Source organism: Bacillus sp. FSL L8-0199 (genome assembly GCF_038005705.1).
In the GTDB taxonomy this organism is placed as follows: domain Bacteria; phylum Bacillota; class Bacilli; order Bacillales; family Bacillaceae_G; genus Bacillus_A; species Bacillus_A cereus.
On record NZ_JBBOTS010000001.1, the window covers coordinates 4,119,114 to 4,176,126 of the forward strand.

The following is a 57,013-nucleotide window of genomic DNA, read 5'->3' on the forward strand; positions in this document are numbered from 1 at the left end:
CGGAAGCTGCAACTCTGTTAATAGTGCTTGTTGAATCATCTTTGCTATTTCAAGAGGCGAACCAAGTGCGTAGCAATCTGTAATATCTAAATATCCTTCATCTATTGAGACTGGTTGTATCTTTTCTGTAAAACGAGAAAGGACTTGAAACATTTGAAATGAAGCTTCGCGATATAATGTGAAATTAGGACGCCTTACAACTAATTGCGGGCATAACCTTTTCGCTTCCCAAAGGGGCATCGTCGTACGTATGCCGTATTCTCTCGCCTCATAACTACATGTTATAATAATTCCTTTTCTCTCTTTTTCATTTCCAGCAACCGCTAATGGCTTTCCTTGTAATGATGGATCATGAGCAATTTCAACAGATGCGAAAAAGCAATTCATATCTACATGTAAAATAACACGACCATTTTTCGGATACATTTCTCGCATAGTACTCACTCCCTAATCAGAACGTTCGTTCTTTCATTATATCAAATTTTGCACAATAATTATAATAATTACTTGTTCTTTTTTATAATCGATATAAAGAGGATATATATGTGAAAGGGTCTGATTATGATGAGATCAACTAATAAAGTGAAACTTTAATCAACCCTCACCAATCGGGTTTTTGCGGGCAGCAGGGCCCCCACCTAACTTCTTTACTTTCGCTGAATTTTGAGGTAGGGAGCTTACTGTCCGGCAAATAGCGGGATAAACTCAACTATACATTCCTTGTAGTTATATTAATCATTGCAATTAATTATTTACTACTTCAGATTTTCAATATAAATACGTTAGGATTATTCCTTCATCTAGTACATGTAGCAACAACGTATATACTTCCATAGGTTTTCTTATATTGGCTTATACGTCTTGTCAAAGCAATCGAATCAAAATAAAAAGCGTGTAAATCACAATTGATTTACACGCTTTTTCTATTTCATTACTTCGCTACTTCTTCAATAATTGCAACAACTAATTCTGCTGTTTTTGCTAATTCTTCAACAGGAATCTTCTCGTTTGTTGTATGAATTTCTTCATAACCAACTGCTAAGTTAACTGTTGGGATACCATGTCCTGCAATTACGTTTGCATCACTTCCGCCACCACTTTGGTGAAGAGAAGGTGTACGACCAATTTTTTCAGCTGCACGTTTTGCAACTTCTACAACGTGATCGCCATCAGCAAATTTAAATCCTGGGTACATAACGTTTACTTCAACGTCTGCATGCCCGCCCATTTCTTTTGCAGTTGTTTCAAATGCTTCTTTCATTTTAGCAACTTGTGCTTCCATTTTCTCATTGATTAAAGAACGAGCTTCTGCAAAGATTTGTACATGATCGCAAACGATATTCGTTTGTGTACCACCTTCAAAACGTCCAATATTTGCAGTCGTTTCAGAGTCAATGCGACCAAGTGGCATCTTCGCAATTGCTTTCGCTGCGATAGTAATTGCAGATACACCTTTCTCCGGCGCTACACCAGCGTGAGCTGTTTTCCCGCGAATAATTGCGTTCACTTTCGCTTGTGTTGGAGCTGCAACAACGATTTCACCAACTTTTCCATCGCTATCTAATGCGTAGCCATATTTCGCTGTAATACGCTCACGGTCTAATGCTTTTGCACCAACAAGACCTGATTCTTCTCCGACTGTAATAATAAATTCAATTTTACCATGAGGGATATTTTTCTCTTTTAAAACACGGATTGCTTCGAACATTGATGCTAATCCAGCTTTATCATCCGCACCTAAAATTGTTGTACCATCTGATACGATATATCCATCTTTAATAGAAGGCTTAATTCCATTACCAGGAACTACTGTATCCATATGAGAAGTAAAGTAAATTGTATCAACACCATCTTTTGTTGCTGGTAAAGTACAAATTAAGTTACCTGCACCATGACCAGTTACAGCCATTGTGTCATCTTCAAATACTTCTACACCTAAATCTGTAAATTTCTTCGTTAATACTTTGCAGATTTCTGCTTCAAATTTCGTTTCAGAATCTACTTGTACTAATTCCATAAATTCATTTACTAAACGTTCTTGATTAATCATAAGACTGCGCCTCCTGCACTACCATTATGTATGTAACACTATTAATTATAACAGAATTTCGCAAAAGTTTCGAAATACAAGACAAAAAACAGATGGTTTACATGTCTAGATAACCATCTGCTTTCTATTACTCATTTAACAATACCCAGCGCATATGATCTTCCCACACACCATTTACCATTAACATCTTCCTAGACACGCCTTCATATTGAAAACCTATCTTCGTTACTACTTGTATAGATGCTAAATTACGAGGCATAATCGGAGCTTCTATACGATGTAACTGAAATTCCCCAAAAGCAACTTGAATTGCTTTTCTAAGCGCTTCTGTCGTATACCCTTTGTTTAACTCTGCTTTATCTAATTTATAACTAAGTACACAAGATTGATAAATGCCACGAACGATTAAATTAAATGAAATACACCCAATTATTTTCGTATCATCACCCTTTTTAAAAATCCATAGTCTGATGATTTTCCCTTCTTCGAACTCTTTTCTATCCTTTTGCAACTTTTTCTTTTGATAATCTAGCGTAAAAAAATCATCCGGTCTATACTCTTCCCAAGCTTTTAAAAATTCACGATTTCTGTCGTAATATTGAAGAACTGTTTCAGCATACGACTCATCAATTTCCCTTAAGTATAAACGATCTGTTTCGTATATTTTCATCATCGTATCTCCATTCTTCAGCTTGCCCAACTAAAAATTAACAATATACCCTTTTACTATATTCTCTACACACTCTCAAATTTCCTGTTATATTTTGCAATCCCCTCCCGAATTTTGTCCTCACTCTCCCCTTGTCCATAATTTCATTTCTCGTTACAATGAAATTGTACTGATTTGCAAGGAGGTATAACGATGCATAAAAAAGCTCAAAAAGTTATGGTTTATGTGATGCTAATTTCTATGCTTGTAACAACATTACTTGCTGGCGCGAGTATGTTTTGGTAAAAAGGGCGATGTGTTCGTCCTTTTTTTACTTTTTACACATAACAAAATAAACCATCTCGACATCGAGATGGTTTATTTTATATAAAACACAATCGCTACAATACTAAAGGAAAATGACATTACAAGCGCTATTACAAAACTTGTATATTGTTTCTGCTGAAATGCCCCAATAACAAAAGTGAGATTAAGTAATGCCATACATACAATCGCTACAAGATAAGAACATATATTAAAAGTTGCCAATATGAATGTAATAACAAATAGAAATCCCATAAAAAACTGCATATACGAAAGTTTTGGATTCAAGTACATATGAGCAACCCCTTTATCTAATTTTATCTTTCTATACTCTCATTAACGCACGGTTATGTACACATGTCAAGACAACTTATTATAATAGAAAAAGCCAACCTTTTTGTTGGCTTTTTCATATGCAACGGCTCCTTTTTCTTTTGCCAATTGCTGAAATGATTTTTTCGATTTCACAATCCATACTTTCGTTCCAATTGGAATGCGATCAAACAAATATTCCACATCGTTTTTCTTCATTCTTATACACCCTTGTGAAATATACTTTCCAATTGAACTCGGTTGGTTTGTTCCATGTATTCCATATTTACTTCCATCAGTTCCTCTTGCATTAAATCCAATCCACCTTGACCCAAGTGGATTTTTTGGCGATCCACCTGGAATATCCTTCGCAATGTAATACGGATCCTTTGCTTTCATTACAACATCAAAAGTTCCTTCTGGAGTTAATTCATTCGTTTTCCCTGTCGCTACTGGAAAAACCTTTTGAATCTTTCCATCGTCAATGTAAGCTAATTTATTCGTTGCTTTATTTACAATAATAAAAGGATCTCCGGCACGTGGATTATCCCCAAGAGGCCAAATCGGCGATAAAGAAAGACATAATATGATAGAGAGAAGATACGGCATAGATAATTCCTACCTTCTATATAAGTTCTTTTATATTATCCTTTCCCTTAAAGCGACTTTTAATGAGTAAATATTGTTCCATTTCATACACAAGTTGAACAAGTTTCGCACGTATCTCAAATTCTTCGCGTGTAGCTGGCAATGGCATGTCTCTAAATAATTCCCTCATTTCTTGAAGCTGCCTTAAGGAAATAACGCCAGTACTCTCAGGGCTAATAGCATTACCAATGTTTTCAACAACATCTGCAATCATGTCAGCTTGTTCATATGTCCACGATAAAGAAGCTGCTAGTGGTATCATTCGCTCTAAAATTTCGAATTGTTGCATACGCATATTAAAATAACGATAGTAATAATCATCTTCTCGCATAAATGCATTCTCAAGTTTTTTAAACGATAAATCTCTTGCTTCATTTAACATATTCTCGGTTTCAATGAGTTCTGCTCCACTCCAACTACTTTCTCGATTTCGTAAATACACAACCATTTCAAACAAAATCGTTTTAAAATTATTCTCTATTTTATCCTGATACTCTTTTAGCTTATTTTCACTACTCGGCATATACATATTTACTAATAACGCCACGCTAATCCCTATCGTTAATATAGCAATTTCATTTCCAACTATAAGCCATGTAATTTGCTTCAATGAATATAGATGCATAACAATAACTGAACTCGTGACAATACCTTCTTGAATTTTAAGCATTACTGCAGTCGGAATAAATGTAAGTAACAATATGCTAATTGCAAGTGGTGTATAGCCAATCGTTTCAAAAATACAAAACGCGAATGCCATTGATAATACACACGCTAGAAAACGATGTAACGACACTTGAAGTGATTTGCGCTTCGTATTTTGTACACATAAAATAACTAAAATGCCTGCTGAACTATAAAATTCTAACCCTAATAACTGAGCAATAAAAACTGCCGCACCTGTCCCTATTGCTGTTTTTACTGTACGATATCCAATTTTAAACATATCATTACTCCTATATGTATAAACGTATTTACAGCTAGTATAAAAAAAGGATGACACAATGTCATCCTTTTCTACTTATTATTCACATAACCTTTTCATATTACAATATTTTTTGTAAAAATTGTTGCGCACGTTCACTTTTCGGCGCTGCAAAAAATTCTTCTGGCGCACTATCTTCTACAAGCTTTCCTCCGTCCAAGAAAAGAACACGATCTGCCACTTCTTTTGCAAAGCCCATTTCATGTGTAACGATAGCCATCGTCATTCCTGTCGTAACTAACGATTTCATAACTTCTAACACTTCTTTCACCATCTCTGGATCTAGCGCCGATGTCGGTTCATCAAATAACATAACTTCCGGTTCCATCGCTAACGCTCTTGCAATTGCTACACGTTGCTTTTGTCCTCCCGAAAGACGATTTGGATACGTATCTTTTTTATCTACTAATCCAACCTTTTCTAAAAGTTTCTCAGCTTTCTTTTCAGCTTCTTGCTTCGTTACCCCTTTTACATTGATAGGAGCATACGTAATATTTTCTAATACAGTCATATGAGGAAATAAGTGAAAATGTTGAAATACCATACCAACATTTTCACGAACATGCATAACATTCGTTTTCGGATTCGTTACTTCTTCCGTCCCAATCCAAATGTGACCATCCGTTGGTGCTTCTAACATATTCATACAACGTAAAAATGTTGATTTTCCTGATCCAGAAGGCCCTATAATTGCGACTACTTCCCCTTTTTCAATTGTTGTTGTAATTCCTTTTAATACTTCGTTTTTACCAAATGATTTATGAAGGTTTTCAATTTTAATCACTTTTCTTCATTCTCCCTTCAATTGCCTTCCCGACTAATGTAAGAATAATGACTAACATATAATAAATCAGTCCAACAAAAAGTAATGGTTCAAGATATTTAAATGTCTCACCGCCTACAATGTAAGCACGACGCATTAAATCAGTCGCGCCTATTACTGTTACTACAGCCGATTCTTTCGTAAGTGTCGCAAATTCGTTCACAAGCGCTGGTAATATATTTTTTAATGCTTGAGGGAAAATAATATTTCTCATCATTTTTCCGTACGGTATCCCTAAAGCCATTGCTGCTTCTGTTTGTCCTTTATCAACCGCTTGAATACCAGCACGAATTACTTCTGACATGTATGCACCTGAATTCAAGCTAAATGCAAGTACAGCAGCTAAGAATGCTGGTATTTCATAACCAATTATTTGTGGGACGCCGAAATAAATAATCATTAATTGCAATACAAGGGGTGTACCACGAAAAATTGATGTATAAAAATCTGCTGCTATATTTAATGCTCGTATTCTAGCAATTTTACAAAGTGCTAATAGCGTTCCTAAAATAAATCCTGCTAAAGCTGATACTGCTACAATTTTCAAAGTAACTTCTAAACCTTTTAGTATATATGGTATCGAAGGCGTAATCGCCGAAAAATCTAAGTTCATTCTTTTCATTCCCCTCACAGAAAAGTGAAAGGCAGCTTATTTTCCGCTGCCAAACCATTTCTTCACTAATTTATCCATTTCTCCATTTTCTTGCATTTTTTTAATTACTTTATTAAATTCAGCTGTTTTATCACTGTTTTTTGGAAGGGCAATTGCTGCTCCAACTTCTTCTGGTGCTTCTTTAATTTCAATTCCTTGTAAATCTTTCATTTTCTCTAAATAATTTTTAGCAACTGTATCTTCTATAATTGCAGCGTCAAAACGACCAGCTTTAATTTCTTGTACGATTTCTGGTATACGGTCACGTCCCTCAACTTGGAAATCTACTTGTTTTTTAAATTCTGAAGCTTTCTCTTCTTGAATAGACCCTGTTTGTACCCCTACTTTTTTCCCTTTTAAATCCTCTACAGATTTAATGTTAGAATCCTTTTTAGAAACGACCATATTTTTCGCAACAAAATAAATATCTGTAAAATCAACATTATTTTTACGCTCTGCAGTTGGCGTCATACCTGCCATTACGAAATCAACTTTTCCTGAACTAAGAGATGCTAATAAACCACCAAAATCCATATCTTTCACTTTCACTTCATACCCAAGTTCTTTTCCGATATATTTAGCAACATCAACATCAAAGCCAATAATTTCATCGCTCTTTGACGCATCTACATATTCATAAGGTTTATAATCTGCTGAAGTTCCCATTACGAGTACTTTTTTATTTCCTTTTGTTTCTTTCGATTCCCCATTACTACAAGCGCTGAATATACTTACAATTAAAATAAGTGCAAACGATATTGATACTAACTTCTTCATCTTTCTTCCCCCTAATAATGTATATTTAAAAGTTTAATAGAATATTTATTCGATGTTTGTATTGTATCAGCACTTTTATTTTTATGCAATATATAAAATAAAAATAAATAACGAAACAATATAAATGCTGTTTGTTATGTATAAAATGATGCATAAAATAACATAACTATGCATATCTCAGAAATTTTAATAATAAATAAAAAAGGCGGCACATCCACTTGATTGTGGACGTGCCGCCTTTTCTCTTATTTTTTATAGTTCTTCACAATTCTCTTCGAAATATGATTGTAGTTTCGCAATAACTTGCATCGGTTCATGACCTTCAATTTCATGACGCTCTACCATCGTTACAATTTTTCCATCTTTTAATAAAGCAAATGATGGAGAAGAAGGTGGGTACCCTTCGAAATATTCACGCGCTCTTGCTGTCGCTTCTTTATCTTGACCTGCAAACACCGTTACAAGGTGGTTAGGACGTTTATCATAATGTACGGAATGCGCAGCAGCAGGACGAGCAATACCACCTGCACAACCACATACAGAGTTTACCATTACAAGTGTTGTTCCATTTCTTTTAAACGCTTCTTCTACCGCTTCCGGCGTCGTCAATTCTGTATATCCAGCAGAGACAATCTCTTCACGCGCTTGGCGGACAACATCATTCATAAAAAAGTTAAAATTAATCACTCTTTTCCCTCCTCTAAAACTACCTATTTGTATCTTACCAGTTAATGTTTATGAAATACAAGTAAGTTTACTTGTATTTAAGTATAGAAAAGGTGTTAGAGCTCTTGCTCTAACACCTTTTCTTTAATGACCACGATGTTTTTGCTTTGCTTTTTGTACTTTCATTAAACGTCTTCTTTCTTTTTCAGCTTCTCGCTTCTCTTTAGACTGCAGTTTCTTTTCTTGTTTATGCAATTCATAAGATAAACTAATCGCCTCTTGCGCCTTAGTAAAACGTTTAATAGTTGTTTCTTTTGCTGCTTGTCGCATGATACGCTTTATGTTTTTAGGACGCTGTTTTTCTTTAACTTCTACACCACATTTTGCAAAGTGCTGAAAATGCTCTAAAAGTGAACCATTCACAAACATAAGCACTTCTTCATCTGACGGTTCCGCCCCAAAAATATACCTCGCCCCATACAATTTCCCTTTTTCTTTACATGTAATGATTCCAACAAAAAATTGGCCATCGTGATATACTGTCAAATCCATTGACAGCCCCTCCTTTAAAAGATTAGAAATACGGGACATCCCGGAGGGGAAGGTTACTGACATGAAATCATGCGTCTGGACTACCAACCAGAGCTGTGTTTTTGTATTTCTTTCACTATTATTATATCTTTTTTTCCATAATCTTCATATATTCAGCAATCATTTTTTTATGCGATCCTACAATATAGTCAGGTAGTTCTGTTACTGAAAAGAATTTAAGCTGAACTGCTTCTTCTTTATTCATAACAAAATCCCCTTCGTATTCATCCGTATAATAGGCGGTTGTTACAGATTGAAATTCATCACCGTTTTCTAATTTTGTAAAGTAGTTCGCTCCAGAAAATACATTGATTAGTCGCAAGTTCTTCACTTTTATTCCTGTCTCTTCATATACTTCACGATAAGCTGTTTCTTCTGGTGATTCACTAAGCTCCATTAGCCCGCCAGGTAGCCCCCATTTTCCGTACGGCTCTGTCCGCTGCTGCAATAAAACATATCCATTTTCATTTATAACGAGTACAACAGCACCAACTAAAATTAAAGGGCGATGACCAACTATTTTTCGTAATTCTTCTACATATCCCACCGTATCGCCTCCTTTTTCGTTGTCCACACTATTGTATCATATGTACGAAACGACAAAATGCGTATATTTTTCATTTTTTTAACAAAATATTTATTTTATGTGATTCATCTACTGTAGCTAACATAATAGATTCGACTTCTGTACTCTCCTCTAGAAATTCTCTCGCCCACGCTTCTGTTTTTCCTAATAATGCAAGAACATCTTTCTGTATCCTCCCATCCTTTACTAATACAAAAGAAACTGGGGATTTTTTTCCCGCCACTTTAAGATCCAGCCGCGAAACTGCTTCATATTCTGGATACCGAAATATAGAAACGACACCGTTTGCTTCCCATAATGCTAATTTAATCGTTTGAATATCGCTCACATTTCGCATACGAAGTTCCGAAAACAAATATTCCAAGGTAATTCTCGCCTTTTTCAAATTGCTAAAATTAATGGAACCATTGTGTATAAGAATAATAGGTGCAGGCTCTAAAAAACGTCTCCATCTATCCCATTTCAGCATTAAAACTGAGCTTATAATATGAAGTACAACAAGTATGAACGTTGTAATCATCGATCCCAGTAACCCTACTTTTTCATCAGACAATGCGTTAGAAATATTCCCACCAAGCAATAACACTAATACAACATCTAAAAAACGAAGTTGTGCGATAGACCTTTGCCCCATCGCTTTCGCAACTAATATTAAAAATATGTATGCTATAATAGCCCGAATAACCCATTCACTATTAGAAAGATGCCGTGCTCCTTCAAAAATATGCATATGCATCACTTTGCACTCCTTACCCGTCTCAAACTGCTATCCTGTTTTAGTTTGCAACGTTTATGAGCATATATGTAAAAAAGCTGGTTCGTTTAAAAACGAACCAGCTTTTTTTACTTAACTGAAAACATATATTTTTTATACGTTTTCCGTACCGATAATATGAGCCCCATCATAATCATATTTGAGAATAAGGAACTTCCCCCATACGATAAGAAAGGTAATGCAATACCTTTTACAGGCATTAATCCAACGATCATACCGATGTTTTGGAATATTTGAACTGTTAATATACCGATTGATCCAGCGCATAATAATGTACCAAATAAATTATCAGCGGAATAACCAATAATAATTGTTCGATATAGTAGTAATAGGAACAAGAAGACAACTAAGGCTGCTACGATAAATCCACCTTCTTCGGCAATTGTAGCGAAAATAAAGTCAGTATGCTTCTCTGGGATATAGACGCTTCCTCCCCCAAACCCTTTACCTTCCATTCCTCCACTACCTACAGCTAAAATCGATTGCTGTGTTTGATAACCTTGATCTGCATTTTCAAATGGATTTAACCAACCTACAATACGCGACTGTTGGTGAGGTTTTAGTAAAGTAACTAAATTATTATAGAAAAAGTCTTGATACTTAAAGAAAATAAATATTAAAGCAGATAATATGGTCAACGGAATAACTGTACATAATGCTATCAATTTCTTTTGAATACCTGACATAAATAAAATACATGCAATAGCAGCAGCGTATAAGAACACCATACCTGTATCAGGTTGACTATATACAACCGCCATAGGTGGAAGTGACACTAGCATAATTTTACCTACTAGCTTTAAATCTGTTTGGAATGTCCTTGCCATATACTGTGCATTATGTTTCACTGCTATACTCGCTACTACAAGTAGCAATGCAATTTTGAAAAACTCAGACGGCTGAATTTGCCCAAACACTGGGAAAACAAACCATCTTTTTGCACCTAATTTTTCAGGTGTAAAACCTGATGGTGGTAATACTTTCAAAAGAATAAGTGAAGCAAATCCAGCAATATAAAGCGGCCAAGATAATTTTTGCAATTGATCTAAGTCGATGCTTGCAACAAGAAGTAACAATACAACCCCAATTATGTAGTTAACACCTTGTTTCATAGCAAAGTTTGCAGCTCCATACTGTCCCGTTTGCTGACTGCTATATATAGCAGCTATACTCGTCACACATAGTGCACACAAAATTAAAATTAATTTTACATCTAAACTTTTTAGAAACTCGGTACTTCTTTTCATGACATCCTCCTGAAACATTGTTACGGCAAAAATAAAAAACCAGGAGTCAACATTCTTCATGTTTTGACGACTGATTACACATTATCTATAAAACACTTATATAGAATAACTCTCTTTTTCATACAATACAATATATTATACTACAGTTTCATCAGTAAGATTTGCCAAAAAAATTATTCTTTTCTTATTTTATATCCATATACCATATATCAGCAATGTATTTTCGTAAATTCCTAATACATAATCGTTTATTGTAAGATTACTGGGAAAGATATTTATACATATAGTAGGATGTAGATGAAGAAATAAGATAATAAAAAGCTCGCATAAGCGAGCTTTTTATTAATATACAGATGTATTATTTTCTGACATGTTTTCTAAAATTTCTTTAACACGTCCTAAGAACTTACCACAAATTAAACCATCAAGTACTCGGTGATCAAGTGATAAACATAAGTTAACCATATCACGAGCACCGAACATACCGTTATCCATAATTACTGGGCGTTTTACAATTGATTCAACTTGTAAAATAGCCGCTTGTGGGTAATTAATAATACCCATAGATTGAACAGAACCGAATGATCCTGTGTTATTAATTGTAAATGTTCCACCTTGCATTTCGTCTGCTTTTAACGATTTCGTACGTACTTTTCCTGCAAGTTCTGTAATTTCACGAGCGATACCTTTAATTGTTTTCTCGTCCGCTTGCTTAATTACTGGTACAAATAGTTCTTCCTCTGTTGCAACAGCGATAGAAAGGTTAATATCTTTCTTCTGAACAATTTTATCGCCAGCCCACATTGAATTAATTTGAGGATACTCTTTTAACGCTTGTGCTACTGCTTTTACGAAGAAAGCAAAGAACGTTAAGTTAAAGCCTTCACGCTTCTTAAAGTCACCTTTAATTGAGTTACGGTATGACACAAGGTTTGTCACATCTACTTCAATCATCATCCAAGCATGTGGTGCTTCGTGTTTACTACGTAACATGTTTGCTGCGATTGCTTTACGCACACCTGTTACTGGAATTTCGATATCTCCAGGCATTGTAGGTACAGAAACTGGTTTCGCAGCTTCTACTTTTTGCGCTACTGGTGCTGCTTTTGGTGCTTCTGGGCGAGCTTCTACTACTGCCGCTACAGCTTCCTCTTTCTTCGCCGCACCTGCTTGTGGGATATTTCCAGATTCCACTAGCTTTAAAATATCTTTACGAGTGATACGGCCGTTTGCTCCCGTACCTTCTACTAGATCTAAATCAACGTTATGCTCACCCGCAAGCTTTAACACAGCTGGTGAAAAACGTGGTTTTCCATCAGTTGGTTGTTTTACTTTCGGTGCTTTTTCAGACGTAGCTACTTCTGCCTTTGATTCTTCTTTAGTTTTTTCCTCAACAGCTGTTGCTGCTACTTCATCTGCGCCTTCTACTTGAATAACACAAACTACTTCACCTACAGCTAACGTATCACCTTCACCAGCGATTAACTCTTTCACAACACCCGTGAAAGAAGATGGTACTTCAGCATTTACTTTATCAGTCATTACTTCTGCAAGCGGATCATACTTATTTACGTGATCGCCAACATTAACGAGCCATTTACTAATTGTGCCCTCTGTAACGCTCTCCCCGAGCTGAGGCATTGTAATATTTTCTACAGCCATGTATAGTCCCCCCGATTAAAATTCCGCAAGTTCACGCATTGCTTTTTCAACTTTATCTGGATTTACCATAAAGAATTTTTCCATTGTTGGTGCATATGGCATTGCTGGAACGTCTGGACCTGCAAGACGTGCGATTGGCGCATCTAAATCAAATAGACAGTTTTCAGCGATAATTGCTGCCACTTCACTCATAATGCTTCCTTCTTTATTGTCTTCTGTTACAAGAAGAACTTTACCTGTTTTAGAAGCTGCTTCAATGATTGCTTCTTTATCTAATGGATATACAGTACGTAAATCAAGAATGTGTGCAGAGATGCCATCTTGTGCTAACTTTTCAGCCGCTTGAAGAGCAAAATGAACACATAATCCGTACGTGATAACTGTAATATCATCACCTTCACGTTTTACATCTGCTTTTCCGATTGGTAATACGTAGTCATCCTCTGGTACTTCACCTTTAATTAAACGATATGCACGTTTATGTTCGAAGAATAATACTGGATCTTCATCACGAATGGCTGCTTTTAATAAGCCTTTTGCATCATATGGTGTAGAAGGGATAACGATTTTTAAACCTGGTTGGTTTGCAAACATCGCTTCTACAGATTGTGAATGATACAATGCACCGTGAACACCCCCGCCAAATGGTGCACGAATTGTAACTGGACAAGTCCAATCATTATTAGAACGATAACGAATTTTTGCTGCCTCAGAAACAATTTGGTTTACTGCTGGCATGATGAAATCAGCAAACTGCATTTCAGCGATTGGACGCATACCATACATTGCTGCACCAATTGCTACCCCAGCAATTGCAGATTCTGCAAGCGGTGCATCAAGCGCACGATCTTCACCAAATTGATCATACAAACCGTGTGTCGCTTTAAACACGCCACCTTTTTTACCAACATCTTCTCCTAAAACGAATACTTTCTCATCGCGTTCCATTTCTTCGCGCATTGCTAATGTAATAGCATCAATATAAGACATTACAGCCATGAAACGTTCCCCCCTATTCTGCGTATACGTGCTTCAATGCATCTTCAGGTGCTGCATACGGAGCATTTTCTGCATATTCTGTTGCTTCATTTACGATATGCATAATTTCGTCTAACATTTGTTTTTCGGATTCCTCAGTTAACACACCAGCTTCTTTTAAATAAGCTGCGAATGTTATAATTGAATCTTTTTTCTTTGCTTCTTCTACTTCTTCTTTATCACGATAAACACGATCATCATCGTCACTAGAATGTGCTGTTAAACGATATGATACTGTTTCAATTAAAGTTGGTCCTTCACCACGACGACCGCGATCTGCTGCTTCTTTTACAGCTTTATATACTGCAAGTGGATCGTTTCCGTCTATTGTATATCCAGGCATACCGTAACCAATCGCACGATCTGATACGTTTTTACATGCTAATTGTTTTTCAACTGGAATAGAGATTGCATATTTGTTATTTTCACACATAAAAATAACAGGTAGTTTGTGTACACCAGCAAAGTTTGCCCCTTCATGGAAGTCACCTTGGTTTGAAGAACCTTCTCCAAATGTAACGAACGTTACTAAATCTTTCTTCTCCATTTTTCCAGCTAGTGCAATACCAACTGCATGTGGTACTTGTGTTGTTACTGGAGATGAACCTGTAACAATACGATTTTTCTTTTGACCGAAGTGACCAGGCATTTGACGACCACCAGAGTTTGGATCTCCAGCTTTCGCAAAAGCAGACAACATAAGCTCTTTAGCTGTCATACCAAATGCTAGTACAACACCCATATCACGGTAGTATGGTAATGCATAATCTTTCTCTCTATCAAGAGCGAACGCCGCTCCAACTTGTGCAGCCTCTTGTCCTTGACAAGAAATTACGAATGGAATTTTACCAGCGCGGTTTAATAACCACATACGTTCGTCAATTTTACGTGCAAGTAACATCGTACGGAACATTTCTAATACTTGCTCATCACTTAAGCCAAGCTCTTCATGGCGCTTTTCTTTTACTTCTGCCATTTTTCATAACCTCCTAAATCCACATTTTTATGCGTGTAACGCTCTTCCATCTACAGCAAGTGCTGCTTCACCAATCGCCTCAGATAATGATGGATGCGGATGAATTGTATGTGCTACTTCCCAAGGTGTTGCATCAAGTACTCTTGCAAGACCCGCTTCAGAAATCATATCTGTTACATGTGGTCCAATCATATGAACACCAAGAATGTCATTTGTCTCTTCATCAACTACAAGTTTTACGAAACCATCTGATTCTCCGTATACAAGTGCTTTTCCGATTGCGCGGAATGAGAACTTACCTACTTTTAACTTATAGCCTTTTTCTTTCGCTTCTTGTTCTGTTAAACCGACAGAAGCAACTTCTGGACTGCTATATACGCATTTTGATACCATAGAGTAATCAATTGGTGTAACTTCTTTCCCTGCAATATGTTCTACTGCAGCAATTCCTTCATGAGAAGCAACGTGAGCAAGTTGCAGGCCACCGATTACATCTCCAATTGCGTAAATATGCGATTCTTTCGTTTGATAAAACTCATTTGTTTGAATGTATCCTTTTTCCACAACGATATCTGTGTTCTCTAAGCCAATATTTTGCGTATTCGCTTGTCTTCCTACAGATACAAGCATTTTTTCTGCTTTAAATTCTTTATTTTCACCGTTGTGTTCAGCTTGGATTGTTACTCCATTATCTTTTACCAATGTTTCTGGTAATACTTTTGCACCAGTTACCACTTTAATACCTTTTTTCTTGAATAGACGTTGCATTTCTTTTGAAACGTCTTGATCTTCTAGTGGTAATATTGTTTTTGCATACTCTAATACTGTAACTTCTACACCGAAGTCAGCAAGCATAGATGCCCACTCAATACCGATTACACCGCCACCAACGATAATAATCGAACTAGGAAGCGTTTCCATTTTTAGGGCATGATCTGAAGACATTACGTACTCTCCGTCTAATTCTAAACCTGGTAATGAATTTGGACGAGAACCTGTTGCAATAAGTACATTTTTTGGAATTAACATTTCATTCTCTTCTCCACTTGCAAGTTCAACTGAAATTGTCCCTGGCATCGGAGAGAAAATAGATGGGCCAAGAATACGGCCAATACCTTCAAACACATCAATTTTACCTTGTTTCATTAAGTGTTGAACGCCTTTATGAAGCTGCGTTACAATCTTCTCTTTACGCTCTTGTACTTTCGCAAAGTTTAGTTCTACATTGCTTGCAATAACTCCGAACTCTTCGCTTTTTTTAGCAGTTGCATATACTTCCGCACTACGTAAAAGAGCTTTACTAGGGATACATCCTTTGTGTAAACAAGTACCACCAAGATTTTCTTTTTCGACTAGTGCAGTTTTTAACCCTAGTTGTGATGCACGAATTGCAGCAACATATCCACCAGTACCGCCGCCAACGATGACTAAATCATATTCTTTTGCCATTATCTCAACCCCTAGCTACCGTTTCTTTTTCACGTACAACGTATTCTTTTGGAGCTTCTTCTTCACGTAATACACGAAGTGCTCCTTCTGCTAACGCTTCTAACTCATCTTCGCCTGGATGTACGATAACATCTGCAATCCAGTCCACTCGCTCTTTTATTTCATCGACAAGAATTTTACTGTATGCCAGTCCACCAGTTAATACGATTGCATCGATTTTCCCGTGAAGTACAGCGCTAGCTCCGCCAATCTCTTTTGCAACTTGATATGCCATTGCTTTATAAATAAGAGTTGCTTCAGGATCACCTTTTTCAACCATTTTCTCTACTTTAATCGCATCATTTGTACCGATTAAACTTACAAGTCCACCTTGTCCGACAAGCTTTTTAATCATTTCATCTCGGTAATACTCACCAGAGAAACACATTTCTACTAGTTGCCCTACTGGTACTGTACCAGCACGCTCTGGACTAAATGGTCCTTCTCCGTTTAAACCGTTATTCACATCGATTACTCTTCCTTTTTTATGAGCACCAACTGTAATACCACCGCCCATATGTGTAACTAATAAATTTAAATCCTCATATTTGTGGTTTAACTGTTCGGCTACTTTACGAGCAACTGCTTTTTGATTTAATGCATGGAAGATACTTTTACGTTCCATACCAGCAATACCACTTATACGAGCAACTGGCTCCATTTCATCTACAACGACAGGATCCACAATAAATGCAGGAATGTTTAATCCAGAAGCAATTTCATATGCTAAAATGCCTCCAAGGTTTGAAGCGTGATGACCGCTAAACCCATTTTTTAAATCTTCTAACATCGCATCGTTTACTGTATACGTACCGCCTTCGATTGGACGAAGTAATCCACCACGTCCACAAACAGCGTTTAATTTTGAAATGTTAATACCATGAGAATGTAGAACTTCTAAAATCGTTTCTTTTCGAAACTCATATTGGTCGATAATTCGCTTGTATTTCCCAATCTGTTCTACGTCATGACGAATCGTTTCTTCTAAAACGGGTCTTTCATTATCAAAAACACCAATTTTTGTGGATGTACTACCTGGGTTAATAACAAGAATTCGATTTACAGACAATGTTGCTACCTCCACTAATAAATTCAAAAGGAAGTGGAAACCTCATAAGAGGTAACCACGCCTTTTGTAAAAGTTATATATGAATGATTAGCGACGGCTAATAATATCGTGACCGTTGCGTAAGTAAGTGCTACGAGAATTTTTCAAGCTTGCAATGCGCTCTTCAGCTAGACGATCTGCCGCTACATAAGTTGCTATGCCATCGCGTTTTGAAATTTCGATTACTTTTGCAATTGTGTCATAAATAGACTCAACACGTTTTAGTGCACGTTCTCTATTGTATCCATATAATTCGTCTGCTACGTTAATTACGCCACCTGCATTAATTACATAATCTGGTGCGTATACAATACCCATTTCATGAATGATGTCACCGTGACGATTTTCTTTTAATTGGTTATTTGCAGAACCTGCGATTACTTTTGCTTTAAGTTGTGGAATAGTTTCATCATTAACTGTTGCGCCTAATGCACATGGTGCGTAAATATCGCATTCAACACCGTAAATTTCATTTGGTTCAACTGCTGATGCACCGAATTCTTCTACAGCACGTTGTACAGCTTCTTTATTAATATCTGTAACGATTAATTTTGCTCCTTCAGCGTGTAAATGTTTGCATAGGTGATATGCTACGTTACCAACGCCTTGAACAGCAATTACTTTTCCTTCTAAATTGTCAGTACCGAAAGCTTCTTTTGCAGCTGCTTTCATACCACGGTAAACACCGTATGCAGTTACTGGAGATGGGTTACCAGAAGAACCGAATGATGGTGAGATACCTGTTACAAAGTCAGTTTCTTCATGAATAATATCCATATCATCTACTGTTGTACCAACATCTTCAGCTGTAATGTAACGTCCGTTTAGTCCTTGGATATAACGTCCTAGTGCACGGAACATTGCTTCGCTCTTATCTTTACGAGGATCACCGATAATTACTGTTTTCGCACCACCTAAGTTTAAACCAGCTGCTGCGTTTTTGTATGTCATCCCTTTTGCAAGACGCAATGCATCTTCAATCGCCGCTTCTTCAGAATCATATGTCCACATTCTTGTTCCACCAAGAGCCGGTCCAAGTGTTGTATCATGAATTGCAATAATTGCTTTTAAACCAGATTCTTTATCTTGACAAAATACTACTTGCTCATAATCATATTTTTCTAAGTATTCGAAGATTTCTAATGTCATTGTCGTTTCCCCCTAATGTTTTACCCTTTTTGGTTTATTTTGAAGCAGTCGCAACTGCCAATGCTAATGAATATACTTTTGTTTCTGCTGAATCAGCACGAGATGTTAAAACAATCGGTGCTGTTGCGCCAGCAATCATTGCTCCTACTTTTGCATCCGCAAAGTATACGAGTGATTTATATAGCACATTTCCAGCTTCAATCGTTGGGACGAGTAAAATATCTGCCTTACCTGCTACATCACTTACTATGCCTTTATGCTCTGCTGCAATTTGTGATACTGCATTATCTAAAGCAAGTGGTCCATCAACGATACAATCTTTAATTTGTCCGCGGCGATTCATTTGTGTTAACATCGCTGCATCAATTGTCGCCTGCATCGCTGGATTCACAACTTCTACTGCTGCGATTGGTGCCACTTTGGGCAAGTCGATTCCTATTGCCTGGGCAACTTCTACAGTATTTTGTATAATAGCAGCTTTTTGTGTTACGTCAGGTGCGATGTTCATCGCTGCATCTGTAACGAAAATAAGACGGTCGTAATTTTGAACTTCAAATGCTGCTACATGTGAAAGTACGCTACCTTTACGTAGGCCCCACTCTTTGTTTAACACAGCCTTCAAAATATTCGCTGTTGGGATGTTCCCCTTCATAAGCACATCTGCTTCACCATTTCTCACAGCTTTAACAGAAAGTTCTGCAGCTTCAGCACTAGACATTGCTGCAATCACTTCAACATGTTCTGAAGTTTGTAAACCATGTTCTTGTAGCATCCCCATTATTTTTTCTTGATTTCCATATAGACGAAATTGAGCTAGCTGTAATTTAATTGCTTTCGCTACAGCTTCAATTACTTCATGATCTTCAGCTACTGCTACAGCCACAGTTTTTTTAGGCTTTCCTGCTGCTTGATCAATTAAGTATTCTAACTTCATATTTTGTAATCAACCCTTTCCGTCGTCCCTCGTCTATTTATAAAGCAAATACCGTGCCAACTTTTAAAAGTGGTCTTACCAATAATGAAAACGCATTCAAAATGCAGTAAAATCAATACTTTGGAAAATAACGAAAGATTCTGTCTTATTTTGTCGCTTTTTGTATACCATGCAATAAATTGCACGGTACGCAATTTATTGCATGCTATTTTTTGCATGGTCATACTTTTCTAGCTTGTAATATAAATTTCGAACGGAAATTCCTAACGCTTTTGCAGTTTGTGTTTTATTCCCATCAAATCTCTCCAAATATTCATAAATAATATTCCCTTCAAACTCTGTCACTAAATGTTCAAGTGGCTTTTCTTCTAATTCAGGTAATAAATGAGATTGCTTTGACTCCACCTGCTCTTCGTTATGTAATGGCGGTAAATGGTGTACATCAATATAGGTCTCGTTATAATTCATAAAGATAATAGCTCTCCCCAAAATATTTTCAAGTTCCCTCACATTTCCTGGCCATTCGTATGATTGTAAATATAAAACGGCTGAATCAGTGAGCCCTTCTACATTACGACCGTAATCTTGATTAATTTTTTGAATCAATCTGTCCGCAATTGTCGGTATATCTCCTTTACGTTGACGAAGAGATGGAATTTGAATTGGAATTTTATTTAATCGATAATATAAATCCTCCCTAAACTTTCCTTCTAGAATAGCCTTTTCTAAATTCACATGTGTCGCTGCAATTACTCGAACATTAATAGGTATCGCTTTCGTTCCACCAACTTTTACAATTTCTTTTTCCTGCAATACACGAAGGAGTTTCGCTTGTGTATTTGCAGACAACTCCCCTATTTCATCTAAAAAAATACTACCGTTATTCGCTTCCTCAAAGAACCCACGTTTCCCGCCTCTTTTCGCTCCAGAAAACGCCCCTTCCTCATAACCAAATAATTCACTTTCTAACAACGTCTCCGAAATGGCCGCACAGTTTACACGGACGAACTTATTGTATTTTCGATTACTTCCATTATGGATTGCATGTGCAAACAATTCTTTACCAGTCCCAGATTCCCCGCGTAACAGTACTGTTGCTGGTGTATTCGCTCCTAGCTTCGCCTGTTCGATAGCTGCTGTTGTTTCATCTGAATTTCCGACAATATCATCAAATGAATATTTCGCTTCTAATGTACGAATAATTTGCCTTGCTCTATTCAATTCATTTGTTAATTTTTGAATTTCCGACACGTCACGGATAACACCGACGCTTCCTTTCAATATTCCATCCACAATAACTGGTGCTACGTTTACAATTACATCTCGCTTTTTTTGTCCAATCTTCATATGTATTCCGCGCACCGCACGACGCGTTCGAAGTACTTTCATATGCATACTTTCGCCTTCTACAATATCAGTTGTAGCAGGCTTCCCAATAATATCTTCTTCTGTTAAACCCGTTAATTTCGTATATGCTGGGTTAATGACTAAACCTCTTCCTTTTTCATCCACAACCGAAATCGCTTCTTCAGATGAGTTAATAATTGCCTCTAATAGTGTTTGAATTTCTTTTAAGTCTGTAACTTCTTCCGCAAGATCTACAACTTCTGTTATATCTTTAAAAATTGCAAATGCCCCTTGTACCTCTCCTCCTTCTTTTAATATTGGAATACGCGTTGTAATAATTTTCTTTCCATTCTCTAATGTCAGTTCATAATTTACTTCTATTTGTTTCGTACGTATAATGCGAAGTAATTTACTAGTTGGAATGACTTCTAAAATATACTTTCCTATCGCCTCTTCTTTTTTATATCCGATAATACGCTCTGCACTTTTATTAAAAAGACGAACTTGTCCCTCTCGATCAATTACAATCATGCCGTCATGTGTAGAATTTAAAATTAATTCTCCTTGTTGCGTCTGTTCCTCTAACCGCCCAATTAGCCCTTCCTTCTCATGCGCTAATCCTGTAACAATTTTTGCGATATCACCTGGTATAAGAAGAGTGTCTTTTTTCTTTTTTTCTAATAAAACTTTATGTACATCATCTTCACCTGTCATATCAAATATTACATCGATATGCATAGAAAGAAATGGAGTTACACTTTCTCCAATTGCAATCCCGTATTCCTTAGCAATTTGTAGTCCTTTTGCCAACGGATTTATATCAATAATCCCTATAATTTGAAATATATTCGAACTTTGTAACAGATTCAGCAGTGCGCTCCCGCCTTCACCTGCACCAACAATTAATACTTTTTGTTTCATATATTACACTTCCTCTCGAAGTAACTCTGCAAATTTTTTCACACCCTTATCTTACTCGTTCAGCACCCTCTTGACAAACCCCCTTTCCGTATAACATCATTAAAATATACGAAATAATCTGAAAAGGAGCGTTATGTATGCAGCGTTACGTTGCTCTACTATTAGCAATCATCCCTATTTCATTAGCTGTGTTTGGTATAAAGTTAATGAGAGATACTGTATTCGGGATTCTATTTCCACCAATTTCCATACTGTGGTTACAATTTTTAATCGGCGCTCTCTGCTTCGCGCTCGGGTTTTATATCTTTGGTGGCTTCGTCTTGCACCGAGATCGCAAACGAAATAAAGTACAAGCTCGCTTTAGAAGATAGGAATGCCCCACTATTTATAAATAAAAAAATGAGACCGTTACACGCGGTCTCATTTTTTTATTGGCAATAACGTTCTTGCCGTTTCAGGGTAATCAGTAATAATCGCCGATATATTCATATCAAAATATTTACGCATAAGCGTTTCTTCATTAATTGTATAAGGGCGAACTTCTACACCACTTTCCATCGTTAGTTCGGCAATAGCATCTTGAAGATAACGATAATTCGGATGTACTGCTGTAGCCCCCATTTTTTTCGCGTATGCCCACGGACTATGCAAACCTTCGCGATATAAAATTGCTGTTTGAATATCAGGAGCCATCATATGGCACCGTTTCATACTGTAGTGATTAAACGAAGAAAATATAACACGATCCTCTAGACTAAATTTCCGTACAAGCGTTATAACTTCTTCCTCTAAACCTCTGTATGGAATTTTATTATTTTTAAGTTCAATATTAAGTAGCAAACTCGTTTGTTCAAGCCATTCTAATACCTCTTCTAAAAGTGGTATTTTACAAAAACCTACTTTATCACCAAATTTATAACTTGCATCTAACTTGCATAAGTCCTCATATACATAATTCCGAACCGCACCTTTTCCATTTGTTGTCCGGTCCACCGTTTCATCGTGAATGACGACAACTTTTCCATCTTTCGTTAATTGAACATCAAGTTCAATTCCATCCGCTCTAAAAGACTCAGCTGCTTCAAATGAAATCATTGTATTTTCTGGGTACGTTCCAGCCGCACCACGATGTGCAAATATAAGAGTCATCCTCACTCCCCCAATCTTATGCTATACTATACGAAAAAGGAGGTACTTCTATGAGACCATTACAAATCTCTCCAGATACTGCAGTCCGCTTATCAAAAGCACTAGGTGTTCCACTTGAACAACTCATGCATATGCCGCAGCACATTTTAATTCAAAAACTAGTTGAATTAGAAAAACAAAATAAAGACGAAGAATAATACAGTCCTGTTTTGCAGGACTTTTTATTATATCACGGATGCCTTTCCTACTAAAATCCTTTAACAGATGTACTACGATGTGATTTAGCCGTTCCTTCATCATTTAATAATGAATCACATCTTTTCTTTTTTGTTACACGTCATAAAGAAAGCAGACCATTTATTTATAAGTCCCCATTGCGTCCTAAAAACACGATCATAAAAAAACTAGAAGCCCTTTATATTGTTTTTTATTGAACGTGCGGAGCATCCCCTGATTCGTATAGTTCTTTCGCTTTTTCCTCCCCGAATGTAGTTAAAATATAATGTTGCTCTTCTAACGCATCCATTGCTCTAGTTGCTTTACAAACGCTATCTTCTTGAGCATCTGAGAAATAATTGTGATCTTCTACAATTTTACTAAAATCTTTTTTCGCCCATCTATCAGCAATTGCTAAAAGTTCATTTTTCTTCGCAAAGCTACTCTTATTTATAATTTCTTTTAATTTTTTAGTATTACTTTGAATCATTGGGATAGAGCCCGATTTTCGTTCTGCCACCACTTTTTGATGAGTCATGCGATGCATCGCTGTAATGACTTCGCTTTCAGTAGAATTTTCAGTAACATACACATCAACAAAGACCCCATCTACCTCTCTACCTACTATTGTTTGGTCTTCTTTTTTATCTATTTGAGCACTCACTTCTTTATCTACGGGATTATCTACAAGTTCTAACATTCCAAATGTAACTGCAATAGCAAGAACTCCCATAGCTGCTACTATTCCTAGCCAAGTTGAAATTTTATTTTCCATTCCCCTTCTCCCTATCTATATCTATTTTATTGCCTTATAAAAAACTCACTTACATGTAATATTACTAAAAATAGGTTTTATTTTCCATACTATCAAATAATCTCTTTTTCTCAACAAAATAAAAAGACCAACGAATTATAACATTCATTGGTCTTTAAATAAAAAGTTCATTGGTTTTAAATTTGATATCGAGTATCAATTTCAAGAATTATTAAGCTTTACTAAAGCTTAAATCCCTTACTACTTTTACTCTCAACTAGCTTTATGTTCAAGTCTCAGCTTATCCGCAACCATTGCGATAAACTCAGAATTCGTAGGTTTTGCTTTTGACATGGATACTGTATAACCGAATAAGGACGAAATAGAATCAATATTCCCACGGCTCCAAGCTACTTCAATTGCGTGACGAATTGCGCGCTCCACACGGCTTGCTGTTGTATTATATTTCTTTGCGATATCTGGATACAATACTTTCGTAATCGATCCTAATAATTCGATATCATTGTATACCATGGAGATTGCTTCTCGTAAATACATATATCCTTTAATATGAGCGGGTACACCAATTTCATGAATGATACTCGTAATACTCGCATCTAAGTTTTTCGGTTTTCCATCTACTGTTGTGGCTGATCGGAATGATGGTAGTGGACGCTTAATCATAGTGTTTGCTTTACCACTCACTTGACGAATATGACTCGTTAAATTCTCCATATCAAATGGTTTTAATATGAAATATGAGGCACCTAAGTCAACTGCTTTTTTCGTCACATCTTCTTGGCCAAATGCTGTCAACATAATTACGCTAGGCTGTTTTAACCTTTCAATATGTCGCATTTTCTCCAATACAGCTAAACCATCTAAGTGTGGCATAATAATGTCTAAAACGAGTACATCAGGTTGCTTATCTGTTAATAAGTTTAAACACTCTTGACCATTATAAGCAGTACCGATTACTTCCATATCATCTTGAGCGGCTACATAGCTCTCTAACATTGATACTAGTTCTTTATTATCATCCACAAGACATACTTTAATTTTCTCCACAGCTTTTCCTCCCTTACCGAATCGATTCTCCGACATGTGTATCCTTCTAGGCTACATGAATTGTTCGACAATTGTGTGAAAATTCCCTTTTAAAGTTTCTTACTTTCCGATAAAATCACAAAAAAATATGTTTATCGTTCATTTATTCCCTTTCGCAACACATTCCATCATAGAAATACAACGAAACGTTCAACCCTTTCCTTTTATTTTACAACAAAAAACACCTCTTGCGGAGCTTTTACAAAATTTCAACGAATTTTTCAACAGAAAAAGCGAGCTAATAATATATATTAGCTCGCTTTTTTCTCTTGATCATAAATATTAATTCCAGCTTGATGTAACATCCATTCAATATGAACACCATATCCTGATGTTGGATCATTTACAAATACATGTGTAACAGCACCAATTACTTTTCCATTTTGTACAATTGGACTTCCGCTCATTCCTTGTACGATACCGCCCGTTTTCGCTAATAGGCGTTTATCTGTTACTTTTATTACCATACCCTTTGTGGCTGGGAATTTTTGCTGCACTGTACTAACAACTTCAATATCAAACGCTTCTACTTTATCTTGATCAATAACTGTTAATATTTTTGCCGGTCCTTCTTTTACTTGATGAGATAATGCGATAGGCATTGCTTTATCCATTATACCGTTTTTCATATTCGTATTTAATTTTCCAAAAATACCATATGGACTATTAATTGTAATATTGCCAATCACTTCACGGTCTGGTGAGAATCTTGCTAATTTCTCCCCTGGATTCCCATGACTACCTCTTTCAATTGATGTAACTGTCGAGCGCATAATTTGTCCATCTTCGACTTGAATCGGCTTTTTCGTATCATTATCAGAAATAACATGACCAAGTGCCCCATATTTCATAGAATCTGGATGAACAAATGTCATCGTTCCAATTCCAGCTGCCGAATCACGGATATACAAGCCAATTCGATAAGACGATTCACCGTTGTCTTTTTGTGGAGTTAGCTTCGTACGAATATATTTTCCATCTCTTAACAATACAAGATTAAGCGGTTCACCTGTTTCTCCACTATTATGAATAAACGGTGCTACATCACTCATTCTTTCAATTGTTTTACCATTAATTTCAGTAATCATATCTCCAATTTGTACACCTGCTGTTTCACCAGGAGATATTTTACCTTTTTCAGTTTGAATTAAATGATGGCCTACAACAAGTACACCTTTTGTATTTAATTTCACACCAATTGATTGTCCACCTGGAATCACTTTAAAATCTTTTAACACTTTCACATTTACTTTTTTCACTGGAAAACCAGCAAGCTGAAATACCATATCAGCTTCACCATTTTGATGAGAATTTACCATAAGTCCTTGTTTTTGTTCATTCGAACTCACTGTAAATACATGACGATTTGTGGATGAAGCTTTGAAAACTGGTAATGATGATATTTCTGATTGTTGCCCTTCAAAAACAACAAGTTGTTTCGGTGATGAAATAAACGTTCGAAGCGGTTTAAAACATCCAATAAAAACTAAAGAAACAAGGAGACAAAGACCTATTATTTTTCGAAATTTTTCTAATTTCAACTTGTTCACTCTCCTCGCTCCTACCCCACATTCAGCCTCTTGGCTTCACTTTTTAATCTCTCCTTGCAGTGCTTTATTTATAACCGGAAGAATTAAGAAATCGTCATTTGAGAAAAAAAGCTATCCATTACTGGATAGCCTCTGCTGTCTGTTTAAAATGATGCGCTTGCGTAAGTAATTCTTTCGCATGCTCTGTCGTTAAATCTGTGATTTCCACACCAGAAATCATTCGAGCTATTTCTGTTACTTTATCCTCCATAGTTAAAACAGTAACTGATGTAATTGTCCGATCATTCGCTACTTGTTTTCGAATAAATAAATGTGAATCCGCCATTGAAGCTACTTGAGGTAAGTGCGTAATACAAAGTACTTGCGAGTTTACTGATACTCGATAAATTTTTTCCGCAATAGCCTGTGCGACCCGGCCACTTACACCCGTATCCACTTCATCAAAAATAACAGATGCAACCCCTTGATGCTTAGAAAAAATGCTTTTTAAAGCTAAAATGATACGAGATAACTCTCCGCCAGAAGCAACCTTTGAAAGTGGTTTTAGCGGCTCTCCTGGGTTCGTTGAAATATAAAATTCCACATGATCGTAACCATCCGCCGTAAGTCTTACCGGCGCACCTTCCACAAGGGGCTCTTCTGCATTTCCTTCTCTCTTCATAATTCTCACTTCAAATTTCGTTTTTTCCATATATAATTCTTTTAATTCCTGATGAATTGCATTTGTAAGGTGTTCTGCAAGCTCATGACGCATATTACTTAACAACGTTGCTTCTTTCATAATAACACTTTCTAATTCCTTCAACTGTTTCTTCGTCGTTTCAATATGAACGTCTTTATTTTCAATCGTAAAAATTTCCTGTTCAATTTTATCAGCATACGCTAAAATCTCTTCTACATTATTTCCATATTTTCTCTTTAGCATACGAATTTCATTCAAACGTGTTTCGATTTCATCTAAACGATTTGGATCATATTCCATCATATCGAGCTTTTCCCTCAGTTGATAGGCAACCTCTTCTAATAAGTAATAGCTATTTGCAATTGAATCATGATTCTCTTGATACACTTCATCTAAATGTGTAATACTTTCCATTTGCCCCATTGCACTTCTTACATTATCTAATCCTTGTCCGTCGGCACTTAAAGAACGATATGCATCACCTAACGCTTTATAAATCTTTTCAAAATTAGAAATTTGCAATCGTTCCTCAGTTAATTCATTTTCTTCATCCATCTTTAAATCCGCCTTGCGAATTTCCTCGTGCTGAAATTGAATTAAATCTAAGCGATGTGCCATTTGTTGCTCATTTTCACTTAACGATTTCAATTGTTTTTTTAATTTTTCATAGTCAGCGTATACGTTTTGATATATGTCTAATTGTTTAACGATTCGATCCCCATCAAAGTGATCAAGCATAAACAGATGTCGTTCTTCATTCATTAAATCTTGCGTTTCGTGCTGTCCATGAATATCAACAAGTGTTTTCCCAATTTCTTTTAATATGCTAAGTGTAACAAGCTTCCCATTTACACGACATACACTCTTCCCGTTCGCAGCAATATCACGCTTTAAAATAATCATACCATCTTCTATTTCTATATCTAACTCTTCTGCCTTTTCAATACATGGATGCTTCTCATCTTCAACATAAAATAGCCCTTCAATCTCAGCCTTTTCTGTTCCATATCGAACAAATTCTGCTGACCCACGGCCACCTACAAGTAAACTAATTGCATCAATAATAATCGATTTTCCGGCCCCTGTTTCACCGCTTAAAACCGTTAAACCTTTTTGAAAAGAAATATTTAATGCTTCAATAATAGCAAAGTTTCTAATCGATAATTCCGATAACAATGCCCCATTCACCTCGTTATAAAATAATCCCTTACTAAAGGATTTTCTCAGTTCTTCATTCAAATAATCATGCTATATATTTGTATGTATATACTCTTCTAACCCGCTTCATTGTACCAAACATTTGTTTTACGGGTCAATCCATCTATTTTTTAACTTTATGCAAACAAAATATTATATTACAATTGAAAATTCATATTTTTAACCAATAAAAATATCTTGTTCACTTTCCACTTTACGATGGAAAGCAAACAAGATTTTTTGTTACAGCATATTTAAGAAACGATCAGAGACAACACCTGTATCGTCAGGTGTACGGCAAATAATTAAGCAAGTATCATCACCACAGATGGTTCCGATGATCTCATCCCACTCTAAATGATCAATAAGTGCTCCAAGTGAATGAGCGTTACCAGGCAATGTTTTTAGCACAAGCATATGTCCTGCCGTGTCTAATTTTACAAATGAATCCACTAGATTTCGTTTTAATTTTTGTAACGGGTTAAATCGTTGATCTGCTGGCAAGCTATATTTATAGCGCCCATCATGTAATGGCACCTTCACTAAGTGCAGTTCTTTAATATCGCGCGATACTGTTGCTTGCGTTACATTAAATCCCTCATTACGTAAAATATCAACTAATTCATCTTGTGTTTCAATTTCTTTGTTTGCAATAATTTCCCTGATTTTAATATGGCGCTGACCTTTGTTCATACATTTGCACCTCACACTATCTCTTACCATAGTTTAAACATTGGTATACTTCACTTATTTATGTTAACTTATAATTCGTTTCTTGTACACAATTGTTTTTACAATCATTATACAATTACAGCAAAAAGAGGAACAACATATGTTATTCCCCTTTCCCTTTTTGTTTTAGAACGTCATGCGCTTCTGTAACAACTTGCTCTATAGAAATCGGAGAATGATTTTCGCCATTCTCACGTTCACCATGCCATTTCAGATGAATTAAAAATTCAATATTACCATCCCCACCCGTAATTGGTGAGAATGTTAAACCTTCCACATCATAGCCTTCTTTTAAAGCAAACTCGACAATCATTTCTACAACAGCTTCATGTACTTTTCTATCGCGAACGATACCTTTTTTCCCAACTTGCTCTCTTCCAGCTTCAAACTGCGGTTTAATTAACGCTGCTACATCTCCGTTAGGCATAAGCATTGTTTTTAAAACTGGCAGTATAAGCTTTAATGATATAAATGAAACATCAATACTTGCAAATTGAGGTAAACCACGTTCTAAGTCTGCTGGTGTCACGTAACGGAAGTTTGTTCGTTCCATTACAACAACACGCTCATCTTGACGTAATTTCCACGCTAGTTGATTGTATCCTACATCTAATGCATAAGATAATTTCGCTCCATTTTGAAGCGCGCAATCTGTAAAGCCACCAGTTGATGAACCAATATCTATCATAACTTTATCTTGTAAATCAAGATGAAATGTCTCTAATGCCTTTTCAAGTTTATAACCACCACGACTTACATACGGCATAACTTGTCCCTTCACCGTAATCTCAGTATCTTGCGAGATTTTCTCTCCTGGCTTATCAAGTCTCATCTCATTTGCATATACGAGTCCGGCCATAATGGCGCGCTTTGCTTTCTCACGCGTTTCTATAAGTCCTCGCTCTACTAATAGTACATCTACTCTTTCTTTTTTTACGCTCATTTGTTACGCCCTTTTTTGTTTTGATGGAATCATTGTATGAATACGGTCTATAACAGCATCTGTCGTTAAACCAATTTCTTCTAATAATTTTGTTACACTTCCGTGCTCTATGAAGCGGTCTGGAATACCCATTCGTTCAACTAATGCACTATGGTAACCATTTTCAGATGCAAATTCAACTACTCCTGTTCCAAAACCACCGATTAAACAAGCTTCTTCAATCGTTAAAATCGGTATATTCTTTCCTAGAAGATCATGTAAATATGCTTCATCCATTGGTTTAATAAAGCGAGCATTCACTACTTTCACTGAAACCCCAGCTTTTTCAAGACGCTCAGCTGCTTCCATTGCCATTGGTATTGTCGTACCAAACGTTAAAATAGCTGCTTGTGTACCCTCTTTTAACGTCTCCCACGTACCAATTGGAATCGCCTTTAATTCTTTATCCATATGAACGCCAAGTCCATTACCGCGAGCATAACGCAATGCGATTGGTCCATCTTCATATTGCATCGCCGTATAAACTAAATGTTGCCCTTCATTTTCATCTTTCGGCATCATAAGCACCATATTCGGCAAGTGACGTAAGAATGAGATATCAAATACGCCTTGATGCGTTTCACCATCTGCTCCTACTAATCCCGAGCGATCTATTCCGATGAAAACATTTAAATTTTGGCGGCATATATCATGAACAACTTGGTCATATGCTCTTTGTAAAAATGTTGAATAAATTGCTAAGAATGGCTTCATTCCTTGCGTTGCCATACCTGCTGCCATTGTTGTAGCATGCTGTTCTGCAATACCTACATCAATCATACGATCTGGGAATTCTTTTTGGAATTTCTCAAGTTTTGATCCAACAGGCATTGCAGGTGTAATTGCTACGATACGCTCATCCGCTCTCGCTAGCTTAAGTACTGTTTCACTAACGACAGCACTCCATGCTGGTGCAACTTCTTTCGGCTTAACGAAGTCACCTGATTCAATTTTATAAGGTCCTGTTCCATGCCAAGTTCCAATAACGTCACTCTCAGCCGGTTTATAACCTTTTCCTTTTTTCGTAATAACGTGAACAAGCACTGGGCCTTTTGTTTTCTTTGCATATTGCAACGTTTCGAATAACTTTTCATAATCATGCCCATCGACTGGACCTAAATATGTAAAGCCTAACTCTTCGAAAAAGACACCAGATACTAGTAAATATTTAAGACTATCTTTTATTTTCTCTGCTGTCGCAGCCACTTTCCCGCCAACTGCTGGGATTTTCTTTAATATATACTCTAATTCATCTTTTACCCAGTGATATTTTCCTGCGGTACGTAAACGACCGAGCACATTATGAAGCGCACCAACGTTTGGTGCAATTGACATTTCATTATCATTCAAAATAACAATCATGTCTGTTTTTTCATGTCCAATATGGTTCAATGCCTCTAAAGCCATTCCGCCTGTTAAAGCACCATCTCCAATAATTGGTATAACATATTCTTTCGTTTTCTTTAAATCACGTGCCAGAGCCATTCCCATTGCAGCCGATAACGAAGTCGAGCTATGACCAGTTTCCCATACATCGTGCTCACTCTCGCAACGTTTCGGGAAACCACATAGACCTTGATATTGCCTTAATGTACCAAACTCTTTCGCACGTCCAGTTAAAATTTTATGTACATAGGATTGATGTCCTACATCCCATAAAAATTTATCTTGCGGGCTATCAAATAATTTGTGCAGAGCAATTGTGAGTTCTACTACACCTAAATTAGGTGCAATATGTCCACCTGTTTGAGAGAGCTCTTCAATTAAAAACTTACGAATATCCTCACTCAATCCCTCTAGTTCACTGATAGACATATCTTTCAAAAAACTAGGGTTTTGAATTTGCGTTAGATCCACATGGATCACTCACTTTCATTTCATAATCTGTCAACATGTCAAATATTATAAAAAACATTTACACAAAACAAGAAATTCTCTTTTCTATTTTTCGTCTTGTCCCGCTATTAACCAGTCTATTGCGCCCTAATCCTATTATAAACCATATTTCTTTAGGCGATGAAAAAAATAGCCGCTAACACGAAGTGATAACGGCAATGTAATCTACATATATTTTTGCCAATAACAAGAAAAGAAAAACCTTTTCCTACATTTATATCATAAAATGATGAATGACTCAACAAATGAAAACGCTGTTATATTAGTTATTACGTTTTGCAATCAAATCACAAATAGATAGTAAATATTCATCTTGTAATTGCAAGGAACTAATCGCACCTTTTGCTTCTGCAATTGTTTCTTCTAAAATATCTTTTGCTCTATCTACAGTAAACAACGTTGTATATGTGCTCTTTTCATTAGAAAGATCGCTACCAATCGGTTTTCCAATCTCTTCTTCAGTTCCTTCGACATCTAAAATATCATCTCGAATTTGGAAAGCTAGACCGATATATTTGGCAAACGTAAGCAACTTTTCTTCTTGCTCTTCTGTCGCATCAGAAAGTATCGCACCCGCAAGTACAGCAAATTCAAGCAGTTTTCCGGTCTTATGTTTATGGATGTACTCCAATTCATCAATCGTAAGGCGTTTCCCTTCAGCTTCCATATCTGCCACTTGTCCGCCAACCATTCCTTCTGGTCCTGCTGCTTTTGCAAGTTCAAGTACAAGTCTTACTTTTTTTTCGGCAGAAATTTCTTTTTGCTCATATGCCATAATAACTTGAAAAGCATACGTCAATAAGCCATCTCCTGCTAAAACTGCCATCGCTTCACCAAATACTTTGTGATTTGTGGGCTTTCCTCTTCTTAAATCATCATCATCCATACAAGGTAAATCATCATGAACTAATGAATATGTATGAATCATTTCAAGAGCACAAGCTGCACCTACTCCAAGATTTCTTTCTTTCCCAAACGCTTGTAATGTTGCAAACAAAAGTAACGGGCGGAGACGTTTTCCACCCGCTTCCAAAGAATATGCCATCGCTTCACGAAGTACATTTGGACATTGTAATTCATTTGCATAGCTTACAAGTTTTTCTTCTACGAAAGTTTTACTTTCTTTCAAAAAAGTATCAAAAGCAATCGTCACTATGCTTCATCTCCTAAAGCAGTAAACGGTTCAAGCTCTCCATCTTCCCCAAGAATAACTGCCATTTGTTCTTGTACATTCTTCAGCTTCTCATCACAAAGCTTAGATAATTCCATACCTTCTTTAAAATAAGAAATCGCTTCTTCTAAAGGTACGTCACCTTGTTCTAGCTTAGAAACAAGATGCTCAAGTTGCGAAATTGCCTCTTCAAAGCTTAATTTATTTTCCATTATTCAATTCACGCTCCTCTATGCCTGATACGCTACAATCTAGTATTCCATCTTGTAATTGAACTGAAACAGCATCTCCAAGGCTTACATCTTTCACACTTTTTAACACTTGCTTCTCTTCATCATATACAAGCCCGTACCCTCTCATCATTACTTTAAGCGGACTTAACGCTTCAAGTTTTTGAGCAGCTCTTACAAAGGCAAATTCTTTCGTTTGAAGTAACGTTTGCATTTCACGTTGTAATTGCTTTTGCAACGTTTCAACAGCTACCTTCGTTTGCATAATTTTTTGAGATGGGTGGTGCTTCTCTAAATAAAATGAAAGTTGCTTTAACTGATTCACCTTTTTATCAATATAGCGCTCTTTCGCTAAAACAAGCTGTTCTAACGCTCTATCTAATTGCTCTTCCTTTTGCTCATATACTTGTCTTGGATAACGGAACGCATACGATTTTTGCAACACTTGTAGTTTTTCTTCTTTTTTATGTACTAACTCTCTCATTGCTCTTTGCAATCTCAGAGTTCTTTGTAATACTTTTTCTTGTAACTCTATAATGTTAGGTGCTGCCAGCTCAGCTGCTGCAGTCGGTGTTGGCGCGCGTAAATCTGCAACAAAATCTGCGATTGTAAAATCCGTTTCATGGCCTACTGCCGAAATAATAGGAATTTCACTCTTAAAGATTGCTCTTGCAACCATTTCCTCATTGAAAGCCCATAATTCCTCAATAGAACCTCCACCACGACCAACGATTAGTACATCTATCTCTCCCATTTCATTCGCTGTACGAATCGCTTGTACAATCGAGGGAGCCGCTGACTCCCCTTGTACAAGTACCGGAAATACAATAACATTCCCAATTGGATAACGACGTTTAATCGTTGTTATAATATCACGAATCGCTGCTCCTGTTGGCGACGTAATCACACCTATTGTTTTAGCGTAAGGAGGAATCGCTTTTTTATAAACTTGAGAAAAAAGTCCTTCTTCTTCTAAACGAACTTTTAACTGTTCGTACGCTAAATGTAAATTCCCGACTCCGTCAGGCTGCATGTCTTGAATATAAATTTGATAAGAACCACTCGCCTCGTAAACAGAGATTTTCCCTTTCACGAGTACCTTCATCCCATTTTCAGGTTTGAATTTAATATTACGATTATGGCCCGCAAACATAACCGCTGCGATTCTTGCATTTTCATCTTTCAATGTAAAATACATGTGGCCACGGCTATGATTTTTAAAGTTGGAAATTTCACCTTTTAACCAAACAGACTGCAAATGCGGATCATATTCTATTTTTGTTTTTATATAGCGTGTTAACGCTGTAACGGTTAAATATTGCTTCTCCATTTCTCTCTCCTCATAGCCGACTCAAATTATTTACAAACGACACCTGCACGTTTGGCAGATTCAACAGTATTATGAAGAAGCATTGTGATTGTCATTGGACCAACACCCTTTGGCACAGGTGTAATGTAACCCGCAACATCTAACACGTTGTCAAAGTCAACATCACCACAAAGTTTTCCTGTTTCTAAACGGTTAACACCAACGTCAATTACAACCGCTCCTTCTTTAATATAATCCGCTGTTATCATTTTAGGTCGTCCAACAGCTACGATTAAAATATCAGCTAACTTCGATAACTCTTTCATATTTTGCGTCTTAGAATGACAATATGTTACAGTGGCATTTTCATTTAAAAACAATTGTCCCACTGGTTTACCGACAATATTACTTCTTCCAATTACTACTACATGTTTTCCAGAAATATCAAGATTTGTTTCTTTTACTAATTCTACAATACCATGCGGTGTACACGGAAGGAATGTATCTTGTCCCGTCATCATACGTCCCACGCTGATTGGGTGAAATCCGTCTACATCCTTTTCTGGTGAAATTCTTTCAATGATAGCTTTTTCTTCAATATGTTTTGGTAAAGGTAATTGCACTAATATGCCATTAATACGGTCATCGCCATTTAAGCGATCGATTTCAGCAAGCAAACGTTCCTCAGTAATTGTTTCAGGAAGTTCAATTAGCTCTGAGTAAATCCCTACTTGTTCACAGCCTTTTTCTTTTCCTTTCACATAAGAACGAGATGCTGGATCTTCTCCAACTAAAATAACTGCTAATCCTGGTACAATACCTTGCTCTTTCAACTTCACAACTTCTTCTGTTAATTGTGCTCGTTTTTTCTCCGCAACTTCATTTCCTTTGATGATTACTGCTACCATTTTAAGATTCCCCCTTAAAGAATTTACAGTGTATCTTTTATATTAGATAAAACGCCGTTAATAAAACGACGAGATTCCTCATCCCCAAATGTTTTTGCAATTTCAATTGCTTCGTTAATTGTTACGTTGTGTGGAATTTCTTCCATGTACTTCATTTCATACACAGCTACACGTAAAATACTGCGATCAACAATACTAATACGCTCAAGCTTCCACTTTTTTAAGTTTTGACGAATTGCTTCATCGATTACTTCTTTATTTTCTACAAAACCTACTACAAGTGACTCTAGAAACTCATTTGTTTCTTCGCCTTCATCCAGCGTGTTTTCCACTGCTACTTTCGGTTCTAATTCACCTGTAATATCCATTTGGTATAATGCTTGCATTGCTCTTTCTCTAGCCGTCCTACGTTTCATTGTAACTCTCCTTTATGCTTCAAGTCTTTCCTTATACTTTGTTATATTATTATAATTTATAAGCCGTCAATTCACTTACTCTTACAGTTTTCATTGATTTTCCAACCTTATAATACAATGATAATAACACAATTTATCGTTTCACACACGGGTTACAAGGCTGAAAAATAATAAAAAGATTAACTTCAAGTTCCATATCTTATCACAATGTACGTTTTTTGGAAAAACGACACATTTTCTTGTTTATTTCTTATTTTTTGAAATAGTATAATAATTAGAGGGTTGTAATTTGTGAAGAAATGAAACGATAAAAAAGATGCCTATGTTACTAGGCACCTTTTCATTCTTACACTGGTTCGATTTCTGTTTTTTGTGTTTCGAATGTTACGCCAACGATGTGAACATTCACTTCTTTTGGCTCAAGTCCTGTCATTGTAAAGAGTGCTTGGCGAATATTGTCTTGAATCTTTTGTGCAACAACTGGAATTGCTACACCAAAATACATTACAACATAAAGGTCAACGATAATATCTTCGTTTGCTAATTCAACCTTTACACCTTTACCATGATTTTTCTTACCTAACTTCTCAACAACATCTGTAGCAAAATTACCGCGCATTGCCGCTACACCTTCTACTTCAGCAGCTGCAATACCTGCAATTACTTCAATTACTTCTGGTGCAATTTCTACTTTACCAAGAGTTGTATCTTGACCCATATCTAACATATGTTCAGCCATGAAAAAAACCTCCTTTAATGTATCACTGCGTCACAAGTTCATGCTCTTCCAAAAATTTCGTATTAAACTCACCTTTTACAAAATCAGGATGATCTAGCAATTGCAAATGGAACGGGATTGTTGTATGTACGCCTTCAATGACAAATTCACTAAGTGCGCGCTTCATTTTTGCAATTGCCTCTTCACGTGTTTTTCCGTGAACAATTAATTTAGCAACCATCGAATCATAGAAAGGTGGGATTGAATATCCCGGATATACAGCTGAATCGACGCGAATACCAAATCCTCCTGGTGGTAAGTACATTTCTACTTTACCTGGAGATGGCATAAATTTTTTGGCAGGGTTTTCCGCATTAATTCGACATTCAATTGCCCAACCATTAAATTGTACTTCTTCTTGCTGTAACGATAACTTTTCTCCTGAAGCAACAAGAATTTGCTCTTTAATTAAGTCCATTCCCGTTACCATTTCAGTAACCGGATGCTCAACCTGAATTCTCGTATTCATCTCCATGAAATAAAAGGTTTTCGTTTTATATTCATAAATAAACTCAACCGTACCAGCACCTGTATAATCAACCGCTACCGCCGCTTTAACTGCCGCTTCACCCATCTGCTTGCGAATATCTTCATCAAGTGCAGGTGATGGACTTTCTTCTAATAGTTTTTGCAAACGGCGCTGAATTGTACAATCACGCTCTCCTAAATGAATGGCATTTCCGTGTGTATCTGCCATTATTTGAATCTCAACATGGCGGAAATCTTCAACGTACTTTTCTAAGTATACACCAGGGTTCCCAAAAGCGGTACTAGCTTCTTGCTGTGTAATTTGAATTCCTTTTATAAGCTCTTCTTCATGGCGTGCAACACGAATACCTTTTCCACCGCCACCTGCAGTCGCTTTAATAATAACTGGATATCCAATTTGATTAGCAAGCTCGATCGCTTCTTCGGTATTTTTAATAATCCCTTGTGAACCTGGTACAATCGGAACCCCTGCTTCTTTCATTGTATCACGAGCAACGTCTTTTGTGCCCATCTTTGAAATAGCTTCTGGACTTGGACCGATAAAAATCAAGTTACATTCACGGCATAACTCTGCGAAATCTGCATTCTCTGCTAAAAATCCGTATCCCGGATGAATAGCATCGCAGCCTGTTAACTTCGCAACGCTAATAATGTTTGTCAAATTTAAATAGCTTTCTTTCGAAATCGTTGGTCCTACACAATACGCCTCGTCTGCAATCTGTACGTGAAGTGACTCTTTATCTGCTTCTGAATAAATTGCAACTGTTTCAATATCCATTTCTTTACAAGCACGAATAATTCGTACAGCAATTTCCCCACGATTGGCTATTAATACTTTTTTTATCATCACAAAGACTCCCTTATTACGCTTTTACAAGAAATAGCGGTTGTCCATACTCAACAAGCTGTCCGTTATTAACAAGAATTTCAACAATTTCGCCCTCTACATCAGCATCAATTTCGTTAAATAACTTCATAGCCTCGACAATACATACGATAGAATCTTTCGATACTCTATCCCCAACACTTACATATGGAGGTGTATCAGGCGAAGAAGAAGAATAGAATGTACCTACCATCGGTGATGTGATTTTATGTAGGTTTTCATTTTGAACAACCTTCTTCTCTTCTTGTTTTGGCGCTTCTGCTTGTGCTGCTGCTACTTTCGTTTCAACTTCAACAGGCGCTACTGGTTGCATAGCTTGTTTTGCTGCAGGTGCTTGCACAGCAACAACTTCATTACCACGCTTTTTCATTTTGATTGTTGTACCGTCTTTTTTGTATTCAAATTCATCAATATTAGAGCTATCAATTAATTTAATTAATTCGCGAACTTCTTGAATTTTAAACATGTAAAATCCACTCCCATACTCTTGTTTGTCCCGTTTTTACAGATTCTCGTCACGAAAACTAGATTGACTGTAAAAATACGATGTATTCTATTAGAAAATATATTTCATTAACTAATAGAAATATTTACTATTTCCATCTTACGATAAATTTTTTAAACATTCCAATTTATATTTCTTTATAATAAATCGAAACTCCTGTAAAAATATTATTCCAACAAAAATTTAATACCTAGTAATAATACCAAGTTTCACACGAAATTGGCAAGACCACTTCTTAAAAAACATTCACTACTTTTTCAAAACGTTACACAGCAAACATGCCATCCCCTCTACACTCTTCACACATCTATAGTCAACAACATATTTTTACCAAATATTATTTTTTTGTTTACACGCCATTCATCATTCCTTCATATAAGAATAGTATGTTCAAAGTGTAGAAAATATATTGTGTCGAGGTGTGGAAATATGATATGGCTCATTCTCTTTTTACCTGCCGTAATCGTTTGGGCATGCGTTCTTTGCATCCACGTCAAATCCGGAAAAAGTAATCATCAGTACCATGAACCATTAATCTTTTACTCACAACGTGTTTCTCCATTCCGAGTTGAACATAGTAAAAATAATTACAAAGACGAAATAGAAAAAAGCTATCGAAAATGATAGCTTTTTTCTATACACACGTTTACTTACATACTCTATTTTACTATTTGCATACCCTTTGCTTAGTAAAAGATAATAATCCGTAGGGAAATCCCTACGGATTAAGGTTTCACTTATTTCGCTGGTGGATCAAATTTCACACCTACATCTTTTGATCCGCCTTCACTTCTTACAAGTTGAATAATTTTATTTGCTTCTTTCTGTGAATGTTTTGCCGCTTTAACCGTTACTCTAATATCAGTACCATCAGCTCTTACAAGAGCATCTGGATATCCTCCTTGAGATTTAATTACTGTCTCAAGTAATTCTTGCTTCGTTTCCATTGTCGTAATGGCATCAAAATTTTCTTTCGCTTTATTCTTTTCTGTTGCTGAAGCTTTTGTTGAACTCATCACTTCTTGTAATTTTGCTTTTTGTTCACTACGCTGATCTTCCATTTGCATACGTAAAGCTGTGAAATTCTCATCACTTGATTGAACTGATACATTGCCCTCTTTTTTACTTGTTTCTTTTTTTGCATTTTCTTTTTTGTCTGTTTCTTTATTTGTTGTTTCTTTGCTTGTATTTTCTTTTTTCGGAGTTTCTTTAGGCGCTTCGTTTGTTACTGCTTTATCAGTACCTTGTTTTTCTTGTCCAATCTTTTCACCTGTTGTTGGCGATGCTGTATTCATTTTGTCAGGAGTTGTCACGTAATACACAGATAGTACAACAACTAAACTTAACATCGTTAATAACCAAACTGTTTGTTTTTTTAACACTTTATTTCCTCCCTATCAATTTTTCGGTGAAACTGAAACGCGATGGGCCGGTACATCTAGCAGCCTTATCACAGCTTCTTTTACCATTGCTTTAACTTGTATATTATCCACTCCCTTTGCTACTACAAGAACACCACGTACTTTCGGCTTCTCTGTTCGTAAAACAACAGGAGTTTCTTTATCCCCTTCACGTATAATGACAGTCTTTTCATCAAGAGACTCGTCCTCTACTTCTCTCTTACCGCCTGTTTTATCTGTTTCACCTGTTGTTTGTGAGCGTTTCACTGTATTTTTTTCTAAAATTTTTTCTTCAGATGAATCTAAATTCACTTTAATCGTTACGTCTTTTACTCCTGCTATTTCTTCTAAAGCAGTTTTTAATTCTTGTTCATACGCTTTTTCATATTTTTCTACATTTGACATACTATCATTACTTTTTTGTCCGAAAGTTGGTACGTCTTTTTCTTGGTTTTGAGTTTTTTGTTCTTTAAATACAGGTACTTCTTCTTTTTTACTTGAAAAGAGACTACTAGAAAACATAAGCAAAATTCCAAGTATGAGTAGGACAAGTAAAAACTTAGGTGTTACCTTTTTACCCTTCTCGTTGCTTTCTTTTTGATCCCCATTCAATAAGTTTCGAAAAAATGAGAACTTCGAATTTTTATCTTTATTGTCCATTTACTCTACCTGTCCTCCCTTCCATCTGAACTTGGATTTGTTTACCCTCTAGTTGCCACCTGCTTGAAAAGAAATCTTTCATTTCTCCATTCGTTTCTTCCACTTTTTTTGGAGGCTCTTTCGTGTTAATTTCAATTGGCTTTACTGTTTCGATTGCATCATTTTTACTACGTTCTTTTTCTTTCAACGTCACAACAACAGATTGAATATCTTTCGCTGACTTTACTTCTTCTATATTTTCTGCTGCGACTATTTGTATTTCAGAGACAGTCATACCATACTTTTTCTCAAACTCTTTTCCTACTTCTTTTTTCATTTTGGTAGCCATCTCTTCTAAACTATATGCACGTGTTAGAGCTTGTATTTCTTTTTTCTTCGAATCTATTGAATTTTTTACAGATCCTTCTGCTACGTACTTTTCTTCATTAAAATTTGCAATTACTTCATTTACATCTGTCTGCAATAGTTTAAAAAGGGGTGTTAAAATTAATACGACTAACAAAAGACTTACAACGAATTTAACGTATTTTTGCAAATTCGAATTTGGAAGAATAAGATGAAGCATTGTCGCTAAGAGCAAAAAAACGATAATATTTCTGATCCACTCTGTAACAAATTGCATACTCTTCACCTCCTACCGCATCATAAGTGTAATATTCCCCGCAGCAATAATAATTGTAATACTTAAAAAGAACATAAATGATACGATAGCTAAGCAAGCAAATACGTAAATGATGCTTCTTCCAATAATGTCTAAACATTGAATAATTGCTCCGCCGCCAACCGGTTGTAATACTGCTGCTGCGAATTTATAAATAAATGCAATACAGAAAATTTGAATCGCAGGAAAAGCAACAATTAAGCATAAAATGACGAGCCCAATAATTCCGACTGTGTTTTTCAATAATCCTGATGCGCTAATAACAGTATCTGCTGCTTCCGTAAACATTCTTCCAACTACTGGAATGAAGTTTCCTGTTACAAATTTAGCAGTTTTCACAGCTATGCCATCAGCAACGGCTGTCGCTGTTCCTTGTACAGATAATACCCCTAAAAAAATCGTTAAGAAGATACCGATAATCCCAACGCTAACGTTTTGCAGAAGCTTGGACAATTTTGTAACTTTATATTGATCACTCATTGTACTTACAATACTTAATATCGTTGCCAGTAATAAAAGCGGTAGAACGATATAATTCATAAGAAGCCCGCTTGTATTCATTAAGAAAATGATAATCGGATGAAAGAAAGATACAGATACAACCCCGCCACCAGTCGCTATAAGCGCCAATAAAATTGGCAATAGCGCTAATATGAAATCTACCATTGTTTGTATCGTTTCTCTTGCATATGTCATAACGACATAAAAACTATTTAAAGCAAAAATAATAAGTACCATATATACAACAGCATCAGCAATTTTACTTACACTACTTTTTGAAAAAGCGGATTGCAGTGATTGCAACAATGCACTAAAGATTGTGAGCATAATGAGTGTGCCAAGCAGTTTTCCATTAGCTGCAAGCTCATGAAATAAATATTTTAATAACCCTATCATCCACTCTTTTAGAGAGAATTCTTTTTCTCCCTTTACAAACTCCATAAAACTCCCTTTTTGACTCTCTGGCAAATAGCCACCATATTTTGTAACAAGCCCGTCCCAAAATTGCTTCACATCTTCAATTCCGAGCTTATCCAATTGTTGATCAACGACGTTTGTTTCTACAGGAGAAGCTTGTACAACAACCGGTAAAGAAAAGAAAAGGAAGCAAGCAAATAGCAGCTTAGCTCCAAACCTCCTCAACATTCACTCCCCCTTATCCCGTCGGTAAAAATCCGAGAATAGTTTCAATTACAACCGTCAAAATAGGAATTGCCATAACGAGAATTAAGATTTTCCCAGCAAGTTCAATTTTCGAAGCGATGGCACCTTGACCAGCATCTTTTGTAATTTGAGCTCCAAACTCGGCAATATAAGCAATTCCAATAATTTTTAGTAACGTTTCCACGTAGACGTTGCTAACTTTCGCTTCACTCGCTACTCTCTCAATCATTTGTAAAATAGAATGAATTTGATCGATTAAAATAAGAAACATCACGCTACCTACGAACACAATAAATAAAGATGTAATACTAGATTTATGCTGGTTCAAAACAGCAGCTAAAAACGTAGCAACGAGGCCTAATCCGACAATTTGTATAATTTCGATTCGAACCGCCTCCTTTACTGGAAGAGAAAGACACTTTTAATCTTGTCGAATAGCGTATTAATTAAAAATGCAACATGAAATAAAATGACGACAAAACCGACAAGGATAACCCAATTTGCAATATCCTCACGCTTCAATTCTTTTAGTACAGTATGAATGAAAGCTAAAACAATGCCGATTCCGGCGATTTGAAATATTAATCCAACATCAATGGACATCGCCTTTCTCCCCCCTATAGCAGTAAAATTACAATAAGTAGCCCTGCTAGTACCCCTAAGCTCTTAATCATTTTTTCGTATTGCAGTTGTAAAGCTTTCGCTTCCTCTTCTTCTCTCTCCAAATGTGTAATACATAAGCGAATATGTTTTTGTTGTGATTCACGATCATGTTGCCCGAGCGTTTCACCAAATTGCTGCAGTATTTCATACTCGGTTTGTTGAAAAGCCGTCAACTTCCAATTCTCTTTCAAACTATCTATCCAAGCTTCCCTTACTGTTTGTTCTCCACTTTCTAGTTTTTTAGCGAAACTTTGAAATATCCAATTTAATGGCTTTGGCATTTGTTTAACTAATCGCTCGGCAGCCTCAGATAAAGGTGTGTGTCCATACATAATTTCTGCCTCTAATGATTGAAGTGCTGATTTTAATAACCTAAGTTGCCTCGGTCTCTCACTGTATCTTTTAGCGTACGAAAACCCGAAAAAGGTGCTGACCGCAACGATTAACACTGCACCAAATATTTTCACCATACGCCCTCAGCCTTTCTATTTGATAACACTGGTTTTCCATATTTATCTTTCACCTGCATAACCGTTCCTGGACCCCTCGCTTTTGACAACTCCACAAACCTATCAAATATACCAAGCTCTAGCACTGCCTTGAGCGATGGACGTCTCACAACATCCTCATAGGAAAATCCGTGTGCGCTTATAAAAAGCTGGACACCTGCATGCACTGCCTCCATAATTGCTTCACTATCTTCTTTACGGCCAATTTCATCTACGATCAAAATATCAGGACTCATAGAACGAATCATCATCATCATTCCTTCTGCCTTTGGACATGCGTCTAACACATCGACTCGGGTACCAAAATCATATTGCGGGATCCCTTTCACACAACCAGCAATTTCTGACCGTTCATCAACGATCCCCACTTTACAGGAAGGAATTTCCGAAGCACTTACCCCTTGACTCATGCAACGTGCTACATCTCTTAAGAGTGTCGTTTTTCCCGTTTGGGGAGGGCCAATTACCATCGTGTTTAACCACCTTTTTTCATACAAATATGGCAAAAGCGGTTCAGCAATCCCTATTTTTTGACGAGCAATACGAATATTAAAGGAAGAGACATCACGAATCATTTTCACTGCGCTTTTTTCTGTAATGACTTTTCCTGCTAACCCGATTCTATGCCCTCCGCGAAGCGTCACATACCCACGTTTTAATTCCTCTTCCATCGTATAAATTGAGAATTGACTTAACTTATTCAATAAGTAAATAGCATCCTCTGCAGTAGTGATATAGTCATAAAAAAACACCTTTCCGTGTGCAATACACTCTAGCGGCCTTCCAATTCGAACACGAATTTCCTCTAAAGCATCGTATTGCTTACATTCTTCAATTAAGTACTTCATCGTTTTTGGTAAAACTTCTAATACCTCTTTCATCGGCTTCTCCCCACTATACTCGACTTACTATTTCAGTAATGCGATAAAAATACAGCAAATTCCAAGCGCTAGAAAAAAGAGCTTCAAGAAAGAAATTTCACTTGCTACACTCGCTATCCCAATTGTCATTGTTAAAATTAATACGGTAGGTCCAACAAACGCCAACATACCATTTATAAACAACGCTTTCTTCGCATCATTCACATAAAGCATAAGCAAAGCAGCAAATATCTCCGCACTACCTGAAAATAATCGAAGTGCCCCCATAACAAGCACGGATGTTTCCATTGCCGCTAGCCACTGTTTCATTCTTCCACCTTCTCCCGTAACAGTTACTAACTTCGTATTCTAAAAAAGAATATATTTGTACAACCATATGCAGAGGTTGTCTATTTCAGAAGTAAAAACATAATTTTTCTCTAAAGTCTGAATTAAAATCTGAATATTCATATTATTTAACGGTATATTATGGTATATTTAGTTTAAAAGAGGTTTAAACCATGCAGCACGTCACTTTATTACCACTAGATTTATGCTATACAAATGTGATTTTCGAGCTATCAAGTGATCCACATATAAAAAATGCATTGGGGATAACGGTAGAAAATATCGAAGACACGAAAACATTTCTTCTTTTCGCAATAGAAGAAGAGCGTCAAAAGAAATCCTTATCGAGAATGATTGTGAATGAAGAAAATGAAATAATTGGCCTCACCACACTTAAACATATTAATAATGAGAAAAAGCAATCTCACATTGGTAGTTGGCTCGGCTATCCGTACTGGGGAAAAGGCTATAACGAGGCTGCTAAAAAAGAAATCTTTAAAATCGCCTTTTTAGACTTACAACTTTCCTACGTATTTGCTGGTGCTAAAACGAATAATATCCGCTCTTTAAAAGCACAAGAAAAACTACCTTATATTTCATTGCATGTGGAAAACAAGTTTCCAGACGAACACGCTGCACTAGAGAAAGAAGTAAAGTCACCTTGCTCTCTGCATGTCGTGTCACGTGAAAATTTTTTAAACTGGTTGAAATTAAAGAATGAGGGGGAAAAATATGAAGGCATTGAAAGTTAGTTTAACCGTTGTAGTAGAATTAGCTCTTATTTATCTTTTTTCATTATTGGTCGGTTGGTCATTTATAGAGACCTTTTTCCTTGGTAGTTTAGCAATATTTGCAATTATGTGGTTAATTATTATGAGTAACCATAGAAATAACATTACAGATCACGCAATAAGTAAAACATTAACTGGCGTTGAGACTGGCGAAATAAAACCATTTCAAATTGTTTTGACTCCATCTATTATGGGTACTCTTTCACTTGTTTTAGTCAGTTTTATAATAACAGCTATTTACTATCTACCCTATTTCCTATAAAAAAGCACTCGTGAATTATCACGAGTGCTTTTTTACTATGCACGAGAAACGTATTTACCTTCACCAGTGTTGATGATAAGCATTTCGCCTTCGTTAATGAAGATTGGTACTTGTACAACAAGACCAGTTTCCAATGTAGCTGGTTTTGTTACGTTAGAAGCAGTATCACCTTTAATACCAGGCTCTGTTTCTGTAACTTGTAATTCAACTGTGTTTGGAAGTTCAACACCAAGTACTTCGCCTTGGTAAGTCATGATTGCTACTTCCATGTTTTCTTTTAGGAATTTAAGCTCGCGCTCGATTTGTTTTTCACCAAGTTCGATTTGCTCATAAGTTCCGTTATCCATAAATACGTGAGCCTCACCGCTTGCGTATAAGTATTGCATACGACGGTTTTCGATGTGTGCTTTTTCTACTTTCTCACCTGCACGGAATGTTTTCTCTTGAACAGAACCTGTACGAAGATTACGTAGTTTAGAACGAACGAATGCAGCACCTTTACCTGGCTTTACGTGTTGGAAATCAAGTACTTGCCAAAGGGCATTGTCCACTGAAATTGTTAAACCTGTACGAAAATCGTTTACTGAAATCATGTAAAAAAATCCTCCTGTGTATTACAAAATAATAAGTTCTTTTGGTGATTTCGTAATTACTTCATTACCTTCACTTGTCACAATGATATCATCTTCAATACGTACGCCGCCAATACCTGGAATATAAATACCTGGTTCTACTGTTACAGCCATACCTGGTTCAAGTACTGTATGAGAACGGAATGCTAAACCTGGTGCTTCATGGATTTCAAGACCTATTCCATGACCAGTAGAGTGTCCAAAGTATTCACCATATCCTTTTTCCGTTATGTAGTCACGCGTTAGCGCATCAGCCTCGCGACCTGTTAAACCAGCTTTAATACCGTTCACACCACGTAGTTGTGCTTCTAAAACGATATTATAAATTTCTTTTAATTTATCAGATGGTTCACCGACTGCAATCGTACGAGTAATATCAGAGCAATATCCTTTGTAATAAGCGCCGAAGTCTAATGTAACGAAATCTCCTGTTTCTATCACTTTTTCAGATGCCACGCCGTGCGGTAATGCCGAACGAAGACCTGAAGCAACGATAATATCAAACGAAGAAGATGTTGCTCCTTGTTTTCTCATGAAAAATTCAAGTTCATTTGACACTTCAATTTCAGATACTCCCGGGCGAATGAATGATAGAATATGCTCAAAGGCAGCATCTGCAATCTGTGCAGCTTCCTTTAATATCTTAATCTCTGAATCAGTCTTTATCAAGCGTAACTTTTCTACAAGTCCAGAAGTCGGGATAAATTCAGCATCAATCGCTTCCTTATGCACTGAATAAGAACTATATGTAAGAGTATCTTGCTCAAAACCAAGCTTTTGAATTCCAAGCTCTTTCACTTGCTTTGCCACTTCATCAATGATCAATCCTGCGTGCTGTACAACCTCATATCCAACCGCTTGTTTACTTGCCTGCTCGACGTAACGGAAATCTGTAATAAATTGAGCACGATCTTTTGAAATAAGAACAACGCCTGCTGTTCCTGTGAAGTTAGCCATATATCTACGACTATGTTCATTTGTTAACAAAATACCGTCAATACCAGCCTCATCAAATGCACTTCGTAATCTTTCAATTTTCTCCATTACTTTATGCCTCCCTCAATTTCTCCATTAATGCAAATAACGCTAACTTATAGCCATAAAAACCAAATCCTACAATTTGACCTGCACAAACAGCTGCCGTCACAGATTCATGACGGAACGATTCACGCTGATGAATGTTAGAAATATGTACTTCAATAACAGGAATCGAAATGCTCGCAATGGCATCACGAATCGCATAGCTATAATGCGTAAATGCTCCCGGATTTAAAATGATCCCTTCATATATATCTTCCGCTTCATGAATAATGTCGATAATGGCACCTTCATGATTCGATTGGAAACATTCTAACTCCACTCCCATTGTTTCTGCTTCTTGCTTCATATCTGCTTCAAGTGTCGTTAGCGTGCCCTTTCCATATACATTTACCTCACGAACACCGAGGCGATTTAGGTTAGGACCGTTTACGAGGAGTAACTTTTTCATATTCTTAAAACTCCTTAATATTAAATATCTATACAATATTTTAACATAGGAGTTACTTATTTGAATAGTTCGTCTTCTCTTACCCTTCTTGTTCTGCTTTATTGCTATTTACTGCGTAAGAAACAGAATATGCTATAAACACACCATACAATATAAAAATACATATTGTCGTCACAATTGTCTCTTTTGGTAAATGGAGCGCACTTTTAATAACAGGAGCCATTAAACCCATCCCCAAAAACAGTAGTGCCCACCAAAATAGCCCATAAATAATTCCCGCTATAATCCCTTCAAACTTTGCAAAAAATGCTTTATACAAAAAGGCAATTAAAATTGAAAGAAGTCCCATACACACTATTCCGAACACATTGCCCCATACACCCTCTTTCCAACTTCCAAACGCAAATGGTAAAAGGAAATAATTCGGGCCCGCCTCCGTGAATGAAAATATATGAAGGAAATACCATATCCCGCCCCAAAAGATTCCACCAAACAAACCAATCTGCACAAAATTCCTTGTTCCTAATTGTTCTTGACTCACATCGACACCTCCGCTCAATAGTATGCCCGAAACTATTTTGAAGCATGTTTAAATCCTGCGAAATTTGTCTATAAAAAGAATAAGAAATGTCCGACTCTCATAACATTTTCCCTTGTCATCTACTTGTATTTGCCGATAAAATAAAGGAAACTCGGTGATTGTCTTATTTCAAAACGACAGAACCCAGTATGACAATTGCCTCTTTTTCTACATAAGAGAGAAACAAATACAGGTTGGTGTTAACATGACAGAAGAGTCAAAACAAATATATGGCGGGCAAGCGGTCATAGAAGGAGTTATGTTTGGCGGTAGAGAATATACTGTTACAGCGGTTCGTCGTAAAGATAAATCGATTGAATTTTATCGATTACCACGCGTTCGTAATAAAGTACTATCTACCCTAAAAAAAATTCCATTTTTACGAGGGATTGCCGCTATTGTGGATGCAAGTGCGAATGGAGCAAAACATTTAAACTTCGCTTCAGAACGATTTGACGTCCACCCAGAAGATGATGAACAAATTGCAAATAAAAAAGAAGAACAATCAAAATTAACGATGGTATTAGGAGTTGCAGCTGTTGGCGTTTTATCTTTTATATTCGGTAAAGTCATTTTCACAGCAGTTCCTGCACTATTAGCTGAATTAACGAGACCGATTTTCCCATCTCATACTGGGCAAATTATTGTCGAAAGTGTCATTAAGCTCATGCTATTATTGAGCTATATATACTTTATTTCTTTAACCCCACTTATTAAGCGGGTATTTCAGTATCACGGTGCAGAGCATAAGGTAATCAATGCTTACGAGAATAACCTTCCTCTGACTGTAGAAAACGTTCAAAAGCAAACTCGTCTCCATTATAGATGCGGCAGTAGCTTTATTATATTTACAGTCATTATTGGAATGTTCGTTTATTTCCTAGTCCCTACAGATCCTCTTTGGGCACGAGTTATAAACCGAATTTTATTAATTCCAGTTGTACTTGGTATTTCTTTTGAAGTATTGCAATTTACAAATCGATTACGAGATATTCCTGTATTACGCGTACTTGGATATCCTGGATTATGGCTACAACTATTAACAACGAAAGAACCAACAGATGATCAAGTGGAAGTAGCAATTGCATCGTTTGAAGAATTATTACGTTTAGAGAACAAACAATAATTATTTAAAAATGGTGTTCAACTCCTTTCCTCATCGTTAATATACTAATTTTAATATACGTTTTTAGGAGGTGTCCCTTATGAACGGTCGTTCGTTTACTTTCGCTATATTTGTGCTTATTATCGGATTGGCAATATTCGGCCTTGTTTCATCTGTTATTACAAATCCCATGGGTGTATTAAGAAATATCGGGTACATGTTACTTGTTGTCGGTATCTTTTACTTGCTATACAAGATGTTTACAAATTCCAATGGTTCTGCAAATTCACAAAGCTCATATAAGCGTGCGGCAAAACAATCGAACCGCAAACATGGGAAACAAAATGTAGCACCCCTAGGCAATTCTTTCTTTAAGTCAAATACTTCTAATGACAAAAGCAAAAAAGGGAATTCTCCCACTTTGAAACGAAAAAGAAAACAGTCTCATTTAACTGTCATTGAAGGCAAAAAAAGCAAAAAGAAAGACCGTGCTTCCTTTTAGGAAATACGGTCTTTTTTTATACTTTGAAGCACTTCTTTTAAACTTTTCTCTCTCATACTTTCAATTCGAAGATGATGATTTTCAAATGGTAAATTCCGTGTCACATCATTAGGTACAACAACGCACGTTAATCCCGCTGCAACCGCTGCTCTCAATCCATTTAATGAATCTTCAAATACAACAGCTTCAGACGGCTTAATTCCTAATTCTTCTATTGCAACTCGATAAAGAGCTGGATCTGGTTTTACCTTCTCAACATCTTCTCTCGTTTTAATCACTTCAAAATATTCTCGAATCTGTAGCTCTTCTAAAAAATGAATAACCCATTCTCTAGACGAACTAGAAGCCAGTGCGATTTTCAATCCCATTTCTTTCGCTTCTTCTAAATATTCTTTTACCCCGTCACGAGCTTCTGGTATTCTCATTTTCTCTTTATGTAAAGTTGCCACTTTTTCTTTTAATGCACTTTTGTTAAACTTCTCTTTTAATTGATCATTTAAATATGTATAAAGTACCTCATCTGTTGTTCCAATACATTTCGCAAATTCCTCTAAAGGTAGTTCCCCGCCGTATTCACGAACAGCATCTCTGAAAGAGTGAAACCATATCGTTTCTGTGTCCACAATTAATCCATCAAAATCAAAAATAATTGCTTTCATAATTCTCCCATCCTTTTCGAATTGAAATAAAAAAGGAAACGCCATACGTTCCCCTTAATTACTTTTCTCTTCATTTGCTCTTTGAACACCACGAAGTGTTTCCACTCGGACTGCATCTTGTTCAAAGTATTCCACTAAATCACCAATGCGATCAATTGCTTCCCAACTTAAATGATGTTCAATTCCTTCTACATCATTGTAAATTTTACTTTCATCCACACCGATAATACGCATAAATTGCTCTAGCAAGTCATGACGATATACGAGACGTTCTCCGATTTTTTTACCTTTTGTTGTTAATACAAGCCCTCTATATTTTTCATAAATTAGATATTCATCTTTGTCTAATTTTTGCACCATTTTTGTTACAGAGGATGGATGTACACTAAGCGCTTCAGCAATATCAGATACGCGGGCGTAACCCTTTTCATCAATCAACAAATAAATTTGTTCAATATAATCTTCCATACTAGGGGTAGGCATCGGTTTCCTCCATCCAAGTTCATTTTGCTTATTCCGTACGAAGCAATCAATAAAATGATACACCAGAAAGAATAACGTGACAAGTTGAAAACGAGCCTAAATATATAAAACAAAAAAGAATCTGTATTTGCATACAGACCCCCCTTAAGTAAAATATTGTATTTCTGCATTAGGAAAAAACTCATTTATATAACCTCTTATCGTTTCTTTTAATACTGCTGCATCATCCTTTTTATATACATATTTTCCGATGGTTTTGGAAAACGATGCTGAATCAATTCAAACGTTAAATTTGGTATCGTCATATCTTTGTCGCTCAAATAGTTTACGGTTCCTTCTTCCCATTCTTCATGCATTTAAATTGGCGCAACTATAAAACCAAGTGGATATTCAAGTGCCTTTCGTTCAAAGTAAACGAGCTTTGGCATAAATGGTCTCATATGCTTTTCGCCCTCTCGTTAGTATGGGGGACATTAAAGTTTTCCACCCCAGTAACTTGCGTTGCAAGTTACTGGGGGTTATAATTTGGATACCAGCTACCTTGCAACGCAAGTTACCTGAGTAAAAGGTGGTGAAATCATGCACAGCCAAATGTTAAAAGGTGTACTAGAAGGTTGCATCCTATACATCATTTCACAAGAAGAAGTGTACGGATATGAACTGAGCACAAAATTAAATAAACATGGCTTTACATTCGTAAGCGAAGGAAGCATCTATCCATTATTATTACGTATGCAAAAAGAAAAATTGATCGAAGGCACATTAAAAGCTTCCTCACTCGGTCCGAAGCGAAAATATTATCACGTAACCGATAAAGGGCTAGAACAACTTGAAGAATTTAAAAAAAGCTGGGGAATGGTTTCTACTACGGTAAATAACTTATTACAGGGGGAGTGATAGGGATGAATGCACAAGACATGATTGAATTGAATAATAAAAAACGTGAGCTTCTAACTTCCGAAAACGAAATTGCTTATGGTGATATGCTAGTATATCTTCGGTTATCTAATGTACCCGAACATCAAGTAGAAGAACTTTTGTTAGAAATATTAGATCATCTTATCGAAGCACAAGTAGAAAATAAAAATGCTTATGACATTTTTGGTGATGACTTACAATCTTATTGTGATGAACTTATATCAGCTTTACCAACCCAAACAAAGTTAGAAAAAACTTCTTTAATTGGATTTTCTGTTAGCTTACTTCTTGCTATACAGTTTGGCATAAATGCAATTATTTCATTTTTTATGTTTCTCTTTGAAAAAAATAATACATTATCAAGTCCGCCTTTTAGCATCCTTGGAACTACTTTGTCTGTTTCAATAATTATACTAGGTATACTATTTATTTTATATTTATTAAAGCGTTACTCCTTTGATCAGAAAATGAATTGGAAAAGAAGAATTCTATTTGGATTCGCATTTGCTACTCCATTTTGTTCCGCTGTATTCTTAAATATTTATTTCCAAAAGCAACCTTATCTCATTTATCATCTAACCTTTTGGCAAAACGCCTTAATCGCAATCTTATTTTTTATTTTATATAAACTACTATACAAAAAATCAAATTTTTAACAGCCCTTCAAAAGGCTGTTTTTTCTTCTGTCTAATTTTACAAATTGAAAAATTTCATAAAGAAAATAAGAAAAATGCAAAATAATTAAAGTTAATTGTTGACGTGATGCTTTTATTATCGGTATCATAAATCTTCGTGAGCAATTATTTTTCGTTATACGATTTTTTTATTATTACTGAATTTTTGAGAGGAGAAATTAGATGTCAGTTAAGAAGAAAACGCAAGTACGCACCGGCAAAATGGTACGTGAACTAATGTTAGCAGACGAAGATGTAAATGCTTCGCTAATTATGGTATATAGTGAAAACGGTGTAAACGCAGAAATTAAAATCGAGGGCTTAACGCCGAAATGTAACGAAGAATTATTTTTGAGCGGAAACGTGGATTGGAACAAGAGTGTTATTTATAAAATTGTTGATTTCACTGGAAACGCTGAAGTTGGTAAAGTTACATTAACAGCGATGAACAAAAACAATGTTTCTCTAGAAATTGAACGCGTTATGTGGAGTAAAGAAAATAAAGAAGCTGCCGAGCAAGAAGAAACACAGGTAGAAGCAGCACCGAAAAAAGAAGTAGTTGTAGAAGCTCCAAAAGCAATTACGCCTGCTCCTAAGCCTGTTACGCGTGTGGAAACACCTGCTATGGCACCTAAGCCTACTCCGGTACCGACACCGAAGCCAGTAAGCGTAGAAGCAGCTGTAGAACTAGTTACTCCAGCGCCTGTGAAAAAAGCAGTCCCTACTCCAGTTACAAAGCAAGAGACAGCACCGGTTGCTCCTGCAAAACCGAAGCAGCCTGCTTTGACTGAAACAAATTCAAAACTACAAGAAAATTATGTTAAACTCGTGAAAAAGACAATTGAAGTTTGTCAAGATTACGAGCTTGGCATCGACATAGATGATTCTATTGAAAGCTTAAAAGAAGAACTACAAAGCCAAGGTATTAGCGTTACATTTGACAAAGAAATTATGGACGTTGTAAGTCGCCTTCGTTCTTTACAAGATAAAGGAATCAAAGTAGAAAAAGTACTTAATTTATTATAAAAAAATAAGAGGTGGCTATCGCCACCTCTTATTTTTTATAATTCCACTCATTACTTTCATACTTTTCTTTCGCTAACGTTTGAACTTCATGTAACTGTTCTTCTGTTAATTCATATGGAACAAGTTCTACATCCAATCCTTTTTCAAAGCCAACTTCAAACGCTTTAATTAACTGTTCTATCGTAAATGTACGGTCTGTTAATTCATTAATTGCTACTGCTTTAGAAGAGAACATACTCTTCATACGTTCCTTCACACGTTCATTTGGGAATAAAAATAGATCATATAGTTCATCTAAATCAATTTCTAATGGAATCGATCCATGCTGTAAAATAACACCTTTTTGACGTGTTTGAGCACTACCAGCAATTTTTCGTCCTTCCACTACAATTTCATACCAAGATGGTGCATCAAAACATACGCCTGAACGTGGATTTTTTAAATTTTCACGATCTGCTTCTGTTTTTGGAACTGCATAATATGCTTCTAACCCTAATGCCTTAAAACCATCTAATAAACCTTGCGAAATAACACGATACGCTTCTGTAACTGTTTTCGGCATATTCGGATGATCTTCAGACACAATAACACTATACGTTAACTCTTTGTCATGTAGTACACCCCTGCCGCCTGTTTGACGACGAACGAATCCATATTTCTTTTCGTTAACTACATCCATATTAATATCTTTTTCAACACGTTGAAAATACCCAACTGTTAATGTTGGTACTTCCCATTCATAAAAACGAATTGTTGGTGGCATTTTCTTTTCACTTTGCCAATTTAATAAACATTCATCTAACGCCATATTAAATGCCGGTGAACATTGACCAGAGTTAATATAACACCATTTTTCTTTTCCCATCCTGCACCTCATATAACCAATTATTTTTCACATTCTCTAGTCTACCAAATTCGACAAAATTTGTGAAAGAATACGAAATTTCTTCTTATATGCAAATGAATCTGTTGCATAAATACATAAGGGCATTATAATATTGAAAGTAGGATAAGAAAAAAGGGAGCGATAGAATCGTGTCAACAACTTGGATTATTTTATTAGCCGTAATCGTAGCATTTATCGGCTACACTGTATGGATGTACTTCTATCAGAAAAAATTAATTAAAACTCTTACAGAAGAAGAATTTCGCGCTGGCTACCGTAAAGCACAGCTTATCGATATTCGTGAAGCAGACGAATATAACGCAGGGCATATTTTAGGTGCACGTAACATTCCGTTATCACAAATTCGCCTTCGCCATAAAGAACTTCGTCAAGATCAACCTGTTTACTTATATTGCCAAAGCGGATTCCGTACAGGTCGTGCAGCGCAATACTTAAAAAAACAAGGCTACAAAGATTTCTACCAATTACAAGGTGGATTTAAATCTTGGACAGGCAAAATTAAAAAGAAATAATAACATACAAAAAACTAGCTGAATAAATCAGCTAGTTTTTTCATTTCATCTTATTCGCAATGTATAATAAATTCTGCTTGATTACCTTTTCATCGTTCTCTTCTACATTCCGATACAGCAGTTGATATTCAATTCCTTTCTCTTTCCATATAAGCGTAGCAAATTCGTCACCACGTTCATAATCATCTTTATTTTTAAAATAAGCAGACGTTCCATTATTCAGTTTCATTTGTTCTTGAAATCGCTTCTCTTCCACAAGATCCGGAAAACTATAAGGAAAGTTCGCGACATTTAACTCAATATACTCATTTCTACCTGACTCCTTCTGTTTATATTTAATCGTTAAGACAGTGTTCTTTTTCCCAAGCGTTCTTACTTCCCCCTTCACATCACTTGTAATGTCGTACGGTAAAAACGTTGGAACTTTAAACTTCACCGGAAAATATTTTGGAAGTTCCTTTAGCGGAATAGGATCCGTAACACGATCCATAGCTCCTCCTGTTGTTCCCACAAAGTGTTTTTCTTCTTGCATCGTTTGCTGAAACGAACACGAACTAAGCATGAAACTAGAAAACACGAAACAAATGATTCTTTTTTTCAATTTGTTTCCGCCCTTTCATACCGCTCTCTTAACGAACGAAGCGTTGATATTCTCTTCATATTCGCTTTGTCACCAAACTCCACCTTTGAAAACTTTCCACGTTATTCTCACACAATTTGACAACACTTTTTGCAAACAAAAAAGACCCCTATCATTCTTACGCCCAAGTGAAAAGGTTACGCGAATAAAAAGAAGTCTTATTAATACCATAGTTTGTGAAAAGCTTTTCAGGTCAAGATTTTTTCTTTCTTATTATTTTCCCTTTATAATAAGGGAAAGAGGTGATACATATGGCCAATATAAAACAAATTGCTAAAACTGCTGGTGTATCGATATCAACTGTTTCTCGTGTCCTGAATAATCACCCTTACGTAAAAGAAGAAAAGCGTAAGCGTGTTCTAGATGCTGTTGAAGAATTAAACTACGCAAAAAATATAAATGCTGTCCATTTAATAAGAGGGAAAACATATACAATTGGCGTTATGCTTCCTTTCATTAACCTCCCCTACTTCAGTACGATTATTGAAGGAATCGGAAACGAAGCGTTAGCTGCCGGATATCACATTAATTTATGTCAAACGAATTACGATAGCATTGAAGAAATTCGTGTTCTTGAAATGATGAAAATGAAACAATTTGATGGGATGATTATTTGCTCCCGAACGAGCTCTTGGGAACAAATCGAACCTTTTGCAAAATTTGCCCCTATTATTTCATGTGAAAAAATGAAGCATCCCCTCATTTCATCCATCTACGTAGATCATTATGAAGGTTTCCGTCTCGGTACTGCCTATTTACTAAGTAGAGGCCATGAAAAAATCGGAATTTGTTTAGCAAGAAAAACAAGTGTAAATTCCATGGAGCGAGAAAAAGCGTTCGCCGATACACTTCGTAACGAAGGGAAAACGTTGCATCCTGAATGGATTTTCCACCAATGCTATA

Annotated in this window: 68 protein-coding genes and 1 pseudogene (2 of these 69 only partly in view); 13 read left to right on the forward strand and 56 right to left on the reverse strand. The window is 36.3% G+C overall.

From position 1 onward, the window contains the following. The 3 genes from NST86_RS21055 to NST86_RS21065 form a co-directional block, all read right to left on the reverse strand. On the reverse strand, positions 1-435 hold the 5' end (the start) of the coding sequence (locus tag NST86_RS21055) for a DNA polymerase IV (protein ID WP_001208856.1). The gene continues 804 nt to the left of window position 1, outside the view; the window shows 435 of its 1,239 coding nt (coding positions 1-435); its start codon is at positions 433-435; the stop codon falls past the left edge of the window. A 496-nt stretch (positions 436-931) separates the two neighbouring features. Then, positions 932-2,050 (reverse strand): tripeptidase T, encoded by a 1,119-nt coding sequence (locus NST86_RS21060; RefSeq protein ID WP_000609803.1) that lies wholly within the window; start codon positions 2,048-2,050, stop codon positions 932-934. A 127-nt stretch (positions 2,051-2,177) separates the two neighbouring features. Then, positions 2,178-2,723 carry a GNAT family N-acetyltransferase gene (locus NST86_RS21065; RefSeq protein WP_001987197.1) on the reverse strand — a complete coding sequence of 182 codons (546 nt, stop codon included), beginning with the start codon at positions 2,721-2,723 and terminating at the stop codon, positions 2,178-2,180. 189 nt (positions 2,724-2,912) lie between these two features. On the opposite strand from NST86_RS21065, the gene prli42 reads away from it, so the two are divergent. Beyond that, positions 2,913-3,005: a stressosome-associated protein Prli42 gene (gene prli42, locus NST86_RS21070; RefSeq protein ID WP_000549040.1), complete on the forward strand. Its 93-nt coding sequence runs from the start codon at positions 2,913-2,915 to the stop codon at positions 3,003-3,005. A gap of 72 nt (positions 3,006-3,077) precedes the next feature. Here prli42 and NST86_RS21075 read toward each other — a convergent pair whose 3' ends face one another. The 19 genes from NST86_RS21075 to NST86_RS21165 form a co-directional block, all read right to left on the reverse strand. Next, entirely contained in the window at positions 3,078-3,317 is a 240-nt protein-coding gene (locus tag NST86_RS21075; RefSeq protein WP_000281167.1) for a DUF3894 domain-containing protein, read from the reverse strand. 66 nt (positions 3,318-3,383) lie between these two features. Further along, positions 3,384-3,944 (reverse strand): L,D-transpeptidase, encoded by a 561-nt coding sequence (locus NST86_RS21080; RefSeq protein ID WP_016118615.1) that lies wholly within the window; start codon positions 3,942-3,944, stop codon positions 3,384-3,386. A gap of 16 nt (positions 3,945-3,960) precedes the next feature. Continuing rightward, complete coding sequence (locus NST86_RS21085; protein ID WP_000472665.1) at positions 3,961-4,929, reverse strand: aromatic acid exporter family protein; 969 nt, start codon at positions 4,927-4,929, stop codon at positions 3,961-3,963. A gap of 100 nt (positions 4,930-5,029) precedes the next feature. After that, positions 5,030-5,752, reverse strand: coding sequence for an amino acid ABC transporter ATP-binding protein (locus NST86_RS21090; protein ID WP_000590202.1), 723 nt, complete (start codon positions 5,750-5,752; stop codon positions 5,030-5,032). Then, positions 5,745-6,404 carry an amino acid ABC transporter permease gene (locus NST86_RS21095; protein WP_001046915.1) on the reverse strand — a complete coding sequence of 220 codons (660 nt, stop codon included), beginning with the start codon at positions 6,402-6,404 and terminating at the stop codon, positions 5,745-5,747. The genes NST86_RS21090 and NST86_RS21095 overlap by 8 nt, the downstream gene beginning before the upstream one ends. A 36-nt stretch (positions 6,405-6,440) precedes the next feature. Beyond that, entirely contained in the window at positions 6,441-7,220 is a 780-nt protein-coding gene (locus NST86_RS21100) for a transporter substrate-binding domain-containing protein (RefSeq protein ID WP_000737676.1), read from the reverse strand. Between the two features lie 252 nt (positions 7,221-7,472). Then, positions 7,473-7,886, reverse strand: coding sequence for a BrxA/BrxB family bacilliredoxin (locus NST86_RS21105; protein ID WP_001979317.1), 414 nt, complete (start codon positions 7,884-7,886; stop codon positions 7,473-7,475). Positions 7,887-8,030: 144 nt separating this feature from the next. Further along, positions 8,031-8,438, reverse strand: a complete 408-nt coding sequence (locus NST86_RS21110; protein ID WP_061663461.1) for a YjdF family protein — start codon at positions 8,436-8,438, stop codon at positions 8,031-8,033. Between the two features lie 121 nt (positions 8,439-8,559). Beyond that, positions 8,560-9,024 carry an NUDIX hydrolase gene (locus tag NST86_RS21115; protein ID WP_000542555.1) on the reverse strand — a complete coding sequence of 155 codons (465 nt, stop codon included), beginning with the start codon at positions 9,022-9,024 and terminating at the stop codon, positions 8,560-8,562. A gap of 70 nt (positions 9,025-9,094) precedes the next feature. Then, positions 9,095-9,799, reverse strand: coding sequence for a DUF421 domain-containing protein (locus NST86_RS21120; RefSeq protein WP_000550964.1), 705 nt, complete (start codon positions 9,797-9,799; stop codon positions 9,095-9,097). Between the two features lie 107 nt (positions 9,800-9,906). Next, positions 9,907-11,085: an FtsW/RodA/SpoVE family cell cycle protein gene (locus NST86_RS21125; RefSeq protein ID WP_000831181.1), complete on the reverse strand. Its 1,179-nt coding sequence runs from the start codon at positions 11,083-11,085 to the stop codon at positions 9,907-9,909. Between the two features lie 342 nt (positions 11,086-11,427). After that, a complete protein-coding gene (locus NST86_RS21130; RefSeq protein WP_000257681.1) occupies positions 11,428-12,747 on the reverse strand; it encodes a dihydrolipoamide acetyltransferase family protein in 1,320 nt (439 codons plus the stop codon). 15 nt (positions 12,748-12,762) lie between these two features. Next, a complete protein-coding gene (gene bfmBAB / locus NST86_RS21135) occupies positions 12,763-13,746 on the reverse strand; it encodes a 3-methyl-2-oxobutanoate dehydrogenase subunit beta (RefSeq protein WP_000290071.1) in 984 nt (327 codons plus the stop codon). A 13-nt stretch (positions 13,747-13,759) separates the two neighbouring features. Then, a complete protein-coding gene (bfmBAA, locus tag NST86_RS21140) occupies positions 13,760-14,761 on the reverse strand; it encodes a 3-methyl-2-oxobutanoate dehydrogenase subunit alpha (protein ID WP_000852551.1) in 1,002 nt (333 codons plus the stop codon). Positions 14,762-14,788: 27 nt separating this feature from the next. Beyond that, on the reverse strand, positions 14,789-16,210 hold the full coding sequence (gene lpdA, locus NST86_RS21145; protein ID WP_001051289.1) for a dihydrolipoyl dehydrogenase: 1,422 nt from the start codon (positions 16,208-16,210) through the stop codon (positions 14,789-14,791). 4 nt (positions 16,211-16,214) lie between these two features. After that, entirely contained in the window at positions 16,215-17,318 is a 1,104-nt protein-coding gene (gene buk / locus NST86_RS21150) for a butyrate kinase (protein ID WP_000115780.1), read from the reverse strand. 87 nt (positions 17,319-17,405) lie between these two features. Further along, the gene (locus NST86_RS21155) at positions 17,406-18,506 is read right to left on the reverse strand and encodes a leucine dehydrogenase (protein WP_000171357.1); all 1,101 of its coding nucleotides are present in this window, start codon (positions 18,504-18,506) and stop codon (positions 17,406-17,408) included. A gap of 34 nt (positions 18,507-18,540) precedes the next feature. After that, positions 18,541-19,440: a phosphate butyryltransferase gene (yqiS, locus tag NST86_RS21160; protein WP_016118617.1), complete on the reverse strand. Its 900-nt coding sequence runs from the start codon at positions 19,438-19,440 to the stop codon at positions 18,541-18,543. Positions 19,441-19,635: 195 nt separating this feature from the next. Further along, complete coding sequence (locus tag NST86_RS21165) at positions 19,636-21,708, reverse strand: sigma-54 interaction domain-containing protein (protein WP_000810974.1); 2,073 nt, start codon at positions 21,706-21,708, stop codon at positions 19,636-19,638. 137 nt (positions 21,709-21,845) lie between these two features. On the opposite strand from NST86_RS21165, the gene NST86_RS21170 reads away from it, so the two are divergent. Next, positions 21,846-22,079 (forward strand): DUF2627 domain-containing protein, encoded by a 234-nt coding sequence (locus tag NST86_RS21170; RefSeq protein ID WP_061663460.1) that lies wholly within the window; start codon positions 21,846-21,848, stop codon positions 22,077-22,079. A gap of 49 nt (positions 22,080-22,128) precedes the next feature. Here NST86_RS21170 and NST86_RS21175 read toward each other — a convergent pair whose 3' ends face one another. After that, entirely contained in the window at positions 22,129-22,857 is a 729-nt protein-coding gene (locus NST86_RS21175) for a glycerophosphodiester phosphodiesterase (protein WP_000172580.1), read from the reverse strand. Positions 22,858-22,907: 50 nt separating this feature from the next. Here NST86_RS21175 and NST86_RS21180 point away from each other — a divergent pair, with 50 nt between their 5' ends. Then, positions 22,908-23,054, forward strand: coding sequence for a YycC family protein (locus NST86_RS21180; protein ID WP_001247671.1), 147 nt, complete (start codon positions 22,908-22,910; stop codon positions 23,052-23,054). 230 nt (positions 23,055-23,284) lie between these two features. Here the strand turns inward: NST86_RS21180 and NST86_RS21185 are convergent, their stop codons facing one another. The 15 genes from NST86_RS21185 to accB all read right to left on the reverse strand — a co-directional run bounded on the left by NST86_RS21185 (position 23,285) and on the right by accB (position 38,626). Then, positions 23,285-23,848, reverse strand: coding sequence for a PRK06770 family protein (locus NST86_RS21185; RefSeq protein WP_086424074.1), 564 nt, complete (start codon positions 23,846-23,848; stop codon positions 23,285-23,287). A 252-nt stretch (positions 23,849-24,100) separates the two neighbouring features. Continuing rightward, positions 24,101-24,895: a sporulation transcription factor Spo0A gene (gene spo0A / locus NST86_RS21190; RefSeq protein WP_021727703.1), complete on the reverse strand. Its 795-nt coding sequence runs from the start codon at positions 24,893-24,895 to the stop codon at positions 24,101-24,103. 290 nt (positions 24,896-25,185) lie between these two features. Then, on the reverse strand, positions 25,186-26,484 hold the full coding sequence (gene spoIVB / locus NST86_RS21195; RefSeq protein WP_002000940.1) for a SpoIVB peptidase: 1,299 nt from the start codon (positions 26,482-26,484) through the stop codon (positions 25,186-25,188). Between the two features lie 118 nt (positions 26,485-26,602). Beyond that, on the reverse strand, positions 26,603-28,342 hold the full coding sequence (gene recN / locus NST86_RS21200) for a DNA repair protein RecN (protein WP_000947765.1): 1,740 nt from the start codon (positions 28,340-28,342) through the stop codon (positions 26,603-26,605). A 264-nt stretch (positions 28,343-28,606) separates the two neighbouring features. Further along, positions 28,607-29,056, reverse strand: coding sequence for an arginine repressor ArgR (gene argR, locus NST86_RS21205; RefSeq protein WP_001032580.1), 450 nt, complete (start codon positions 29,054-29,056; stop codon positions 28,607-28,609). Between the two features lie 142 nt (positions 29,057-29,198). Beyond that, positions 29,199-30,038, reverse strand: a complete 840-nt coding sequence (locus NST86_RS21210; protein ID WP_000111874.1) for a TlyA family RNA methyltransferase — start codon at positions 30,036-30,038, stop codon at positions 29,199-29,201. A 3-nt stretch (positions 30,039-30,041) separates the two neighbouring features. Then, positions 30,042-31,934 (reverse strand): 1-deoxy-D-xylulose-5-phosphate synthase, encoded by a 1,893-nt coding sequence (gene dxs, locus NST86_RS21215; RefSeq protein ID WP_000366453.1) that lies wholly within the window; start codon positions 31,932-31,934, stop codon positions 30,042-30,044. 301 nt (positions 31,935-32,235) lie between these two features. Continuing rightward, on the reverse strand, positions 32,236-33,126 hold the full coding sequence (gene ispA, locus NST86_RS21220) for a (2E,6E)-farnesyl diphosphate synthase (protein WP_000150374.1): 891 nt from the start codon (positions 33,124-33,126) through the stop codon (positions 32,236-32,238). After that, positions 33,126-33,356, reverse strand: coding sequence for an exodeoxyribonuclease VII small subunit (gene xseB / locus NST86_RS21225; protein ID WP_000428423.1), 231 nt, complete (start codon positions 33,354-33,356; stop codon positions 33,126-33,128). The genes ispA and xseB overlap by 1 nt, the downstream gene beginning before the upstream one ends. Next, the gene (gene xseA, locus NST86_RS21230) at positions 33,346-34,704 is read right to left on the reverse strand and encodes an exodeoxyribonuclease VII large subunit (RefSeq protein ID WP_000415249.1); all 1,359 of its coding nucleotides are present in this window, start codon (positions 34,702-34,704) and stop codon (positions 33,346-33,348) included. The genes xseB and xseA overlap by 11 nt, the downstream gene beginning before the upstream one ends. Before the next feature lie 26 nt (positions 34,705-34,730). Next, complete coding sequence (gene folD, locus NST86_RS21235) at positions 34,731-35,591, reverse strand: bifunctional methylenetetrahydrofolate dehydrogenase/methenyltetrahydrofolate cyclohydrolase FolD (RefSeq protein ID WP_000226732.1); 861 nt, start codon at positions 35,589-35,591, stop codon at positions 34,731-34,733. Between the two features lie 23 nt (positions 35,592-35,614). Then, the gene (gene nusB / locus NST86_RS21240) at positions 35,615-36,007 is read right to left on the reverse strand and encodes a N utilization substance protein NusB (RefSeq protein ID WP_000830249.1); all 393 of its coding nucleotides are present in this window, start codon (positions 36,005-36,007) and stop codon (positions 35,615-35,617) included. A 346-nt stretch (positions 36,008-36,353) separates the two neighbouring features. After that, positions 36,354-36,746 carry an Asp23/Gls24 family envelope stress response protein gene (locus tag NST86_RS21245; protein ID WP_000807630.1) on the reverse strand — a complete coding sequence of 131 codons (393 nt, stop codon included), beginning with the start codon at positions 36,744-36,746 and terminating at the stop codon, positions 36,354-36,356. Positions 36,747-36,768: 22 nt separating this feature from the next. After that, complete coding sequence (gene accC, locus NST86_RS21250; RefSeq protein ID WP_000592870.1) at positions 36,769-38,121, reverse strand: acetyl-CoA carboxylase biotin carboxylase subunit; 1,353 nt, start codon at positions 38,119-38,121, stop codon at positions 36,769-36,771. Between the two features lie 16 nt (positions 38,122-38,137). After that, positions 38,138-38,626: an acetyl-CoA carboxylase biotin carboxyl carrier protein gene (accB, locus tag NST86_RS21255; protein WP_000472861.1), complete on the reverse strand. Its 489-nt coding sequence runs from the start codon at positions 38,624-38,626 to the stop codon at positions 38,138-38,140. Between the two features lie 468 nt (positions 38,627-39,094). On the opposite strand from accB, the gene NST86_RS21260 reads away from it, so the two are divergent. Continuing rightward, a complete protein-coding gene (locus NST86_RS21260; RefSeq protein ID WP_002000935.1) occupies positions 39,095-39,289 on the forward strand; it encodes a hypothetical protein in 195 nt (64 codons plus the stop codon). 113 nt (positions 39,290-39,402) lie between these two features. Here NST86_RS21260 and NST86_RS21265 read toward each other — a convergent pair whose 3' ends face one another. Genes NST86_RS21265 through NST86_RS21305 form a run of 9 tightly spaced genes read right to left on the reverse strand, consistent with a single transcriptional unit; the run spans position 39,403 to position 44,912 of the window. Then, positions 39,403-40,047, reverse strand: a complete 645-nt coding sequence (locus tag NST86_RS21265; protein ID WP_000914723.1) for a SpoIIIAH-like family protein — start codon at positions 40,045-40,047, stop codon at positions 39,403-39,405. A gap of 15 nt (positions 40,048-40,062) precedes the next feature. After that, positions 40,063-40,725, reverse strand: a complete 663-nt coding sequence (spoIIIAG, locus tag NST86_RS21270) for a stage III sporulation protein AG (RefSeq protein WP_000368890.1) — start codon at positions 40,723-40,725, stop codon at positions 40,063-40,065. Then, positions 40,715-41,347, reverse strand: a complete 633-nt coding sequence (gene spoIIIAF, locus NST86_RS21275; protein ID WP_016111659.1) for a stage III sporulation protein AF — start codon at positions 41,345-41,347, stop codon at positions 40,715-40,717. The genes spoIIIAG and spoIIIAF overlap by 11 nt, the downstream gene beginning before the upstream one ends. Before the next feature lie 12 nt (positions 41,348-41,359). Further along, positions 41,360-42,532: a stage III sporulation protein AE gene (spoIIIAE, locus tag NST86_RS21280; RefSeq protein ID WP_000946110.1), complete on the reverse strand. Its 1,173-nt coding sequence runs from the start codon at positions 42,530-42,532 to the stop codon at positions 41,360-41,362. Positions 42,533-42,542: 10 nt separating this feature from the next. Further along, positions 42,543-42,926 (reverse strand): stage III sporulation protein AD, encoded by a 384-nt coding sequence (spoIIIAD, locus tag NST86_RS21285; protein ID WP_077393170.1) that lies wholly within the window; start codon positions 42,924-42,926, stop codon positions 42,543-42,545. A 23-nt stretch (positions 42,927-42,949) separates the two neighbouring features. Beyond that, positions 42,950-43,153 (reverse strand): stage III sporulation protein AC, encoded by a 204-nt coding sequence (gene spoIIIAC, locus NST86_RS21290; RefSeq protein ID WP_000020914.1) that lies wholly within the window; start codon positions 43,151-43,153, stop codon positions 42,950-42,952. Between the two features lie 14 nt (positions 43,154-43,167). Continuing rightward, a complete protein-coding gene (spoIIIAB, locus tag NST86_RS21295; protein WP_000238702.1) occupies positions 43,168-43,683 on the reverse strand; it encodes a stage III sporulation protein SpoIIIAB in 516 nt (171 codons plus the stop codon). Beyond that, complete coding sequence (gene spoIIIAA / locus NST86_RS21300; RefSeq protein ID WP_000665905.1) at positions 43,677-44,603, reverse strand: stage III sporulation protein AA; 927 nt, start codon at positions 44,601-44,603, stop codon at positions 43,677-43,679. Before spoIIIAA ends, spoIIIAB begins: the two co-directional genes overlap by 7 nt. 27 nt (positions 44,604-44,630) lie before the next feature. Then, a complete protein-coding gene (locus tag NST86_RS21305; protein ID WP_000816050.1) occupies positions 44,631-44,912 on the reverse strand; it encodes a YqhV family protein in 282 nt (93 codons plus the stop codon). A 191-nt stretch (positions 44,913-45,103) separates the two neighbouring features. On the opposite strand from NST86_RS21305, the gene NST86_RS21310 reads away from it, so the two are divergent. Next, positions 45,104-45,682, forward strand: a complete 579-nt coding sequence (locus tag NST86_RS21310; RefSeq protein ID WP_016118619.1) for a GNAT family N-acetyltransferase — start codon at positions 45,104-45,106, stop codon at positions 45,680-45,682. Beyond that, positions 45,663-45,983: a hypothetical protein gene (locus tag NST86_RS21315; protein ID WP_000645695.1), complete on the forward strand. Its 321-nt coding sequence runs from the start codon at positions 45,663-45,665 to the stop codon at positions 45,981-45,983. The genes NST86_RS21310 and NST86_RS21315 overlap by 20 nt, the downstream gene beginning before the upstream one ends. Before the next feature lie 35 nt (positions 45,984-46,018). Here NST86_RS21315 and efp read toward each other — a convergent pair whose 3' ends face one another. The 4 genes from efp to NST86_RS21335 all read right to left on the reverse strand — a co-directional run bounded on the left by efp (position 46,019) and on the right by NST86_RS21335 (position 48,645). Further along, entirely contained in the window at positions 46,019-46,576 is a 558-nt protein-coding gene (gene efp, locus NST86_RS21320) for an elongation factor P (protein WP_000626516.1), read from the reverse strand. Between the two features lie 21 nt (positions 46,577-46,597). Continuing rightward, positions 46,598-47,659 (reverse strand): Xaa-Pro dipeptidase, encoded by a 1,062-nt coding sequence (pepQ, locus tag NST86_RS21325; protein WP_000411041.1) that lies wholly within the window; start codon positions 47,657-47,659, stop codon positions 46,598-46,600. Positions 47,660-47,663: 4 nt separating this feature from the next. Next, positions 47,664-48,104, reverse strand: a complete 441-nt coding sequence (gene aroQ, locus NST86_RS21330) for a type II 3-dehydroquinate dehydratase (protein ID WP_000735147.1) — start codon at positions 48,102-48,104, stop codon at positions 47,664-47,666. Between the two features lie 79 nt (positions 48,105-48,183). Further along, positions 48,184-48,645: a YqhR family membrane protein gene (locus NST86_RS21335; RefSeq protein ID WP_000076880.1), complete on the reverse strand. Its 462-nt coding sequence runs from the start codon at positions 48,643-48,645 to the stop codon at positions 48,184-48,186. 244 nt (positions 48,646-48,889) lie between these two features. Here NST86_RS21335 and NST86_RS21340 point away from each other — a divergent pair, with 244 nt between their 5' ends. After that, entirely contained in the window at positions 48,890-49,810 is a 921-nt protein-coding gene (locus NST86_RS21340; RefSeq protein ID WP_000134186.1) for a DUF1385 domain-containing protein, read from the forward strand. Between the two features lie 79 nt (positions 49,811-49,889). Further along, positions 49,890-50,291: an SA1362 family protein gene (locus NST86_RS21345; protein ID WP_001014459.1), complete on the forward strand. Its 402-nt coding sequence runs from the start codon at positions 49,890-49,892 to the stop codon at positions 50,289-50,291. Here the strand turns inward: NST86_RS21345 and NST86_RS21350 are convergent. The 3 genes and pseudogenes from NST86_RS21350 to NST86_RS21360 form a co-directional block, all read right to left on the reverse strand. Continuing rightward, positions 50,288-50,950, reverse strand: a complete 663-nt coding sequence (locus NST86_RS21350) for an HAD family hydrolase (RefSeq protein WP_025966333.1) — start codon at positions 50,948-50,950, stop codon at positions 50,288-50,290. The two genes, NST86_RS21345 and NST86_RS21350, sit on opposite strands and share 4 nt — an antisense overlap. A 54-nt stretch (positions 50,951-51,004) precedes the next feature. Next, the gene (mntR, locus tag NST86_RS21355; protein WP_001143083.1) at positions 51,005-51,433 is read right to left on the reverse strand and encodes a transcriptional regulator MntR; all 429 of its coding nucleotides are present in this window, start codon (positions 51,431-51,433) and stop codon (positions 51,005-51,007) included. A 144-nt stretch (positions 51,434-51,577) separates the two neighbouring features. Beyond that, a pseudogene (locus NST86_RS21360) lies at positions 51,578-51,822 on the reverse strand (spore photoproduct lyase family protein); the annotation flags it as partial. Positions 51,823-52,012: 190 nt separating this feature from the next. On the opposite strand from NST86_RS21360, the gene NST86_RS21365 reads away from it, so the two are divergent. From NST86_RS21365 to NST86_RS21375, 3 genes are all read left to right on the forward strand, one after another. Further along, positions 52,013-52,330 carry a PadR family transcriptional regulator gene (locus NST86_RS21365; RefSeq protein WP_000556081.1) on the forward strand — a complete coding sequence of 106 codons (318 nt, stop codon included), beginning with the start codon at positions 52,013-52,015 and terminating at the stop codon, positions 52,328-52,330. Between the two features lie 5 nt (positions 52,331-52,335). Further along, positions 52,336-53,007, forward strand: coding sequence for a DUF1129 family protein (locus NST86_RS21370; RefSeq protein WP_000993591.1), 672 nt, complete (start codon positions 52,336-52,338; stop codon positions 53,005-53,007). Positions 53,008-53,208: 201 nt separating this feature from the next. Then, entirely contained in the window at positions 53,209-54,051 is an 843-nt protein-coding gene (locus NST86_RS21375; protein ID WP_000111900.1) for a hypothetical protein, read from the forward strand. A gap of 28 nt (positions 54,052-54,079) precedes the next feature. On the opposite strand, the gene NST86_RS21380 is transcribed toward NST86_RS21375, so the two are convergent. Further along, positions 54,080-54,916 carry a lipoate--protein ligase family protein gene (locus NST86_RS21380; RefSeq protein WP_000514081.1) on the reverse strand — a complete coding sequence of 279 codons (837 nt, stop codon included), beginning with the start codon at positions 54,914-54,916 and terminating at the stop codon, positions 54,080-54,082. A 170-nt stretch (positions 54,917-55,086) separates the two neighbouring features. Here NST86_RS21380 and NST86_RS21385 point away from each other — a divergent pair, with 170 nt between their 5' ends. Beyond that, positions 55,087-55,470 (forward strand): rhodanese-like domain-containing protein, encoded by a 384-nt coding sequence (locus tag NST86_RS21385; protein WP_000108653.1) that lies wholly within the window; start codon positions 55,087-55,089, stop codon positions 55,468-55,470. Positions 55,471-55,510: 40 nt separating this feature from the next. On the opposite strand, the gene NST86_RS21390 is transcribed toward NST86_RS21385, so the two are convergent. After that, positions 55,511-56,047 (reverse strand): hypothetical protein, encoded by a 537-nt coding sequence (locus tag NST86_RS21390; protein WP_025966335.1) that lies wholly within the window; start codon positions 56,045-56,047, stop codon positions 55,511-55,513. Positions 56,048-56,361: 314 nt separating this feature from the next. Here NST86_RS21390 and NST86_RS21395 point away from each other — a divergent pair, with 314 nt between their 5' ends. Next, positions 56,362-57,013 carry the 5' portion of a LacI family DNA-binding transcriptional regulator gene (locus tag NST86_RS21395; RefSeq protein ID WP_227593080.1) on the forward strand. The gene runs 326 nt beyond the window's last position, so the window shows 652 of its 978 coding nt (coding positions 1-652); the start codon lies at positions 56,362-56,364; the stop codon falls past the right edge of the window.

What these genes read in the sequence shown, in the direction of transcription:
- accC (WP_000592870.1), bottom strand. Translation starts at nt 38,121, where the DNA reads ATGATAAAAAAAGTATTAATAGCCAATCGTGGGGAAATTGCTGTACGA.
- NST86_RS21130 (WP_000257681.1), bottom strand. Translation starts at nt 12,747, where the DNA reads ATGGCTGTAGAAAATATTACAATGCCTCAGCTCGGGGAGAGCGTTACA.
- NST86_RS21210 (WP_000111874.1), bottom strand. Translation starts at nt 30,038, where the DNA reads ATGAGCGTAAAAAAAGAAAGAGTAGATGTACTATTAGTAGAGCGAGGA.
- xseB (WP_000428423.1), bottom strand. Translation starts at nt 33,356, where the DNA reads ATGGAAAATAAATTAAGCTTTGAAGAGGCAATTTCGCAACTTGAGCAT.
- nusB (WP_000830249.1), bottom strand. Translation starts at nt 36,007, where the DNA reads ATGAAACGTAGGACGGCTAGAGAAAGAGCAATGCAAGCATTATACCAA.
- NST86_RS21105 (WP_001979317.1), bottom strand. Translation starts at nt 7,886, where the DNA reads ATGAATGATGTTGTCCGCCAAGCGCGTGAAGAGATTGTCTCTGCTGGA.
- NST86_RS21155 (WP_000171357.1), bottom strand. Translation starts at nt 18,506, where the DNA reads ATGACATTAGAAATCTTCGAATACTTAGAAAAATATGATTATGAGCAA.
- NST86_RS21095 (WP_001046915.1), bottom strand. Translation starts at nt 6,404, where the DNA reads ATGAACTTAGATTTTTCGGCGATTACGCCTTCGATACCATATATACTA.
- spoIIIAC (WP_000020914.1), bottom strand. Translation starts at nt 43,153, where the DNA reads ATGTCCATTGATGTTGGATTAATATTTCAAATCGCCGGAATCGGCATT.
- lpdA (WP_001051289.1), bottom strand. Translation starts at nt 16,210, where the DNA reads ATGGCAAAAGAATATGATTTAGTCATCGTTGGCGGCGGTACTGGTGGA.
- NST86_RS21100 (WP_000737676.1), bottom strand. Translation starts at nt 7,220, where the DNA reads ATGAAGAAGTTAGTATCAATATCGTTTGCACTTATTTTAATTGTAAGT.
- NST86_RS21175 (WP_000172580.1), bottom strand. Translation starts at nt 22,857, where the DNA reads ATGACTCTTATATTTGCACATCGTGGTGCGGCTGGAACGTACCCAGAA.
- NST86_RS21345 (WP_001014459.1), top strand. Translation starts at nt 49,890, where the DNA reads ATGAACGGTCGTTCGTTTACTTTCGCTATATTTGTGCTTATTATCGGA.
- bfmBAB (WP_000290071.1), bottom strand. Translation starts at nt 13,746, where the DNA reads ATGGCTGTAATGTCTTATATTGATGCTATTACATTAGCAATGCGCGAA.
- pepQ (WP_000411041.1), bottom strand. Translation starts at nt 47,659, where the DNA reads ATGGAGAAAATTGAAAGATTACGAAGTGCATTTGATGAGGCTGGTATT.
- NST86_RS21305 (WP_000816050.1), bottom strand. Translation starts at nt 44,912, where the DNA reads ATGAAACAGTGGCTAGCGGCAATGGAAACATCCGTGCTTGTTATGGGG.
- NST86_RS21375 (WP_000111900.1), top strand. Translation starts at nt 53,209, where the DNA reads ATGTCAGTTAAGAAGAAAACGCAAGTACGCACCGGCAAAATGGTACGT.
- NST86_RS21120 (WP_000550964.1), bottom strand. Translation starts at nt 9,799, where the DNA reads ATGCATATGCATATTTTTGAAGGAGCACGGCATCTTTCTAATAGTGAA.
- prli42 (WP_000549040.1), top strand. Translation starts at nt 2,913, where the DNA reads ATGCATAAAAAAGCTCAAAAAGTTATGGTTTATGTGATGCTAATTTCT.
- spoIIIAF (WP_016111659.1), bottom strand. Translation starts at nt 41,347, where the DNA reads ATGCAATTTGTTACAGAGTGGATCAGAAATATTATCGTTTTTTTGCTC.
- folD (WP_000226732.1), bottom strand. Translation starts at nt 35,591, where the DNA reads ATGGTAGCAGTAATCATCAAAGGAAATGAAGTTGCGGAGAAAAAACGA.
- mntR (WP_001143083.1), bottom strand. Translation starts at nt 51,433, where the DNA reads ATGCCTACCCCTAGTATGGAAGATTATATTGAACAAATTTATTTGTTG.
- NST86_RS21060 (WP_000609803.1), bottom strand. Translation starts at nt 2,050, where the DNA reads ATGATTAATCAAGAACGTTTAGTAAATGAATTTATGGAATTAGTACAA.
- NST86_RS21065 (WP_001987197.1), bottom strand. Translation starts at nt 2,723, where the DNA reads ATGATGAAAATATACGAAACAGATCGTTTATACTTAAGGGAAATTGAT.
- NST86_RS21245 (WP_000807630.1), bottom strand. Translation starts at nt 36,746, where the DNA reads ATGGCTGAACATATGTTAGATATGGGTCAAGATACAACTCTTGGTAAA.
- spoIIIAG (WP_000368890.1), bottom strand. Translation starts at nt 40,725, where the DNA reads ATGGACAATAAAGATAAAAATTCGAAGTTCTCATTTTTTCGAAACTTA.
- NST86_RS21085 (WP_000472665.1), bottom strand. Translation starts at nt 4,929, where the DNA reads ATGTTTAAAATTGGATATCGTACAGTAAAAACAGCAATAGGGACAGGT.
- spoIIIAA (WP_000665905.1), bottom strand. Translation starts at nt 44,603, where the DNA reads ATGAAAGAGGTATTAGAAGTTTTACCAAAAACGATGAAGTACTTAATT.
- accB (WP_000472861.1), bottom strand. Translation starts at nt 38,626, where the DNA reads ATGTTTAAAATTCAAGAAGTTCGCGAATTAATTAAATTAATTGATAGC.
- yqiS (WP_016118617.1), bottom strand. Translation starts at nt 19,440, where the DNA reads ATGAAGTTAGAATACTTAATTGATCAAGCAGCAGGAAAGCCTAAAAAA.
- NST86_RS21380 (WP_000514081.1), bottom strand. Translation starts at nt 54,916, where the DNA reads ATGGGAAAAGAAAAATGGTGTTATATTAACTCTGGTCAATGTTCACCG.
- argR (WP_001032580.1), bottom strand. Translation starts at nt 29,056, where the DNA reads ATGAACAAAGGTCAGCGCCATATTAAAATCAGGGAAATTATTGCAAAC.
- bfmBAA (WP_000852551.1), bottom strand. Translation starts at nt 14,761, where the DNA reads ATGGCAGAAGTAAAAGAAAAGCGCCATGAAGAGCTTGGCTTAAGTGAT.
- NST86_RS21110 (WP_061663461.1), bottom strand. Translation starts at nt 8,438, where the DNA reads ATGGATTTGACAGTATATCACGATGGCCAATTTTTTGTTGGAATCATT.
- xseA (WP_000415249.1), bottom strand. Translation starts at nt 34,704, where the DNA reads ATGGAGAAGCAATATTTAACCGTTACAGCGTTAACACGCTATATAAAA.
- NST86_RS21075 (WP_000281167.1), bottom strand. Translation starts at nt 3,317, where the DNA reads ATGTACTTGAATCCAAAACTTTCGTATATGCAGTTTTTTATGGGATTT.
- NST86_RS21370 (WP_000993591.1), top strand. Translation starts at nt 52,336, where the DNA reads ATGAATGCACAAGACATGATTGAATTGAATAATAAAAAACGTGAGCTT.
- aroQ (WP_000735147.1), bottom strand. Translation starts at nt 48,104, where the DNA reads ATGAAAAAGTTACTCCTCGTAAACGGTCCTAACCTAAATCGCCTCGGT.
- NST86_RS21350 (WP_025966333.1), bottom strand. Translation starts at nt 50,950, where the DNA reads ATGAAAGCAATTATTTTTGATTTTGATGGATTAATTGTGGACACAGAA.
- spoIIIAE (WP_000946110.1), bottom strand. Translation starts at nt 42,532, where the DNA reads ATGTTGAGGAGGTTTGGAGCTAAGCTGCTATTTGCTTGCTTCCTTTTC.
- NST86_RS21260 (WP_002000935.1), top strand. Translation starts at nt 39,095, where the DNA reads ATGATATGGCTCATTCTCTTTTTACCTGCCGTAATCGTTTGGGCATGC.
- NST86_RS21310 (WP_016118619.1), top strand. Translation starts at nt 45,104, where the DNA reads ATGCAGCACGTCACTTTATTACCACTAGATTTATGCTATACAAATGTG.
- NST86_RS21315 (WP_000645695.1), top strand. Translation starts at nt 45,663, where the DNA reads ATGAAGGCATTGAAAGTTAGTTTAACCGTTGTAGTAGAATTAGCTCTT.
- NST86_RS21125 (WP_000831181.1), bottom strand. Translation starts at nt 11,085, where the DNA reads ATGAAAAGAAGTACCGAGTTTCTAAAAAGTTTAGATGTAAAATTAATT.
- NST86_RS21180 (WP_001247671.1), top strand. Translation starts at nt 22,908, where the DNA reads ATGAGACCATTACAAATCTCTCCAGATACTGCAGTCCGCTTATCAAAA.
- spoIIIAB (WP_000238702.1), bottom strand. Translation starts at nt 43,683, where the DNA reads ATGGTGAAAATATTTGGTGCAGTGTTAATCGTTGCGGTCAGCACCTTT.
- efp (WP_000626516.1), bottom strand. Translation starts at nt 46,576, where the DNA reads ATGATTTCAGTAAACGATTTTCGTACAGGTTTAACAATTTCAGTGGAC.
- NST86_RS21185 (WP_086424074.1), bottom strand. Translation starts at nt 23,848, where the DNA reads ATGGAAAATAAAATTTCAACTTGGCTAGGAATAGTAGCAGCTATGGGA.
- NST86_RS21080 (WP_016118615.1), bottom strand. Translation starts at nt 3,944, where the DNA reads ATGCCGTATCTTCTCTCTATCATATTATGTCTTTCTTTATCGCCGATT.
- NST86_RS21165 (WP_000810974.1), bottom strand. Translation starts at nt 21,708, where the DNA reads ATGAAACAAAAAGTATTAATTGTTGGTGCAGGTGAAGGCGGGAGCGCA.
- NST86_RS21365 (WP_000556081.1), top strand. Translation starts at nt 52,013, where the DNA reads ATGCACAGCCAAATGTTAAAAGGTGTACTAGAAGGTTGCATCCTATAC.
- NST86_RS21170 (WP_061663460.1), top strand. Translation starts at nt 21,846, where the DNA reads ATGCAGCGTTACGTTGCTCTACTATTAGCAATCATCCCTATTTCATTA.
- NST86_RS21340 (WP_000134186.1), top strand. Translation starts at nt 48,890, where the DNA reads ATGACAGAAGAGTCAAAACAAATATATGGCGGGCAAGCGGTCATAGAA.